56 protein-coding genes and 7 tRNA genes (2 of these 63 only partly in view) are annotated in these 55,947 nt (G+C 55.0%); 19 read left to right on the forward strand and 44 right to left on the reverse strand.

All coding sequences use genetic code 11. The features are described 5' to 3' along the window. Positions 1-94: the 3' portion of an S-methyl-5-thioribose-1-phosphate isomerase gene (mtnA, locus tag ACMGGH_RS11425; protein ID WP_060573655.1), read on the forward strand. It extends 923 nt beyond the left edge of the window; 94 of the gene's 1,017 nt are visible here — the last part of the coding sequence; the start codon falls outside the window, past its left edge; it ends in the stop codon at positions 92-94. A gap of 42 nt (positions 95-136) precedes the next feature. Next, positions 137-607, forward strand: coding sequence for an SRPBCC family protein (locus ACMGGH_RS11430; protein ID WP_232948807.1), 471 nt, complete (start codon positions 137-139; stop codon positions 605-607). A gap of 47 nt (positions 608-654) precedes the next feature. Here the strand turns inward: ACMGGH_RS11430 and ACMGGH_RS11435 are convergent, their stop codons facing one another. Genes ACMGGH_RS11435 through ACMGGH_RS11445 form a run of 3 tightly spaced genes read right to left on the reverse strand, consistent with a single transcriptional unit; the run spans position 655 to position 2,494 of the window. Then, positions 655-1,197: a 1,2-dihydroxy-3-keto-5-methylthiopentene dioxygenase gene (locus ACMGGH_RS11435; RefSeq protein ID WP_232948808.1), complete on the reverse strand. Its 543-nt coding sequence runs from the start codon at positions 1,195-1,197 to the stop codon at positions 655-657. Then, entirely contained in the window at positions 1,194-1,883 is a 690-nt protein-coding gene (mtnC, locus tag ACMGGH_RS11440) for an acireductone synthase (protein WP_232948809.1), read from the reverse strand. The genes ACMGGH_RS11435 and mtnC overlap by 4 nt, the downstream gene beginning before the upstream one ends. Then, a complete protein-coding gene (locus ACMGGH_RS11445; RefSeq protein WP_232948810.1) occupies positions 1,880-2,494 on the reverse strand; it encodes a methylthioribulose 1-phosphate dehydratase in 615 nt (204 codons plus the stop codon). Before ACMGGH_RS11445 ends, mtnC begins: the two co-directional genes overlap by 4 nt. Positions 2,495-2,616: 122 nt before the next feature. Here ACMGGH_RS11445 and ACMGGH_RS11450 point away from each other — a divergent pair, with 122 nt between their 5' ends. Beyond that, positions 2,617-3,777: a pyridoxal phosphate-dependent aminotransferase gene (locus tag ACMGGH_RS11450; protein ID WP_232948811.1), complete on the forward strand. Its 1,161-nt coding sequence runs from the start codon at positions 2,617-2,619 to the stop codon at positions 3,775-3,777. Here the strand turns inward: ACMGGH_RS11450 and ACMGGH_RS11455 are convergent, their stop codons facing one another. From ACMGGH_RS11455 to citR, 3 genes are all read right to left on the reverse strand, one after another. Next, positions 3,778-4,404, reverse strand: coding sequence for an IbrB-like domain-containing protein (locus ACMGGH_RS11455; RefSeq protein WP_028012316.1), 627 nt, complete (start codon positions 4,402-4,404; stop codon positions 3,778-3,780). After that, on the reverse strand, positions 4,389-5,612 hold the full coding sequence (locus ACMGGH_RS11460; RefSeq protein WP_047367717.1) for a phosphoadenosine phosphosulfate reductase: 1,224 nt from the start codon (positions 5,610-5,612) through the stop codon (positions 4,389-4,391). Before ACMGGH_RS11460 ends, ACMGGH_RS11455 begins: the two co-directional genes overlap by 16 nt. Positions 5,613-5,752: 140 nt before the next feature. After that, positions 5,753-6,658, reverse strand: coding sequence for a DNA-binding transcriptional repressor CitR (gene citR / locus ACMGGH_RS11465; RefSeq protein WP_126327311.1), 906 nt, complete (start codon positions 6,656-6,658; stop codon positions 5,753-5,755). A gap of 619 nt (positions 6,659-7,277) precedes the next feature. Between citR and ahpC the strand changes: the two genes are divergently transcribed. The 6 genes from ahpC to ACMGGH_RS11495 all read left to right on the forward strand — a co-directional run bounded on the left by ahpC (position 7,278) and on the right by ACMGGH_RS11495 (position 13,891). Continuing rightward, the gene (gene ahpC, locus ACMGGH_RS11470) at positions 7,278-7,841 is read left to right on the forward strand and encodes an alkyl hydroperoxide reductase subunit C (RefSeq protein WP_008501015.1); all 564 of its coding nucleotides are present in this window, start codon (positions 7,278-7,280) and stop codon (positions 7,839-7,841) included. Positions 7,842-7,967: 126 nt separating this feature from the next. Continuing rightward, positions 7,968-9,533: an alkyl hydroperoxide reductase subunit F gene (ahpF, locus tag ACMGGH_RS11475; protein ID WP_028012318.1), complete on the forward strand. Its 1,566-nt coding sequence runs from the start codon at positions 7,968-7,970 to the stop codon at positions 9,531-9,533. 257 nt (positions 9,534-9,790) lie between these two features. Further along, positions 9,791-10,297 carry a TorD/DmsD family molecular chaperone gene (locus ACMGGH_RS11480; protein WP_050590012.1) on the forward strand — a complete coding sequence of 169 codons (507 nt, stop codon included), beginning with the start codon at positions 9,791-9,793 and terminating at the stop codon, positions 10,295-10,297. After that, entirely contained in the window at positions 10,294-12,570 is a 2,277-nt protein-coding gene (locus ACMGGH_RS11485; RefSeq protein ID WP_063154718.1) for a molybdopterin-dependent oxidoreductase, read from the forward strand. Before ACMGGH_RS11480 ends, ACMGGH_RS11485 begins: the two co-directional genes overlap by 4 nt. After that, entirely contained in the window at positions 12,567-13,124 is a 558-nt protein-coding gene (locus tag ACMGGH_RS11490; protein WP_028012321.1) for a 4Fe-4S dicluster domain-containing protein, read from the forward strand. The genes ACMGGH_RS11485 and ACMGGH_RS11490 overlap by 4 nt, the downstream gene beginning before the upstream one ends. Beyond that, the gene (locus ACMGGH_RS11495; RefSeq protein ID WP_126818633.1) at positions 13,124-13,891 is read left to right on the forward strand and encodes a dimethyl sulfoxide reductase anchor subunit family protein; all 768 of its coding nucleotides are present in this window, start codon (positions 13,124-13,126) and stop codon (positions 13,889-13,891) included. The genes ACMGGH_RS11490 and ACMGGH_RS11495 overlap by 1 nt, the downstream gene beginning before the upstream one ends. Before the next feature lie 39 nt (positions 13,892-13,930). Here ACMGGH_RS11495 and uspG read toward each other — a convergent pair whose 3' ends face one another. Next, complete coding sequence (uspG, locus tag ACMGGH_RS11500; protein ID WP_028012323.1) at positions 13,931-14,359, reverse strand: universal stress protein UspG; 429 nt, start codon at positions 14,357-14,359, stop codon at positions 13,931-13,933. Positions 14,360-14,540: 181 nt separating this feature from the next. On the opposite strand from uspG, the gene ACMGGH_RS11505 reads away from it, so the two are divergent. Further along, positions 14,541-15,779 (forward strand): zinc-dependent alcohol dehydrogenase, encoded by a 1,239-nt coding sequence (locus tag ACMGGH_RS11505; RefSeq protein WP_232948812.1) that lies wholly within the window; start codon positions 14,541-14,543, stop codon positions 15,777-15,779. A 123-nt stretch (positions 15,780-15,902) separates the two neighbouring features. On the opposite strand, the gene rnk is transcribed toward ACMGGH_RS11505, so the two are convergent. Beyond that, a complete protein-coding gene (gene rnk / locus ACMGGH_RS11510; protein ID WP_028012325.1) occupies positions 15,903-16,313 on the reverse strand; it encodes a nucleoside diphosphate kinase regulator in 411 nt (136 codons plus the stop codon). Positions 16,314-16,583: 270 nt separating this feature from the next. Here rnk and ACMGGH_RS11515 point away from each other — a divergent pair, with 270 nt between their 5' ends. Then, the gene (locus tag ACMGGH_RS11515; RefSeq protein WP_028012326.1) at positions 16,584-17,204 is read left to right on the forward strand and encodes a flavin reductase family protein; all 621 of its coding nucleotides are present in this window, start codon (positions 16,584-16,586) and stop codon (positions 17,202-17,204) included. Here ACMGGH_RS11515 and rna read toward each other — a convergent pair. Beyond that, the gene (rna, locus tag ACMGGH_RS11520) at positions 17,198-18,007 is read right to left on the reverse strand and encodes a ribonuclease I (protein WP_028012327.1); all 810 of its coding nucleotides are present in this window, start codon (positions 18,005-18,007) and stop codon (positions 17,198-17,200) included. The two genes, ACMGGH_RS11515 and rna, sit on opposite strands and share 7 nt — an antisense overlap. Before the next feature lie 94 nt (positions 18,008-18,101). Beyond that, a complete protein-coding gene (gene dcuC / locus ACMGGH_RS11525; protein ID WP_028012328.1) occupies positions 18,102-19,469 on the reverse strand; it encodes an anaerobic C4-dicarboxylate transporter DcuC in 1,368 nt (455 codons plus the stop codon). A 393-nt stretch (positions 19,470-19,862) separates the two neighbouring features. On the opposite strand from dcuC, the gene pagP reads away from it, so the two are divergent. Both pagP and cspE read left to right on the forward strand, forming a co-directional pair. Beyond that, on the forward strand, positions 19,863-20,480 hold the full coding sequence (gene pagP / locus ACMGGH_RS11530) for a lipid IV(A) palmitoyltransferase PagP (protein ID WP_080339189.1): 618 nt from the start codon (positions 19,863-19,865) through the stop codon (positions 20,478-20,480). A 190-nt stretch (positions 20,481-20,670) separates the two neighbouring features. Beyond that, the gene (gene cspE / locus ACMGGH_RS11535) at positions 20,671-20,880 is read left to right on the forward strand and encodes a transcription antiterminator/RNA stability regulator CspE (protein WP_002439184.1); all 210 of its coding nucleotides are present in this window, start codon (positions 20,671-20,673) and stop codon (positions 20,878-20,880) included. 218 nt (positions 20,881-21,098) lie between these two features. Here the strand turns inward: cspE and crcB are convergent, their stop codons facing one another. Further along, a complete protein-coding gene (gene crcB, locus ACMGGH_RS11540) occupies positions 21,099-21,482 on the reverse strand; it encodes a fluoride efflux transporter CrcB (protein WP_041910922.1) in 384 nt (127 codons plus the stop codon). Between the two features lie 67 nt (positions 21,483-21,549). Here crcB and ACMGGH_RS11545 point away from each other — a divergent pair, with 67 nt between their 5' ends. Both ACMGGH_RS11545 and tatE read left to right on the forward strand, forming a co-directional pair. Continuing rightward, positions 21,550-22,338, forward strand: coding sequence for a deaminated glutathione amidase (locus ACMGGH_RS11545; RefSeq protein ID WP_232948813.1), 789 nt, complete (start codon positions 21,550-21,552; stop codon positions 22,336-22,338). 125 nt (positions 22,339-22,463) lie between these two features. After that, positions 22,464-22,664, forward strand: a complete 201-nt coding sequence (tatE, locus tag ACMGGH_RS11550; protein WP_028012332.1) for a twin-arginine translocase subunit TatE — start codon at positions 22,464-22,466, stop codon at positions 22,662-22,664. Positions 22,665-22,745: 81 nt separating this feature from the next. Here the strand turns inward: tatE and lipA are convergent, their stop codons facing one another. The 14 genes from lipA to leuS all read right to left on the reverse strand — a co-directional run bounded on the left by lipA (position 22,746) and on the right by leuS (position 37,703). Then, positions 22,746-23,711 (reverse strand): lipoyl synthase, encoded by a 966-nt coding sequence (gene lipA, locus ACMGGH_RS11555; protein WP_028012333.1) that lies wholly within the window; start codon positions 23,709-23,711, stop codon positions 22,746-22,748. 207 nt (positions 23,712-23,918) lie between these two features. Continuing rightward, positions 23,919-24,872 (reverse strand): YbeF family transcriptional regulator, encoded by a 954-nt coding sequence (locus tag ACMGGH_RS11560; RefSeq protein ID WP_041910920.1) that lies wholly within the window; start codon positions 24,870-24,872, stop codon positions 23,919-23,921. Between the two features lie 291 nt (positions 24,873-25,163). Continuing rightward, positions 25,164-25,805: a lipoyl(octanoyl) transferase LipB gene (gene lipB / locus ACMGGH_RS11565; RefSeq protein WP_028012335.1), complete on the reverse strand. Its 642-nt coding sequence runs from the start codon at positions 25,803-25,805 to the stop codon at positions 25,164-25,166. 94 nt (positions 25,806-25,899) lie between these two features. Next, positions 25,900-26,163, reverse strand: coding sequence for a DUF493 family protein YbeD (gene ybeD, locus ACMGGH_RS11570; RefSeq protein ID WP_003858718.1), 264 nt, complete (start codon positions 26,161-26,163; stop codon positions 25,900-25,902). Between the two features lie 105 nt (positions 26,164-26,268). Further along, the gene (gene dacA, locus ACMGGH_RS11575) at positions 26,269-27,480 is read right to left on the reverse strand and encodes a D-alanyl-D-alanine carboxypeptidase DacA (protein ID WP_028012336.1); all 1,212 of its coding nucleotides are present in this window, start codon (positions 27,478-27,480) and stop codon (positions 26,269-26,271) included. 139 nt (positions 27,481-27,619) lie between these two features. Next, entirely contained in the window at positions 27,620-28,729 is a 1,110-nt protein-coding gene (gene rlpA / locus ACMGGH_RS11580) for an endolytic peptidoglycan transglycosylase RlpA (RefSeq protein WP_028012337.1), read from the reverse strand. 16 nt (positions 28,730-28,745) lie between these two features. Continuing rightward, positions 28,746-29,858, reverse strand: a complete 1,113-nt coding sequence (mrdB, locus tag ACMGGH_RS11585; RefSeq protein ID WP_013097590.1) for a peptidoglycan glycosyltransferase MrdB — start codon at positions 29,856-29,858, stop codon at positions 28,746-28,748. 2 nt (positions 29,859-29,860) lie between these two features. Further along, positions 29,861-31,762 carry a peptidoglycan DD-transpeptidase MrdA gene (mrdA, locus tag ACMGGH_RS11590; protein ID WP_028012338.1) on the reverse strand — a complete coding sequence of 634 codons (1,902 nt, stop codon included), beginning with the start codon at positions 31,760-31,762 and terminating at the stop codon, positions 29,861-29,863. A gap of 28 nt (positions 31,763-31,790) precedes the next feature. Beyond that, positions 31,791-32,258, reverse strand: coding sequence for a 23S rRNA (pseudouridine(1915)-N(3))-methyltransferase RlmH (gene rlmH / locus ACMGGH_RS11595; protein ID WP_003858701.1), 468 nt, complete (start codon positions 32,256-32,258; stop codon positions 31,791-31,793). 3 nt (positions 32,259-32,261) lie between these two features. Further along, entirely contained in the window at positions 32,262-32,579 is a 318-nt protein-coding gene (gene rsfS, locus ACMGGH_RS11600; RefSeq protein ID WP_003858696.1) for a ribosome silencing factor, read from the reverse strand. A 268-nt stretch (positions 32,580-32,847) separates the two neighbouring features. Then, a complete protein-coding gene (nadD, locus tag ACMGGH_RS11605; RefSeq protein ID WP_028012339.1) occupies positions 32,848-33,513 on the reverse strand; it encodes a nicotinate-nucleotide adenylyltransferase in 666 nt (221 codons plus the stop codon). Beyond that, positions 33,506-34,537: a DNA polymerase III subunit delta gene (gene holA / locus ACMGGH_RS11610; RefSeq protein ID WP_028012340.1), complete on the reverse strand. Its 1,032-nt coding sequence runs from the start codon at positions 34,535-34,537 to the stop codon at positions 33,506-33,508. Before holA ends, nadD begins: the two co-directional genes overlap by 8 nt. Then, positions 34,537-35,106 carry an LPS assembly lipoprotein LptE gene (lptE, locus tag ACMGGH_RS11615; RefSeq protein WP_041910796.1) on the reverse strand — a complete coding sequence of 190 codons (570 nt, stop codon included), beginning with the start codon at positions 35,104-35,106 and terminating at the stop codon, positions 34,537-34,539. Before lptE ends, holA begins: the two co-directional genes overlap by 1 nt. Before the next feature lie 14 nt (positions 35,107-35,120). Continuing rightward, complete coding sequence (gene leuS, locus ACMGGH_RS11620) at positions 35,121-37,703, reverse strand: leucine--tRNA ligase (RefSeq protein ID WP_048338851.1); 2,583 nt, start codon at positions 37,701-37,703, stop codon at positions 35,121-35,123. Between the two features lie 216 nt (positions 37,704-37,919). Between leuS and ACMGGH_RS11625 the strand changes: the two genes are divergently transcribed. Together ACMGGH_RS11625 and ACMGGH_RS11630 are read left to right on the forward strand one after the other, a co-directional pair. Next, positions 37,920-38,402: a zinc ribbon-containing protein gene (locus ACMGGH_RS11625; RefSeq protein ID WP_028012343.1), complete on the forward strand. Its 483-nt coding sequence runs from the start codon at positions 37,920-37,922 to the stop codon at positions 38,400-38,402. Between the two features lie 123 nt (positions 38,403-38,525). Continuing rightward, a complete protein-coding gene (locus ACMGGH_RS11630) occupies positions 38,526-39,668 on the forward strand; it encodes an IS481 family transposase (RefSeq protein ID WP_420299056.1) in 1,143 nt (380 codons plus the stop codon). A 77-nt stretch (positions 39,669-39,745) separates the two neighbouring features. Here the strand turns inward: ACMGGH_RS11630 and rihA are convergent, their stop codons facing one another. The 10 genes from rihA to miaB all read right to left on the reverse strand — a co-directional run bounded on the left by rihA (position 39,746) and on the right by miaB (position 49,969). After that, positions 39,746-40,687, reverse strand: a complete 942-nt coding sequence (gene rihA, locus ACMGGH_RS11635) for a pyrimidine-specific ribonucleoside hydrolase RihA (protein ID WP_227442827.1) — start codon at positions 40,685-40,687, stop codon at positions 39,746-39,748. A gap of 120 nt (positions 40,688-40,807) precedes the next feature. Beyond that, entirely contained in the window at positions 40,808-41,533 is a 726-nt protein-coding gene (locus tag ACMGGH_RS11640) for an amino acid ABC transporter ATP-binding protein (RefSeq protein WP_014883001.1), read from the reverse strand. Further along, positions 41,533-42,207: a glutamate/aspartate ABC transporter permease GltK gene (gene gltK / locus ACMGGH_RS11645; protein WP_028012346.1), complete on the reverse strand. Its 675-nt coding sequence runs from the start codon at positions 42,205-42,207 to the stop codon at positions 41,533-41,535. The genes ACMGGH_RS11640 and gltK overlap by 1 nt, the downstream gene beginning before the upstream one ends. Next, positions 42,207-42,947 (reverse strand): amino acid ABC transporter permease, encoded by a 741-nt coding sequence (locus ACMGGH_RS11650; RefSeq protein WP_028012347.1) that lies wholly within the window; start codon positions 42,945-42,947, stop codon positions 42,207-42,209. The genes gltK and ACMGGH_RS11650 overlap by 1 nt, the downstream gene beginning before the upstream one ends. 155 nt (positions 42,948-43,102) lie before the next feature. Continuing rightward, positions 43,103-44,008 (reverse strand): amino acid ABC transporter substrate-binding protein, encoded by a 906-nt coding sequence (locus ACMGGH_RS11655; RefSeq protein WP_014831086.1) that lies wholly within the window; start codon positions 44,006-44,008, stop codon positions 43,103-43,105. 355 nt (positions 44,009-44,363) lie between these two features. Further along, a complete protein-coding gene (gene lnt / locus ACMGGH_RS11660) occupies positions 44,364-45,902 on the reverse strand; it encodes an apolipoprotein N-acyltransferase (protein ID WP_232947979.1) in 1,539 nt (512 codons plus the stop codon). Between the two features lie 5 nt (positions 45,903-45,907). Beyond that, the gene (gene corC, locus ACMGGH_RS11665; protein WP_021242574.1) at positions 45,908-46,786 is read right to left on the reverse strand and encodes a CNNM family magnesium/cobalt transport protein CorC; all 879 of its coding nucleotides are present in this window, start codon (positions 46,784-46,786) and stop codon (positions 45,908-45,910) included. An 84-nt stretch (positions 46,787-46,870) separates the two neighbouring features. Beyond that, on the reverse strand, positions 46,871-47,338 hold the full coding sequence (gene ybeY, locus ACMGGH_RS11670) for an rRNA maturation RNase YbeY (RefSeq protein WP_003858677.1): 468 nt from the start codon (positions 47,336-47,338) through the stop codon (positions 46,871-46,873). Beyond that, positions 47,335-48,381 (reverse strand): PhoH family protein, encoded by a 1,047-nt coding sequence (locus ACMGGH_RS11675; protein WP_028012349.1) that lies wholly within the window; start codon positions 48,379-48,381, stop codon positions 47,335-47,337. The genes ybeY and ACMGGH_RS11675 overlap by 4 nt, the downstream gene beginning before the upstream one ends. A gap of 163 nt (positions 48,382-48,544) precedes the next feature. Continuing rightward, positions 48,545-49,969, reverse strand: coding sequence for a tRNA (N6-isopentenyl adenosine(37)-C2)-methylthiotransferase MiaB (gene miaB / locus ACMGGH_RS11680; protein ID WP_028012350.1), 1,425 nt, complete (start codon positions 49,967-49,969; stop codon positions 48,545-48,547). Between the two features lie 135 nt (positions 49,970-50,104). Between miaB and ubiF the strand changes: the two genes are divergently transcribed. Then, a complete protein-coding gene (gene ubiF, locus ACMGGH_RS11685) occupies positions 50,105-51,280 on the forward strand; it encodes a 3-demethoxyubiquinol 3-hydroxylase (RefSeq protein WP_047363671.1) in 1,176 nt (391 codons plus the stop codon). A 114-nt stretch (positions 51,281-51,394) separates the two neighbouring features. Then, positions 51,395-52,537, forward strand: a complete 1,143-nt coding sequence (locus ACMGGH_RS11690; RefSeq protein ID WP_420299056.1) for an IS481 family transposase — start codon at positions 51,395-51,397, stop codon at positions 52,535-52,537. A gap of 141 nt (positions 52,538-52,678) precedes the next feature. Here the strand turns inward: ACMGGH_RS11690 and ACMGGH_RS11695 are convergent. The 9 genes from ACMGGH_RS11695 to nagD all read right to left on the reverse strand — a co-directional run. Then, a tRNA-Gln gene (locus ACMGGH_RS11695) sits at positions 52,679-52,753 on the reverse strand. A 35-nt stretch (positions 52,754-52,788) separates the two neighbouring features. Then, a tRNA-Gln gene (locus tag ACMGGH_RS11700) sits at positions 52,789-52,863 on the reverse strand. 39 nt (positions 52,864-52,902) lie between these two features. Then, positions 52,903-52,979, reverse strand: a tRNA-Met gene (locus tag ACMGGH_RS11705). Between the two features lie 17 nt (positions 52,980-52,996). Beyond that, a tRNA-Gln gene (locus ACMGGH_RS11710) sits at positions 52,997-53,071 on the reverse strand. A 32-nt stretch (positions 53,072-53,103) separates the two neighbouring features. Then, a tRNA-Gln gene (locus ACMGGH_RS11715) sits at positions 53,104-53,178 on the reverse strand. 23 nt (positions 53,179-53,201) lie between these two features. Further along, positions 53,202-53,286 (reverse strand) — tRNA-Leu (locus ACMGGH_RS11720). Between the two features lie 7 nt (positions 53,287-53,293). Then, positions 53,294-53,370, reverse strand: a tRNA-Met gene (locus ACMGGH_RS11725). A gap of 227 nt (positions 53,371-53,597) precedes the next feature. Then, complete coding sequence (gene asnB / locus ACMGGH_RS11730; protein WP_045261094.1) at positions 53,598-55,262, reverse strand: asparagine synthase B; 1,665 nt, start codon at positions 55,260-55,262, stop codon at positions 53,598-53,600. A gap of 250 nt (positions 55,263-55,512) precedes the next feature. Next, positions 55,513-55,947, reverse strand: partial view of a ribonucleotide monophosphatase NagD gene (gene nagD, locus ACMGGH_RS11735; RefSeq protein ID WP_028012353.1) — the 3' portion only. 318 nt of this gene lie beyond the right edge of the window; only the last 435 of its 753 coding nucleotides appear in the window; the start codon falls outside the window, past its right edge; the stop codon is at positions 55,513-55,515.

Consider the following 55,947-nt stretch of genomic DNA (forward strand, 5'->3'; position numbering starts at 1 on the left):
ATTCGACGTCACGCCCGCCTCGCTGATTAGCGGCTGGGTGCTGGATACGGGTGTGGTCACGCCGGATGAGGTGGCGGAAGGGAAATTTGCCTGAGTCCGGCTATCCTTTAAGGGGGTTCCCTGAGAGGACAACATTGTGACGCTCGATCCTGAAACAGACTTAAAACTGGAGCGCGTGGTGGACGCACCTCGCGACCTGCTCTGGCTCTGCTGGACCACGCCGGAGCACATCAAAAACTTCTTCATTCCTGCTCCGCACAAGGTGACCGAATGCGACCTCGACCTGCGAGTGGGCGGGCGGTTCAACACCTTGTTTGAGGTGGACGGGCAGCGGATGGATAACCGGGGTGTCTTCCTGGAAATCGACCCGGGGAAAAAACTGGTGTTTACCGACGGCTATACCGAAGGCTGGAAACCGGCCGAGAAGCCGTTTATGACGGCAATTTTGTTGCTGGAAGACGTCGGGGAGGGGAAAACCCGCTATACGGCGATTGCGCGCCATCCGACGAAGGAAATCCGCGAGCAGCATGAGCAGATGGGCTTCCACGAAGGGTGGGGGATAGTGCTGGATCAGCTGGTGGAGTATGTGAAAGGGCTTAACGCTTAGTGCGCGCTGGTGCCCCGACCCTCTCCCACGGGGAGAGGGAGAAAAGATCAGGCCAGGCGTGGATACGCATCCGCGATTGCATCGCCCGTAAACTGCGCCACCCAGCCTTCCGGATTGTCGAAAATACGAATGGCGGTAAAGTTCGGCTCTGAGCCCATATCAAACCAGTGCGGCGTGCCCGCCGGCACCGAAATCAGGTCGTTTTTCTCGCACAGTACCTGGTACACCTCATCGCCAATGTGCAGGCAGAACAGCCCGGCACCTTCCACGAAAAAGCGTACTTCGTCCTCGCCGTGGGTGTGTTCGTTGAGAAACTTCGCGCGCAGCGCCTCTTTCTGCGGGTTGTCGGCGCGCAGGCTAATCACGTCCCAGCTCTTATAGCCTTTCTCCGCCACCAGCTTGTCGATCGCATGCTGATACGCCGCGATCACGGCTTCAGGCGCAGGATCCTGCCCTAAATCACGGTCTGCCGCCCAGCGTTCAAACCGCACGCCTTTCGCGTTGAGCTGTTGGGCAATCTCGGCGGCGTCGGTGCTATGCCACTGGTGTTGACTGGCGTCTTTGTCGGAATAAATGGTCAATGCGCTCATGAAGGGATCTGCTCCGGGTTAATCTCGTCAAACTGGTGGACCTGATGGTGGTGGCTTACGCCGTCATCATCGCCGCGAATCAGCTGCAGGGTACGAAAGCCTGCCTGTTCAGCCGCGTCCAGCTCCTGATGAATATCCGAGAGGAACAGGATCTGCGACGGGGCGATGCCCGTTTGCGCCGCTATGTTCTTGTAAGACTGCACCTCGCGCTTGGCGCCGATGTGGGTATCAAAATAGCCGCTGAACAGATGAGTAATATCACCTTCGTCGCTGTAGCCAAATAACAGTTTCTGCGCAGCAACGGAGCCAGAGGAATAAACATAGAGATCAATCCCTTGCGCCTTCCATTTTTCCAGCGCGGGCAGAACGTCAGGGTAGAGATGGCCGGTAAAGTCACCGTTGATGTAGCCCTCCTGCCAGATGATGCCTTGCAGGGCTTTGAGCGCCGTCGATTTGCGGTCTTCATCCATAAAGCTAAACAGCACGTTGATGAGATCGCCGACGCCGGCATGCGGATCGCTGATTTCATCGCGCAGGTTGTCCAGAATCGATTTGACCGGCTCGGCGTACTGCTGGGCGGTCACGAAGGCCGCCAGCCGCTCACGCGCGTAGGGGAACAAAACATCATGGACAAAACGAATATCGCTGGTGGTTCCTTCAATATCCGTCACAATCGCGCGAATCATACTCTCTCCAGTTGTCGTAAACGCATTTCGCATTCAAATAAGAATTCTAAACCTTCCAGATGACGGCGGGCTTCGGCCACGTCGCGTCCCCAGCAGGTTAAGCCATGGCCGCGCAGAAGAAAACCATAATTAAGCGGACGCTCCTGGGCGTAATGGGCGATGCGCGAGGCGAGGGCGTCGATGTCCTGGTCGTTATCAAACACCGGGATGGCGACGGTATCCAGATGGGTAGTCAGCCCGGTAAGCGATTTCTGCATCTCGAAACCGCTGATATTCAGTTCGGCTTCTTTGACCAGACGCGACAGCACCGTGGCGTTAACGGTATGAACGTGCAGGACAGCGTTAGCCTCCGGGAACAGGCGATAGATAAGGGTGTGTAGCCCGGTCTCCGCCGACGGTTTTCGACCGGACGGCGCCCGGTTGGTGGCGATCTCTACCTGTAGAAAATCGTCGGTGGTCAGGCTGCCTTTGTCCTTGCCGGATTCGCTGAGCCAGCAGAGGTGCTCGTCCTGACGCACCGACATATTACCGCCGGTGGCGGGTGCCCAGCCTTTGGCGCCTATCCAGCGGCAGGCGTCGACCAGGTGTGTGAGCAGCAGGTTGTCTGTCATTTCCTTTTACCCTCTCGGCCAGGAATATTGATATGGTTTAGACGTCTAAGCGTCTTGATTGCCAAAGACTAACATCGTGTTATAGTGGCAGCAACATAAGTATTACAAGCAGGCACGACAACATGAGCAATAACGTATTGATCCCGCAGAGTAAACTTCCTAATCTCGGTACCACCATCTTTACGCAGATGAGCGCCCTGGCGCAGCAGCACAATGCCATTAACCTCTCGCAGGGGTTCCCCGATTTCGATGGTCCGAAATATTTGCAGGAACGTCTGGCGCACCACGTGGCGCAGGGTGCGAATCAGTATGCGCCGATGACCGGCGTCCAGGCGCTGCGGGAAGCCATTGCCGACAAAACGGCGGCGCTGTATGGCTATCACCCCGATGCGAACAGCGATATCACGGTGACGGCAGGGGCGACCGAAGCGCTGTATGCGGCCATCACCGCGCTGGTGCGCGCGGGGGATGAAGTCATCTGCTTTGACCCAAGCTACGACAGCTATGCGCCTGCGGTTGAACTCTCCGGTGGCGTGGTGAAGCGTGTGGCCCTCCAGCCGCCGCATTTCCGCCCGGACTGGCAGGCGTTCGCCGCGCTGCTGAGTGATAAAACGCGCCTGGTGATCCTGAACACCCCGCATAATCCGTCGGCGACGGTGTGGCAAAAGGCCGATTTTGCCGCGCTGTGGCAGGCTATCGCCGAGCGGGAAATTTACGTCCTGAGCGATGAAGTCTACGAGCACATCTGCTTTGCGGAGGAAGGGCACGCCAGCGTGCTGGCCCATCCGCAGCTTCGCGAGCGCGCGGTAGCGGTGTCGTCATTTGGCAAGACCTACCATATGACCGGCTGGAAGGTAGGGTACTGCGTGGCCCCGGCGGCCATCAGCGCGGAGCTGCGCAAGGTGCACCAGTACCTGACCTTTGCGGTCAACACGCCTGCCCAGCTGGCGCTGGCGGACATGCTGCGCAGCGAACCGCAGCACTATCGCGAGCTGCCGGTTTTTTACCGCGCGCGTCGGGATCTGTTTGTAAATGCGCTGAGCAAAAGCCGTCTGGAAATTCTGCCGTGTGAAGGGACCTACTTCCTGCTGGCGGACTACAGCGCGATTTCCGATCTGGACGACGTCAGCTTTTGCCGATGGCTGACGACGGAGGTGGGCGTGGCGTCTATTCCGCTGTCGGTGTTCTGCGCCGATCCCTTCCCGCATAAGCTGATTCGCCTGTGCTTTGCGAAGCAGGAATCGACGCTGCTGGCGGCGGCGGAGCGTCTGGCGACGCTCTGACTATTTCACCGTCCAGGCTTCGGAATAGCGACGGTCTGCAAACAGTTCCAGCAGGCCGTTGATCTGCTTCAGGCGCAGCACCTCGTCGCTGTCCATCCCCAGTTCCTTACCGATTTTCTCATCATTCCAGCCAAGCTGGGCCAACTCCCGGACGATATCGGACATGGCGTTGATCTGGTGGCGTCCCCGCGCACGGTTGTGGCGGATAGTGGCGGCCATCCGGTCAAGCTTTTGCTGGCGATCTTTGCGCAGGCAGGTGACGGGCAAATAGCCCCGAAGCTGGCGCTTCAGCGCGGCCCTGCTTTTACCGATTTCGTGACGATGGAAGCCGTCGACAATTTCGTAATGCGCCGGCTCGCTTTCCGTCACCACGATGGGCTGCGTAAACCCGTCGAGCTCGAGCGATTGACTCAGCAGACGCTTTTCCGGCGGCGCCACGTTATTCGGGTTGTAGTCGTTGGCAACGATAGCGTCCTGCTTTATCCACAGCACGCAGTCGACGGGCTGGTCGCTGAACGGGCTGAGATGATGCATGGCCTGGCGAAAAGCATTGATGGCATCTATACGTTGCTCGTCGGTGAGCGTCTGCAAATAGGTTTCCAGTTCGGTAATCAGTCGTTGCTGCATAAGATCCCCCACTCATTGCGTTTTGATTTCATCCGTTCGCTATAGCGCTGATAGTGCTTTGGTTTGTTCGGGCTAAAGGAGAGGGCCCGACACCAGTAATCGTTGTTGAGCAGAACCTTGCATATTCGCCGCCAGGACGGGATATCCTTTGAGCCGATATCACCCTCCTGCGTATCGGGAAGATCGGACATCCCGCGCTTCTGATACCAGTGCAGGTACACCGCGACTTTATTGCGATAATGTTCAGCCGTCTGTTGCGGCATGCTGTCGAGGAGCAGCATGGCGTACTCCTGCCAGCTGAGGTGGTCGGGCTTGAGGATCTTTCTGTGACCGTAGAAGTGGTTGTCGTGCCCCGCGTAAATTCCGCCGCTGCGCACGCCGCTGACGCGTGCGCACATGGCGGCCCAGCGTTCAGGTTCAACGACATGATAGAGCCATAAGCCCTGTCGCTGCTCCGGGCCAAAGGGTTCACAGATGCGCATGTAGCGCGGTGGCACGCCGGCCTGGTACATCAGATTGTAGAGGGGGTTATAGGCGCAGCCCGTTTTGGCAAACCAGGTCCAGATGTCGGCGGTTTTCCAGTCGTAGAGAGGATAGATATACCAGGCATGACCGCCGGGCGCGACGGTCGTCCAGGGTTTGTCGTCGGAAAAGCGCTGCTTGCGTGCGCAGGCGATTGCCAGGAAGCGGTTATAGGATTCGTCGGCGCGGATGCCCACCATCACTGCGGCGGGGCGCCTTCGCGCATACCATTCGGCAAAGTCCCTGACGAAGGCCTCGAAGGTCATTCCCTGCTGATAAAAATCAAAATAACACGTACTGGTGATGGCATCAGGCGGAGGCTGTCTGACCCAGCTTATGCCGGGTTCCCAGCACTGCCATTCCGGCTGGTACTGAGAGAGGGCATTTTGCGTGGTGATTGGCAGCGCCACCCACCAGAACTGATTGATGACGTCACGATATTGGGTCCTCATGTTCTCAATATGCTCAATGGTGCAGGAGAACTGTGCTTCCCAGTCCAGAAAGAGGACATCTATTTTTCTGTTCAGCTGCCGCGCCCGCTGCGCAGCAAGATGAAGCATCACCGTTGAATCTTTTCCGCCAGAAAAAGAGACGCACACGCGGGTAAAATTTTGCAGCGTCCAGTTTATGCGTTCTGAAGCAGCCTCCAGAACGTTTTCCTGAAGAGGGTATTTATAGATAGACATGATGAGTCGCATCCTGCGTATGGAATATCGTTAATGCTATTAAACTGCCATCATGTTATTATATGTTCTCATTCTCAACTAATTATTTTACGCCTTCACTTTATTCTTGCTGGGAATACCTTCGCGATGACGCGTCCATTCTATTGAGCCAGCTTATGCATTTTTTCAATAAAGCTGGCGAATACGCTGCTGTTTAACGACGCGCGGTTGTAGACCATATAGATGTCCACTTCAGGTAATTTAAAGGGAGTGTTAACGATTTTTAATTTTAAGGCCGCTTTATAGGTTTCAAAAATGGACACAGGAATATAACCAACTAAATCAGACATGGCGATCATGGAGAGAAGCGAACTGAGGGAGTCTGACCGAAACGCGATGTTTCTTTCCGGGAACGCCTCGTTGACTTCAGCCTGACGCTCCTTCACGCCACTGTTGGTGCTTTGATACATCGTGAACTTTTCCTGGTACAACTCCTCGACGGAGACTTCTGTACCTATTCTGGGATGGTCTTCGCGGCAGATCATGACTGTGGGAATTGTGGTGAAATGCGAGCAGACAACGGAGCGATTATTAACGGGCGCCACGGTAAAAATGAGATCGGCTTTACGGTAGGCCAGTAAATCCTCTGCTGACTCCGCAGAAACAAGCATATCACGTTGTTCTACTGAGCAATTTTCCTGATTCATCAACAACTGAATAGGGTTGAGAAGGTAGCCTGGCGTCACCATCTGAGAACAATAAATGACAAAGTTTTTATTGATGTCGGTGCTATGCATCAGGTTGATGGTCTGCTCAATCTGATTGAGGTTTTGCTCCAGATGCAGGTGCAGGTTAGTCCCGACGGTCGTGGGGGTGATCCCCTTGCCGGAACGGATAAACAGCGGATCGTTAAGCTGGCCACGCAGGCGTTGCAAAGACTGACTGACGGCTGAAGGGGTAATGTAAAGCGTTTCAGCGGCCTTGCTGATGCTAAGATGTTGATAGATACACTCAAAAATGACCAGTAAATTAAGGTCGAATTTTTTAAGGTCATAAAGATTTGCCATGTGTCATCCTGTTTGCCATGAGTCTGTTGTTAACATATTGATGATAACTATAGATTAAAGCTAACCATTTACAATCCTTGTGGTTAACTAACTTAAAGTGTTATTTAAGTTATCTTAATATATCACGCCATCGGATTATTGAAATAGAATTACATGTGAGATTAAGATAATTTTATCTTTGAATGGGCTGGGTTTAATTTAATAAATGTTGACATTTATATATTGCCGTAAATTGATTACGTAAAGTTAATTTACGAGCGTAATGTATTTCTTTCAGTCAAAACCTATCACAGCCATAGGCAGGAACGCGCTTTTGATGGATTGCTCTCGATGGGTGCTGGTGGTGTAATCAACCTGCTGTTACGACCTTGATACAAGGTATGTAGAGCGCAACGCAACGCCAGCCTCGGCTGGCACTGAATGTACCTGCGGGGAATTCAGGTATCAGGGCCGCCCGTTGAGGCGGCCTTTATACTTTCTGGAGTACCGCAGCAGGTTCACCTTGCTGTCTTGTTGAAGTTGTAAGGTTTGGCTGATTGATTTGATAAAGCATACGCATTAGCCCCGATGAGCAAAGTTGGTTACCTTAGCTCTCAACGAAAACACGGAGGAAGTACAGATGTCTTTGATTAACACTAAAATTAAACCTTTCAAAAACCAGGCGTTCAAAAACGGTGAGTTCATTGAAGTAACCGAGAAAGATACCGAAGGTCGCTGGAGCGTCTTCTTCTTCTATCCGGCTGACTTCACCTTCGTTTGCCCGACCGAACTGGGCGACGTGGCTGACCATTACGACGAACTGCAGAAGCTGGGCGTAGACGTTTACTCTGTCTCTACCGATACCCACTTTACCCACAAAGCGTGGCACAGCAGTTCTGAAACCATCGCGAAAATCAAATACGCGATGATCGGCGACCCGACTGGCGCCCTGACCCGTAACTTCGACAACATGCGTGAAGATGAAGGCCTGGCCGACCGTGCAACCTTCGTGGTTGACCCGCAGGGCATTATCCAGGCTATCGAAGTTACCGCTGAAGGTATCGGCCGTGATGCTTCTGACCTGCTGCGTAAAGTGAAAGCGGCTCAGTACGTGGCTTCTCACCCAGGTGAAGTATGCCCGGCTAAATGGAAAGAAGGCGAAGCGACCCTGGCTCCATCCCTGGACTTGGTCGGTAAAATCTAAGTTTTCACCATCCGGCAATCAATGGGCGCCCTCGCGCCCATTTCATTCCAGCACCATGATGCAAGTTGCATTCAGGCCGCCCGCAAAGGCAGCTTGCATGATGACGTCTTAAGAGAGGGAAGAACTATGCTCGACACCAATATGAAAACCCAGCTCAAGGCCTACCTTGAGAAACTGACTAAACCCGTTGAGCTGATTGCCACGCTGGACGACAGCGCGAAATCGGCAGAAATCAAAGAACTGCTGGCAGAGATCGCTGAACTGTCGCCGAAAGTGACCTTCAAAGAAGACAATTCGCTTGCGGTTCGTAAACCCTCTTTCCTTATTACTAACCCGGGCTCGGACAAGGGACCGCGTTTTGCTGGCTCTCCGCTTGGGCATGAATTTACCTCACTGGTGCTGGCGCTGCTGTGGACCGGCGGTCATCCGTCAAAAGAAGCGCAGGCGCTGCTGGAGCAGATCCGCGATATCGACGGTGATTTTGAGTTTGAAACCTATTATTCGCTCTCCTGCCACAACTGCCCGGACGTGGTGCAGGCGCTGAACCTGATGTCGGTTCTGAACCCGCGCATCAAGCATACGGCGATTGACGGCGGTACGTTCCAGAATGAAATCACCGATCGCAACGTGATGGGTGTTCCGGCGGTGTATCTGAATGGTCAGGAGTTCGGCCAGGGCCGCATGACGCTGACGGAAATCGTCGCGAAAGTGGATACCGGCGCGGAAAAACGCGCGGCGGAAGAGCTGAACAAACGCGATGCGTACGATGTGCTGATTGTCGGTTCCGGCCCTGCGGGCGCGGCGGCAGCGGTTTACTCTGCACGTAAAGGTATTCGTACCGGTCTTATGGGCGAACGCTTTGGCGGACAGGTGCTGGATACCGTGGATATTGAAAACTACATTTCCGTACCAAAAACCGAAGGTCAGAAGCTGGCCGGTGCGCTGAAGGCTCATGTCAGCGATTACGAGGTAGATGTGATCGACAGCCAGAGCGCCAGCAAGCTGATTCCGGCGGCGGTGGAAGGGGGCTTACACCAGATTGAAACCGCCTCTGGCGCGGTGCTGAAAGCTCGCAGCGTGATCGTTGCCACCGGGGCAAAATGGCGCAACATGAACGTGCCGGGCGAAGATCAATACCGTACCAAAGGCGTGACCTATTGCCCGCACTGTGACGGCCCGCTGTTTAAAGGCAAACGGGTGGCGGTGATCGGCGGCGGTAACTCCGGCGTGGAAGCGGCTATCGACCTGGCGGGTATTGTTGAACACGTGACGCTGCTGGAGTTCGCGCCTGAGATGAAGGCCGACCAGGTGCTGCAGGATAAAGTTCGCAGCCTGAAAAACGTCGACATCGTGCTGAACGCGCAGACCACGGAAGTGAAGGGCGACGGCAGCAAAGTGACCGGTCTGGAGTACCGTGACCGCGTAAGCGGCGACGTTCATAGCGTTCAGCTTTCGGGGATCTTCGTACAAATTGGCCTGCTGCCGAACACCACCTGGCTGGAAGGCGCGATTGAGCGCAACCGCATGGGCGAGATTATCATCGATGCGAAATGTGAAACCAGCGTGAAGGGCGTATTTGCCGCGGGTGACTGCACCACCGTGCCGTACAAGCAGATCATCATCGCGACTGGCGAAGGTGCAAAAGCGTCCCTGAGCGCGTTTGACTACCTGATCCGCACCAAAACCGCATAATAAAAGCAAGTAAGACATACCTGCAGTAGCCACCTCTTTATGAGGTGGCTTTTTTTTGGATTTTTTTACCCTCAATTATCCTCGTTATTAACCCCTTCATGCGTTAATTACCTGCTTCGATCAAAGAAAATAATAAGCCTGCTGATAATATCTTGTCGTTTTTATAGCGATAAATATTTATATTTAATATGAATGGCAAAGATACATCTACTTCTTCAATATATGAGACGTTAACCCCATTTGAAATAAAGGGATTGATGTTTCGTGATTTCTTTAACGCGGCGGACATGGCATCGCGATGCGCTTCGTTACATCCTTTATTCCCGGAAAGTGAAACCTGGCAGCAGGATGAGGCGTTAGAGGTTGAGTATGATTTCAACGCCCTGTTTGTCGGCCCTGCAACGCTATTGGCGCCGCCTTATGCCTCGGTGTATCTGGACGAAGAGCCTCTGCTGATGGGCGCTACAACGCTGAGCGTACGCGAATTCCTGCGCAGCATCGGGCTTTTTGTGACCGGGGAAAATAGCGTTCCCGACGATCACGTCAGCTATGAAATGGAGCTGGTGGTGATGCTCTCCGCGCATGCCAGACATTCGCCGCAATATCATGACGCACTCGCCCGCTTTGTGCAGGGGCATCTTGAATTATGGCTCCCCGCATTTATCGCAAAAATAAAGGATTGCGCGAAAACATCCGCAATTAAATGTCTCGCGTTGCAGATGACTAATTGGTTTGATGAATTAAAGACGAGAGTAATATTATGAGTATTGATAAAGGGCAGCTAAATCGGCGATCCTTTTTAAAAGGACTGATTGCGCTGGGTACCGTTGCCGCATTACCCGGCGGACTCTTATCATCCCGATGTGCCATGGCACAGCCCCCCATTCCGTTTAACCCAAAAACCTACAAAATTTTCCGTAACGCTTGCCCGCGTAACTGCTACGACACCTGCAGCTTAAAAACCTGGGTCAAAGATGACGTCATCACCTTCGTTGACGGGGCAAGCGAGTCCACGTTTACACACGGTGCCCCGTGTGTGAAAGGGCTGACCTACCCGCGCCGGGTCTACTCCCCGGACCGTATTAAATACCCGATGATCCAGGATGGGCGCGGCAGCGGTAAATGGCGTCGCATCTCCTGGGATGAGGCCATGCAGCGCATTGCCAGCAAGATGCTGGAGATTAAAAAGAAAGACGGGTCTATGCTCGGTCTGGCGCTGTCGAAATACTCCGGCAACCTGGGCGTGATGAGTTATGCCGTAGAGGGGATGATGTCTTCTCTCGGTTACACCACGCGGTTCGCCGGTACGCCATGCTGGCCAGCAGGGATCGATGCCCAGCACTATGACATGGGCGACATGTGGTGTAACGACCCGGAAGATCTGGTGAAAGCCAAATACATCATTATCTGGGGAGCAAACCCGGCCTGGTGCTCCATGCATACCATGAAGTACATCTATCAGGCGCGTGAGAAAGGGGCGAAAGTGGTGGTCATTGATCCGCTGTTCTCGCAAACCGCCGCGAAAGCCGATTTGTATCTGCGCGTGCGCCCGGGATCGGACGGCGCATTGGCGCTGGGAATGGCGCGGCACCTGCTGGATATTGGCCGCGTCGACCAGGAGTTTGTGAACAACTTCGCGCACGGTTTCCCGGAATTTGAACAGTATCTGCGCAGCAATATCACCGTGGAGTGGGCATCTGAAATCTGTGGCCTGTCGGCAGAGGTGATTCGCCAGCTGGCGGAAGAGTTCACCGCGGTAAAACCTGCCACCGTCTGGATCGGCTACGGGATGCAGCGCCACGTCAACGGTGGGGCGAACGTGCGCGCCATTGACGCTTTTGTTGCCATGACAGGCAACATCGGTGTGGAAGGCGGCGGTGCCCGCTACGGCCATCTGCAGACCTGGGGCTACAACTATCATGCGATGACGCAGAAGCCACCGGTCGGATCTGTTGGCATGGTGGGAGAAAGCGGCCCGGTAGGGGAGTTCGTCAGCGACAGCGGCGAAAAGAGCCACTATTCCGACCGCGCGCTGAACCTGAACCAGACCGCACAGAGCATTCTTGATGCCAACGATCCGCCCATTCGTATGCTGTGGGTGGCGTGCAAGAACCCGTTCGCGCAGGACTTTGACCGCAACAAAATGGAAAAAGCCTTCAGCAAGCTGGAGATGGTGGTCTGCGTCGATCAGTTCTTCAACGAGACGGTGCAGCATGCCGATATTGTGCTGCCGGTGACAACCACCTTTGAGCACTGGAACCTGTCGTCGTCTTACTGGCATTACTGGCTTTCGGTGAATGAACCGGCCATTAAACCGATGTACGAGTGCAAGAGCGATTTGGATATTGCCGTGCTGCTCTCGCGTACCATCAACAAAATGGAGCCGGGCTCCTGTACCTTCCCGCAGGACATTGACCAGAAAAAATGGCTCGACCTTGAGTTCAATGAGGGCATGGCGAAGCAGTTCGGCATCCGCTCCTGGGACGATCTGCTGGATGGGCCGGTGAAAGCCAAAATGGTCAGCTCGGCGGCCTGGCACGACCGCAAGTTTAAAACGCCATCGGGCAAGTATGAGTTCCTCTCCGAGCTGTGTGAAAAGAACGGCCATAAAGCGCTGCCGGAGTATCTGCCTGCCGCGGAGGGCAAGCTGCCGTTCCATCTGTTTACCCCGCATTTGCAGTACGGCCTCCACTCTCAGTTCGTCAACCTCGACTGGATGCAGGTCTTCTGGCCGGAGCCGTTTGTCTATATCCACCCAGCCGCCGCGCACAAGAAGGGGATTCGCGAGCTGGCGAAAGTCCGCGTGTTTAACGACGTGGGTGAAGTGGAGCTGCGGGCGAAGATTACCACCAACGTGCCGGAAGATTTCCTGGTGATGTACGAGTCCTGGTTTAACAAGCTTAAGTACAACGTGCAGAACGTCGTGAAAGATACGCCAGCCGATATGGGCAAGATGGCAACCGGCGCGCCTGGCGCGGCGATCCACAGCCAGTTTGTCGACATTGCCCTTATCGCGAATGAAGGAGCAGACGCATGAGACGCGCATTTTTAGTGAACAGTGATAAATGTATTGGCTGCCGCGGATGCGCCATGGCCTGCAAGAGCTTTAACCAGCTTGAGCCGGATCGCTTCTGGCGCTATGTCTATCCGCTGGATAAAGAAATTTATCCGCATGAGGAGCGTGCGTTTTTCTCGCTGGCCTGTAACCACTGTGAAAACCCGGCCTGTCTGGCGGCGTGCCCGGTGGAAGCCTACACCAAACGTGATGACGGCGTGGTGGTCCATAACCCTGAACGCTGTATCGGCTGTAAAAACTGCATCCGTAACTGCCCGTACGGCGCGCCGCGCTTCAATGAAGAGACGCAAAAGGCGGAGAAGTGCAGCATGTGCTATGAACGTCTGGATATCGGTATGGCCCCGGCCTGCGTGAACGCGTGTCCGGTCGGTGCCCTGTCGATTATCGATCTGGATGCCGATCCGCTGCCGAACAATGCCGTGCAGTATCCGCCGGGCTTTCCGAAGATGCCTCAGCTTAATCCGGGTACGCGCTTCATTCTGGCCCGTCAGCCAAAACAACCGGGGGATAAATAATGGAAAAGTACGAACTGCCGTTGGTGATTTTTACCGTGCTGAGCCAGATGTCCGTCGGGATGACGCTGCTCCTGACCTGGCGCACGCTCCGTGGTGAAGTGCATGGCACCCGCCTTCACTGGCTGATTACCGGGCTGATTCTGGGCGTTGCCTCCATTGCCGCGGTGCTGCATCTGGCGCACCCGGAACACGCATACAACGCGTTGATTAACCTGAAACATGCCTGGCTGAGCCGCGAAATTCTGGGCGCGACCCTGTACGGCGCCATGATTGGGCTGGCCTTCCTGAGTAAGGGAAACAAAGGCGCAGCGCTGCTGGCGTCCCTGTTCGGGATCCTGCTGGTGGTGGTGCAGGGAATGACCTACGCGGCACCGGCGATGCAGGCCATTGCCAACGGCATCACCATGATGCTGTTCTTTGCGACGGTCTGGGTGATGGGCTGTGCCGCAACGCCGCTGCTCGGGCTGAAAGGATCAAACGCCGCGCTGCGCCAGGGGATTATCGCCCTGATGGCGCTGCTGATTGCCGCGCCGGTGATGTGGCTCAGCGGCGGTACCATCATGAAAATGACCGCTCAGGCCTGGTTAAGCTCGCCGCTCTATCTGGGCAGCCTGCTGTGCTGCGTTGTGGGTGGCGCGTTATCGCTGAAGCGCCAGCCGATGCAGAAAGCGGTGTTTGCGCTCCTGCTGGTGGGCGTGGTGCTCAGCCGCCTGACCTTCTTCGGCGATACCGTCAGCACCATCGTCAATATTGGTCACCTGTACTGATAAACAAAACCCCGCGAAAGCGGGGTTTTTTGTTGGTATTTACCGGACCACCATCACCGGAATATGGGTGTGGCGGATCACGCTGGAGGCGTTCGACCCCAGCAGGTGAGTGGTAATGGAAGGATTACGTGAACCGATCACCACCACGTCTGCATTCAGCTCCGCGGCCAGTTCATTGACGGCATCGCGCACGCTACCGAACCGGACGTGGGTTTTGATGCGGGAAGGGTCGATGCTGAAATGCCCGACCATGGTCTGCAGCCGCGTTTCGGCTTCGTGCTGTAAGTGCTCCTCAAAGCGACGCACGTCGGCGGCAAAGCGGTGCAGGCTCAGGCTGGCAGAGCCCGGTAAGACGTGTAAAAGATGAATAATTCCGTCCTGCTGCGCGAGGAATTCCGCGTGGCGAACAGCTTTGTCGCTCAGTTCCATTTCGAAAACATCAACCGGCATAATGATTGTCTTATACATAACCGTTTCTCCTTGTTTATAAACGCTGGATACATTCAACCACAAAATATGAATGGTTTCTGTAAGCGCTTCGGCACTTTTCCTCTCTCGCCAGGATAAATCTCAAAAGGCGCGTATTTCCCGGCAGACTTTCAGGGGTAGCTACCCTTTATAAACTTACCTGAAACCTTTCGGAGGTCGCATGAAAGCACTCACGTACCACGGTCCGCACCATGTTCGCGTTGAGAATGTCCCCGATCCCATCATTGAACAGCCCGACGATATCATCCTGCGCGTCACGGCCACGGCGATTTGCGGCTCCGACCTGCATCTCTATCGTGGAAAGATCCCAAAGGTGCAGCACGGCGACATTTTTGGACATGAATTTATGGGCGAGATCGTCGAGTGCGGTCGAGAGGTGAAGGACCTGCAAAAAGGCGATCGCGTGGTGATCCCCTTTGTCATCGCCTGCGGTGACTGCTTCTTTTGCCGTCTGCAGCAGTACGCTGCCTGTGAGAAGTCCAATGCCGGGCAGGGCGCTGCGCTGAACAAAAAGCAAATTCCCGCGCCGGCAGCGCTGTTTGGCTATAGCCATCTCTACGGCGGCGTGCCGGGAGGACAGGCGGAATATGTGCGCGTGCCGAAAGGCAACGTCGGACCGTTTAAGGTGCCGCAGCTGCTCTCCGATGATAAGGCCCTGTTTCTTTCTGATATTTTACCCACCGCCTGGCAGGCGGCAAAAAATGCGCAGATTGAAAAAGGCTCCATCGTCGCCGTTTTCGGTGCCGGTCCGGTGGGGTTGTTGACGATTGCCTGCGCACGGCTGTTAGGGGCTGAGCAGATTTTTGTTATCGACCATCACCCCTATCGGCTGCGGTTTGCCGAGGCGCGCTACGGTGCTATCCCCATCAATTTTGATGATGATAACGACGCGGCGGAAAAGATAATCGAGCAAACCGCCGGGCAGCGGGGTGTCGATGCCGTCATTGATGCCGTCGGGTTCGAAGCCAAGGGCAGCACCACGGAGACGATCCTCAGCAACCTTAAAATTGAGGGCAGCAGCGGCAAAGCGCTGCGTCAGTGTATCGCTGCCGTCCGGCGCGGCGGGGTGGTCAGCGTACCCGGCGTGTATGCCGGGTTTATTCATGGCTTCCTGTTTGGGGATGCCTTCGATAAAGGGCTGACGTTTAAGATGGGCCAGACGCACGTCCACGCCTGGCTGGGCGAACTGTTGCCGCTGATCGAAAAAGGGCTGCTGACGCCGGAAGAGATTGTGACGCATTATCTCCCCCTGGCGGATGCGGAACGTGCTTATAAGATTTTCGAAAAACGGGAGGAGGAGTGCCGGAAGGTGATTCTGGTGCCCGGCGCGGAAACGCCTGAGGCCGCTGAGCAAAAAGTGAAGGGCCTGGTAAATGCGTTCCCGGGCGGCGTGGTGTGAGGTCACTCGTCGGTGGCGCTCAAGTTACTGTCCTGCGATGTAGCGCAATCGGGTGAAGATGTTCGGAAAGAGGATGCAGGCGCATCCTCTGTGCAACGCGGGTCGCGTTTGTTCAGAATGACATTAACGCAGGTAATCGCCCGCAGCTTCTGGCTGGTAGAGCAGCTCCAGCACTTCCAGATGGGTGGAGGCACCGCCCGGCAAGTCCCAGTGGATGGTATCGCCCGTGCGCAGCCCCAGCAGTGCGGCCCCCACCGGCGCAAGAACCGAAAGTTGCGCGCTGCTGTCCGTCATCTGGGCTGGGTAAACCAGCGTGCGGGTCAGCTCTTCACCGGTGGTCAGGTTGCGGAATTTCACCTGGCTGTTCATGGTGACCACGTTATGCGGCATCGTCTCAGGCGTGCACATCTGCGCCCGGTCGAGTTCCTCATTCAGGGCATCGGCCACCGGAAGTGAGGCGAATTCTGCTTTTTCCAGCAGCCTGTCGATACGTTCTGCGTCGAGCTCGTTGATGATGATTGTAGGTCTGGACATTTTTTACTCCATGTCGTTAATGCTGCGTCTAACGCAGAAACCATTCCAAAAGAAAACCCTCGCCGTCTGGCAGCGAGGGTTTAACTCTCCCGATGATACTGGCTGAACGCGCAAGTTTGAAGTGATGAAGGTCACATTCATGTGCCATATGAATTTTCACTGAAATTTATTCAGTCTTCATTCCTGGCGGATTGCGTTACGCTGTATGTTCTGAACCCGGGCGCTGCGCGAAACATCATTTGCCGCAGCCCTTACCAACGAGAGAGCGCTATGTACTTCTACCAACCGTCTCAGGGGCATGGCCTGCCGCATGACCCGCTGAACGCCATTGTCGGCCCCCGTCCGATTGGCTGGATCTCCTCTTGCGACCAGGCCGGTCAGCTCAACCTTGCGCCGTATAGCTTCTTCAACTGCTTTAACTATCGCCCGCCGATCATTGGCTTTTCCAGCAACGGCTGGAAGGACAGCGTGCGTAATATTGTTGAAACAAAGGAGTTTGTCTGGAATCTGGCAACGCGCGATCTTGCGGAAGCGATGAATCAGACCTCTGCCATGCTGCCTCACGACCAGGACGAATTTACCTTTTCCGGATTAACGCCTGCGGCAAGCAAGCTGGTGAGCGCCCCCCGCGTGGCGGAAAGCCCGGTCAACTTTGAGTGCCGCCTGTCTCAGTGCATTCAGCTTACCGGCGCCGACGGTACGCCGGTGGATACCTGGCTGGTGCTGGGAGAAGTGGTCGGGATCCATATTGCCGAAACGCTGCTGGAAGAGGGGATATACCAGACGGCGAAAGCGCAGCCCATCCTGCGTGCGGGTGGGCCGACGGCTTACTATGGCATCAGTGACGAACACCGGTTTGACATGGTGCGACCGGTGGTGGGCGATCAGTAACCGGCCTTATCAATGACAAATTGTTTTCCGCAGTTGCCTGGATGCGGCTGCGGAGCAAAGGATGTCGCAGAAAGCGGGGCGTTAATGGTGTCTGCTTTGAGTGAAATTTGCATCTCGGTCAGATATGCCGGATTACCGTTGCAGGTCAGCTTGAAGGCTTTGATATTTTCCTTGCCCCAGGTTTTGGCAACGGCGTTGTCAAAATCACTCCGGCTGACGGTTTTACCGTAATTTTCCGCAAGGAAATGACCGACGGCGCTGTTTTTCATTTCCTGATTCATTCTCACCATGGTGCCGAAATAGGCATCGGGATCAAAACCAAAGCAGACGCCATGTTTGGCATATTCGTAACGTTCCAGACAGGAGTTTCCACCCGCGCCCGGCATGACCTCGTTCAGCTTAGCCGCGCCGGAAAGCGACAGCCCGGTTTCGGCTGCTGCGCATTTGCGGCTGGCCTTCACTTCCGGCATGTTCGGGATAGGGCGCGTGGCGCAGCCAAATCGCATCCATCGACGTTCATCCACGCCGCGTGCGGCAATGGATTTCGGCAGGCCGGGCCATAGCCCGTGAACGGTCAGAAAATCGGTTTTATTGTCGCGCTCTTTTTGCAGACGACATTCATCCGGTTCATTGCGGTTACGCTCGACCATGCTTTGACAAAATCCCGTTTGCCAGGACAAAGCCAGCACATAGCGATCGAAATCGCCGTACTGCGTGGCCTTGAGGGGTTCGGCCTGTGCTGAGAAGAGACTGAGTGCAAGCGCTACTGCGCCAGACGGGATAACGATATCCTTCCTGAACATGTGATTTCCTGATTGGTTGTGCGCAATTCATTTTTGTGGGTTATTAAAGCACAAAAAGCGCCCGCAGGCGCTTTTAGGTAATCAGGAATTTCACTTAGGCGGCGCCGGGAACCAGCACTTCGGTAGCAATAATAACGATGATTAGCCCAACCAGCACCGGCACTGACGTGCGTTTCACCACTTCAAACGGCGAGATTTTGGCCATCCCGGCGACCGCCACCACCACGCCTGAGACAGGCGAGATGGTACGACCCAGGTTTGAGGCCTGGAGCATCGGAATGGAAAGATAAGCCGGGTTGATACCGGACGAGTGAGCCAGCTTAGGGATCATCTCAACGAAGGCGTAAAATGGCGCATTCCCGGAACCGGTGGTCATTGCCGCCAGCATGGTCAGTACCACCAGGACCAGCATCAGGATAATACTAGCCGAGCCAAACGAGGTGGCGATGGAGATCAGGCTCTGGATAAAGCCGATCGTGCTCAGACCCTGGGCAAAGACACCTGCTGCAACCAACAGCATCACCACGCCAGCAAACGCATCTGCCATACCGCGATACGCGACCTCAAGGCCGGAGAAGACTTTTTGGGTGTTGAAACCGCGCACGAACTCCAGCACAGCGGCTAACAGCATACAGATAACCAGGATAGTAATAATGTGCAGCTGCGGGCCCCATTTCCCGTCAAAAATGAGCACGCCGATAATTGGCGTGAACGGCAAAATGGCATAGAACGCCGGCGCGGTGGTGGTGATTTCGCTTACATCCATCATTTCATGGCTGATGTTCTCTTTCTTATCGAGATAGCGCTGCCAGAAGAAATGCGCGATACCCATTCCCACAATGGCGACAATCGAGATCGGCAGCGTGGTTTTAAAGGCGAAGTCGATAAGCGACATTTCGGCTGCTTTCGCTGCCAGCACAACGTCTCCTGACGTCGGGGAGAGAATAATGGCCGCCGGGGAGGCGCAAATTGCCGCCGCTGCCCCACGGCTGATGCCCACGTTTACCATCACCGGGAACAGCGTGGCCATTAACAGTACGCCAAGCCCGGTTGCCGATGAAACGGCCAGCGACATCAGGCAGGCGAGGAAATAGGCGGCAACCATCAACAGATACGGCGAGTTAATGTACTGCAGGGGTTTCGAGGCAAGCTTCACAACCATGTCGTTCGCGCCGATATGGGTCATATAGGCTGCAAAACCGCACAGCATCATGATCATCATACCCAGATCGCCACCGCGGCTCATGAGCAGGATTTTAATATATTCAACAATATCCGTGGCGGTGTAGCCCGTGCTGGCTGCGCTGGCAGGTAAAACCTGATGACCCATTACTGCGCTGATTATCAGCAGCGTTAAACCACCGACAAATAAAACGCCCGTGGCTGAGTATCCTTTAATGATGTAGCGAGCTACACCCACAATGACGACGACCCCAATTAGGAGTTCGATAAACGTAAGCATGATTTCCCCTGTGTCTTTCTGCCCTGAGATATAAAAAATTAATATAAAAATGAAGGATGAAAATGTGCCGAATTAATGGCCCGCCCTTGCTGATTAAAATCAATAAACAGACGACTAACGAACAGCATAACAGCGTTTTTGCCATGGCTAAGGCATTTATGTCATAAGGATCTTGACCGGCAAAGACAGCGTAACATGTCTATGTAATGATAACAAAATGTTAAACTTTTGTGTGGTCTGGCCTGTTAGTACTGGAGACGGTTAACAGACATTAGGCGTACATGATGAGGGTTTATTCGGGATAAGCAGAACGCCGCTTTAAGAATATTCCCGAAAAGCGGCCTGATATTTAAGAGTAGGGGTGATGCCGTTAAGGCTTGGTTCAATTATTCTATGTTAAACTTTGCCTCGAATATCAAGAATGGTAATTGCATTGTGATTGTACGTAATACTTTTTTCTCTATTTTATTGTTTATTATTGGCCAGTTAACGTTTTCTTCTGTTGCACAGGCAGAGAACAACGCGACGGACAAAGGTTGGTTCTCTACTTTTACGGATAATGTTTCGCAGACCTGGTCAGCGCCTGAACATTATGATCTCTATGTCCCGGCAATAACGTGGCATGCGCGCTTTGCTTACGATAAAGAGAAAACGGATAAATACAACGAGCGTCCCTGGGGAGCGGGTTTTGGTCAGTCGCGCTGGGATGATAAAGGAAACTGGCATGGCATCTATCTGATGGCCTTCAAAGACTCCTTTAACAAGTGGGAACCGATTGGCGGCTACGGCTGGGAAAAAACCTGGCGCCCGCTGGCGGATGAGAACTTCCACGTTGGTCTGGGTTATACCGCCGGGGTGACCGCGCGCGACAACTGGAAGTACATTCCGATCCCCGTATTGCTGCCTCTGGCCTCTGTTGGATACGGCCCTGCAACGTTCCAGATGACCTACATTCCGGGAACGTATAACAACGGTAATGTTTACTTCGCCTGGATGCGTTTTCAGTTTTAACTGACAAAACATTACCTGGTGGTGAAAAAACGTGCAGCCGTTGATTCGTAAGCGATAAAAATCTGTCAGTGAAAATTAACGCGACTTTAGTCACTTTTTGTCAAAGATCCGCTGGACAAAAGGTCCCACAATTGATGTACTGGTAACCGACACAGCATTTGTGTCGTTTTTTAATGTAAAGGTAATTTTGATGTCTAAGATTAAAGGTAACGTTAAGTGGTTTAATGAGTCCAAAGGATTCGGTTTCATTACTCCTGAAGATGGCAGCAAAGACGTGTTCGTACACTTCTCTGCAATCCAGTCTAATGGTTTCAAAACTCTGGCTGAAGGTCAGCGTGTAGAGTTCGAAATCACTAACGGTGCCAAAGGCCCTTCTGCTGCTAACGTAATCGCTCTGTAATTCAGACGCGTCAGCAAGAATTTCAAAACCCGCTCATTGAGCGGGTTTTTTTCGTTATGAATCAGCCAAGCAGGTAAATTTTCAGGAAGCTGGCCACGATCAGTACGCTCAACAACACCATGCCTGCGCTCATCAGACTCTGTTTCATTTGTCACCCTCGTTCAGTATTGCCTTCAGAGTGACAGAGAAAAATTAAGCCAACATTAACGCTCCGGCAGTTAATGCGTGCTTACAGAGGAAAAAAGCCAAAATGCGATCCCCGTCATCGCGAAAGATCCGATCATGTTGATCGCGATATTCACCAGCGCCCAGCCGATACGACCTTCCTGAAAGAGAAAAACCGTTTCCGCGGAAAAGGTTGAAAAGGTGGTCAAACCGCCGCAGAAGCCGGTGGTAATCAAGACTTTCCACATGGGATCGATGTGCGTCATCCGGTTAAACCAGGCCAGCCCCATACCAATAATAAAAGCACCAATCAGGTTGGCGGCCAGCGTTCCTAATGGAATCGCCTGGTGCAGGGGATTAAACCGCATACTCAGTAACCACCTCGCAACGCTCCCCGTGCCTCCACCAATAAAAACAGCTAAAAGGAGTTGTAACACGCTAAATACCTGCTATTTGATGTGTAAGAGTAGCGAGTTTAACGCTGTTTATAATGAGGGGACAAATATGTATGTTGCGGTAGGGCAGTTTGCGGTCACGCCTGACTGGCGGCTTAACGCAGTGCAGTGCGTTAACCTGATGATACAGGCCCGACAGAAAGGCGCGTCGCTGCTGGTGCTTCCTGAGGCGTTGCTGGCAAGGGATGATAACGACCCGGATTTGTCCGTGAAGTCCGCACAGGCCCTTGACGGCGAATTTTTACAACAGCTGCTCGCCCAGAGCGTAGGCAGTACGATGACCACCGTCTTAACCGTGCACGTTCCCTCAACGCCGGGTCGCGCAGTGAATACGCTGGTGGCTATCCGTGACGGTGCCATTGTTGCGCGCTACGCCAAGCTTCATCTCTATGATGCGTTCAGCATCCAGGAGTCGCGACGCGTTGATCCGGGAGATGTCGTCCCACCGCTCATTGATATCGACGGGTTTAAGGTGGGGTTGATGACCTGCTATGACCTGCGTTTCCCGGAGCTGGCGGTGCATCTGGCGCTGCAGGGGGCGGAGGTGCTGGTATTGCCCGCCGCATGGGTTAAGGGGCCGCTAAAAGAGCAACACTGGGCTACGCTGCTTGCGGCACGCGCGCTGGACACGACCTGTTATGTTGTTGCCGCCGGGGAGTGCGGCAATAAAAACATCGGGCAGAGCAGGGTGGTTGATCCCCTGGGAGTGACGATTGCCGCCGCAGCGGAAGCGCCGGTTCTGCTGATGGCGGAGATAATTTTAGAAAGAGTTGCGCTTGCGCGTCAGCAATTACCTGTTCTTCGCAACCGTCGCTTTGCGCCACCGCAATTATTGTGATGTTTTTTTCAACAATGCTTGATTCACCTTGTTACAGATTGCTATTGTGTGCACGCGCCAAATGACCGTTAATACGATCGGGTTTTGGCGCTGAATGCAGCCTGTTTTAAGTAAAGAAGGTATCTATGGGTGAGATTAGTATTACCAAACTGCTGGTGGTTGCCGCACTGGTCGTCCTGCTGTTTGGTACCAAGAAGTTACGCACGCTGGGTGGTGACCTGGGGGCTGCCATCAAAGGCTTCAAGAAAGCGATGAACGACGATGACGCAGCCGCGAAGAAAAGCGCTGACGACATCCCGGCAGAGAAGCTTTCCCACAAAGAGTAACGGCAATGCCTGAGGGCTTGCGAAAAAAAACCGGCTCATGAGGCCGGTTTTTTTGCATTACTGTAAATGAATATTACGGCGTTATTTGACTTCTTCGCCTTTCGCCTGCATATCCGCATGGTAAGAAGAACGAACAAACGGACCACAAGCCGCGTGGGTAAAGCCCATCGCCAGCGCTTCGGCTTTCATCTCGTCAAATTCATCCGGGCTCACGTAGCGCTGTACCGGCAGGTGGTGACGGCTTGGCTGCAGATACTGGCCGAGCGTCAACATGGTCACACCGTGGCGGCGCAGATCGCGCATGACGTCGATGATTTCGTCATTGGTTTCACCCAGACCAACCATCAGACCTGACTTGGTCGGGATATGCGGATGTGCTTCTTTAAAGCGCTCCAGCAGCTTCAGAGACCAGTTGTAGTCGGCTCCCGGACGCACCTGACGGTAAAGACGCGGAACGTTCTCCAGGTTGTGGTTAAACACATCTGGCGGCGTCGCGGTCAGGATATCCAGCGCGCGGTCCATACGGCCGCGGAAGTCAGGAACCAGCGTCTCGATTTTGATGTTCGGGCTTTTTTCGCGAATGGCAGTAATGCAGTCAGCGAAGTGCTGAGCACCGCCATCACGCAGATCGTCGCGGTCAACGGAGGTGATAACCACATAACGCAGCGCCATGTCGGCGATGGTTTGCGCCAGTTTTTGCGGCTCGTTGGCATCGGGGGCCACCGGGCGGCCATGCGCTACGTCGCAGAATGGGCAGCGGCGGGTACAGATGGCACCCAGAATCATAAACGTCGCGGTGCCGTGATTGAAACATTCAGCAAGGTTCGGGCAAGAGGCTTCTTCACAAACAGAGTGAAGGCCATTCTTACGCATCGCCGCTTTGATCCCCTGGATACGCGAAGAGTCTGCCGGAAGTTTGATTTTCATCCATTCCGGTTTTCTTAACAGCGCCTCGCGCTCTGTAGCCACGTTTTTAACCGGGATAAGGGCCATTTTATCGGCATCGCGGTATTTAACACCGCGTTCCATCACAATGGGTTTACTCATAGCGTGCGTGTTCCAGTTGCGAATATCGAAGGAAAGCGTTTCAATTCAAGGGAATGTTGTATTTATCAACTATTTTTGAACGAACGACAGGCAGTATATCATTTATAGGGGCGTTAAAGCAGCCTGCCAGGTCGCCAATTTGTAAAATAGTTGTTGTTTTGTGCCTTTTGCCCTGCGAGCGGCAGGGACGTGTACGGGTACGCTCTGTCAGAAGGCCTGACGGATAATGCGGATGACGTTTTCCAGTACCGGATCGCGCAAGCTGAGCTTGTTGTAATGCAGTGAAATCTCGATAGATTCTGCATTGAGCTGGCTAAGCGGAATACTCTCCAGCGGCCAGCATTTCCGCAGCAGGTTATACAGGCGTGAAGGCATGATGCACAGCATATCGCTGCTGCCAATCAGGGATGCGGTGGTGAACATATTGTAACTGCTGAAACTGATCTGACGTTCCGGGAAAATTTCGTCTATACGCTGACGCAGAGCGTGATTAGATTGCCCTTCGGTCATAAAAGACGAGTGGTCGTAGTTGCGCAGGTTTTCAATGGATAACGGCTCGCTGAGGACGGGGTGCTGCTTGCGGCAAACCAGCACCAGGTTATCCGCGTAAAGCACATTTTGCCCCAGCGCTCGGGCGCTAAAGCTGCCGCTTTCGATGACCAGGTCCGTCTGGAACTGAGCAAGCTGAACGTCAGGTTCGTTAAGAGGCACATTGCGAAGCAGAAGCTGAGGCGCATGCTCTTTCACTGCCTGGAAGATCGCGGGCATCACCAGCACGCCGACAGAAGGGGAGCAGCCGATGGTGATGGTTCTCTGTTTGTCATAGCTTCCGGTTAAATCCAGCGCACCCAGAATCGACTCCAGCCCCTGGCTGATGTATTCGTGGAGATGTGTCGCATAGGCTGTTGGCGTGACGCCCTGGCCCTTACGGATAAATAAGGGGTCGGGAAATATAGCCCGTAGCTTTTGAATTGACTGACTTATTGCCGATGGCGTGAGATTAAGAATTTTCGCAGCATTAACGATACCCTTATGGACATATACTGCCTCAAAAATAGTCAGTAAATTGAGATCAATATTACGTAAAGTCCGAAAAATTTGCGGCTTATCTTCGCCACCAGGGTCATTCAGGCGTTTGGCTGGTAAATTATTATACTCCACGCTTTCACTCCGTATACATTCACAACATGAATGATAGTTCAATTTATTTATTATGCTTGTAGAGATTCGTAAAGTGTTGCTTTTGTTCCACTTGTTTATCAAAAACAAACAGTTGTGTGATTATCACTCAAGTTACTTAGCCTGTGTATGCCGTGCTGTCCGGAGGCTAAATAATATGTAAGGGCAATATTCGGGCGCTTCGAAAATATAGAATCTGCGGATTATTGTAAAGCGTAAAAGCGGTAAATAAACAGTGGCCCGTCAAATTATCGAGCCATTCTGGATGATATATTAAGCAGGGATATATTCGTGCGGGGGATTGTTAAGTAGCGCTAACACATTCTTCAGAAGCACGGGACGTATATTTTCTGGCGTAGCGGTATCGACCCACTGGCGCATTTGCGTCATTTCCATGCCGGCGTAGCCGCAGGGGTTTATGCGCTGGAAAGGCGTAAGATCCATATTAATATTCAATGCCAGACCGTGGAAGGAACAACCTTTACGAATACGTAGCCCCAGAGAGCAGATCTTCATTTCGCCAACGTAGACGCCCGGCGCATCGGCACGCGGATGCGCGTCAATCCCATACTCCGCCAGCGTGTTGACGACGGTCTGTTCCAGTAACGTCACCAGCTCACGTACGCCAAGCTTTCTGCGCTTCAGATTAAGCAGGACGTACATGACCTGCTGACCCGGACCGTGGTAAGTCACCTGTCCGCCACGATCGCTCTGGATCACCGGGATATCGCCCGTCATTAATAAGTGTTCCGCTTTTCCCGCCTGGCCCTGCGTAAATACCGGCAGATGTTCGACCAGCCAAATCTCATCAGGGGTTGTGTCATCGCGTGAATCGGTGAACTCGTGCATAGCCTGAGAGACAGGCTCATAAGGTTGCAGCCCGAGATGACGGACCAGAATTTTATCCTGATACAAAACGCGTCTCCGAAGACGAGAAACAAAAGATGAGGGGGAGTATATCACAGCGGGGAAGAGGGGTTACCCGGTAAACCGGGTAACCGCAAAGGGACTACAGCACCATACGAACGATTTCGATATTGCCGAGCTCTTCGTACAGCGTCTCAACCTGCTCGATATGTGTGGCAGTGATGGTAATAGAAACCGAGTGGTAGTTGCCCTTGCTGCTTGGTTTTACTGACGGAGAGTAGTCACCCGGCGCATGGCGCTGTACCACTTCAACCACCTGATCAACCAGCTCAGGTTTCGCTAGACCCATTACTTTGTAGGTAAACGGGGTAGGGAATTCAAGCAGTTCGTTAAGTTTGGTTTTCATGTCAGCTCCGGCGTAACGTCAAAAAGAATAACTCCCACGTCAGGTGGGAGTTATCAGGATACTTAGTATATGGGGATCAAAATCACACTTTCAAGTGTTCGATTTTTAGCCAAACCAGTGATGGAACATCAATTTAATGTAATCAATGATTTTGCCGAAGAAATTGCCTTCAGGAATTTCTTCCAATACCACGAGTGGACGCTGGTCGATCGTTTTACCGTCCAGCTGGAAGTTGATGGTACCCACCACCTGGTTTTTATGCAGCGGGGCATGCAGTTCGGTGGTGTTGAGCACATAGCTTGCTTTCAGATCCTTCATACGACCGCGTGGAATGGTCAGGTAGAGGTCTTTATCCACGCCCAGAGAAGCACGATCGTTATCGCCGAACCAGACGGGTTCAGAAGCAAATTCTTTGCCTGCTTTCAGCGGGTTCACAGTTTCGAAGAAACGGAAGCCCCAGGTCAGCAGCTTCTTACTCTCGGTTTCGCGACCTTTAAAGGTGCGACCGCCCATCACGGCAGAGATCAGGCGCATCTGGCCTTCAGTGGCAGAGGCTACCAGGTTGTAACCGGCTTTGTCGGTGTGGCCGGTTTTGATGCCGTCAACGTTCAGGCTGTTATCCCACAGCAGGCCGTTACGGTTGGTCTGACGAATGCCGTTGAAGGTGAACTCTTTCTCTTTGTAGATAGAGTACTCGTTAGGTACGTCGCGGATCAGCGCCTGACCGATCAGCGCCATATCACGTGCGGAGCTGTACTGACCGTCTGCATCGAGACCGTGTACGGTCTGGAAATGGCTGTTCTTCAGACCCAGGGCATTTACGTAGCTGTTCATCAGGCCCACGAACGCATCCTGACTACCGGCGGCGAAATCGGCCATGGCCACGCAGGCATCGTTACCGGACTGCAGGTTAATGCCACGAATTAACTGAGAAACCGGAACCTGCATTCCCGGTTTCAGGAACATCAGCGAGGAACCTTTGAAAACCGGGTTCCCGGTAGCCCACGCATCGTTGCCGATGGTGACCAGATCCGTCTCTTTGAACTTACCGGCTTTCATTGCCTGGCCGATGACGTAGCTGGTCATCATTTTGGTCAGGCTGGCCGGGTCACGGCGGGCATCGGCATTCTGTTCTGCCAGCACTTTGCCAGAGTTGTAATCGATCAGGATGTAGGATTCCGCGTCGATTTGCGGAACGCCAGGGATCATGGTCTTGATATTCAGGTCATCAGCATGAGCTGCAGAGAGTGCAGCCGCGCAAAGGGCCGTGGTCAGCGCCATGCGCTGCACAAAACGAGCAGAAAAAGTGGTCTTCATGGTCAGAACTACGACATCCGTGATGGAATTAAAAAAAGTGCCTTACTATAGCAAATGCTATTCAGGCAGGCATCCGACTTTAAGCATGAGTTTGTGAATGTGTTTTACACAAATTGACATTTCGGATACCGCCGATTAATTACTTCGTAACAGCGATAAAGGACTGCAGCTGTGCCTCGCTCTGCAAACGCTGCTGCAGGGATGCCGCCTGCGACTTGCTGGCAAACGGCCCCATCTGAATACGCCAGACCGCGCCGTTTTGCTCAACGCGTCCTGGCACGCCAAACTGCTGGCTTAGACGCTGCTGATACTGCTGGGCACGGGCCCGATCGCTCACTGCGCCCACCTGGACGACAAAGCCGCCGCTGGCTGCTGCGGGAGCGGCAACGGCTGCGCTCTGGGTCGTGACCGGAGCCGTTACCGGGGCAGGCTGCTGCACGACGGGGGCGGCAACAGGGGCTGGCGTCGGCTCACTGCTCTCCAGCACGCCCGAGGCTAAGTTCGTTGGTGCGCCAAGGAAGCCGCTGCTTTTTACCGGTGCGCCAGTGGCATCATCGCTTTGCAGGGTGTCATTGCTGATTGGGCGTATTTCTCCCGCCGGCTGAGAAGGCTCTGCCGGCGAGGAGACGCTTCCCATGCCGCCGTCCAGATTTGGGCGGTCGGGGAGGGCATAGGTCTGTTTCGCCACCGTGGTACACGCGGTTCCCGGCCCGGAGAGCGAACCATCCTGCGCCACGATAATTGGGTCAATGCGAACTTTGGTGTTGTTCGAGGTATTCAGGCGATCGGCAGACGCGCGGGACAGGGAAATCACCCGGTCATTACCGTACGGGCCGCGGTCGTTAATACGCACGACGATCATACGGCCGTTCGCCAGGTTGGTGATACGGGCGTAGCTAGGGATAGGTAGCGTCGGGTGCGCTGCAGTCAACTGCATTGGGTCAAATGTTTCACCCGATGCCGTCAGGTTACTGCCCGGCTCAGCATCATAAATGGCGGCAAAGCCAGCCTGGCTAAAGCGGGACGGATCCTGCACAATTTTGTAGCTTTTGCCGTCGCGCTCGTAATCCTGATTCGCGCTGGCATTCAGCGGTTCATAAACGGGATCGGCACCGCTAATTTCAACGATTGGGCCATTACACACCGCAGGCTGCGGCGGCGCGACGGTTGCCTGTTGCTGACCATCATCACTTGTACAGGCCGCAAGTAAACTTGCCGCAATGCAGATACCCAGCCACTGCTTACGCATTCCGATCCCCTTATTTTTATACGCTTTTTGACAACATTTTTCTGTGGGTGTGGATCGACATCACGATACCAAACCCGGCCATCAACACGATCAGTGCCGAGCCTCCGTAACTCACCAGCGGCAGCGGTACGCCTACCACCGGCAGAATACCACTCACCATACCAATATTTACGAAGACATAAACGAATAAAATCAACATCAGTCCGCCTGCCATGACGCGGCCGAAGGTGGTCTGCGCGCGGGCCGCAATCCACAAACCTCGCATGATGAGCAGCACGTAGAGCGCCAGCAGGATCAGGATGCCAACCAGTCCCAGCTCTTCCGCCAGTACCGCAAAGATAAAGTCGGTGTGGCGCTCCGGTAAAAACTCCAGCTGCGACTGGGTACCGTGCAGCCAGCCTTTACCGCGCAGGCCGCCGGAGCCAATCGCAATCTTGGACTGAATAATATGATAGCCCGCACCGAGCGGATCGGTTTCCGGATCCAGAAGCATCATGACGCGCTGGCGCTGGTAGTCATGCATCAGGAAGAACCACAGGATAGGGATAAACGCTGCAACCAGCACCACCGCGATACCAATCAGACGCCAGCTTAAGCCCGACAGGAACAGGACAAACAGGCCGGAGAGGGCGATAAGGATCGAGGTGCCGAGGTCAGGCTGCGCCGCAACCAGCAGTGTCGGCAGGAATATCAGCACCAGGGCGATAGCGGTATTTTTCAGCGACGGCGGACAGACGTCGCGGTTGATAAAGCGCGCCACCATCAGCGGGACTGCGATTTTGGCAATCTCCGAGGGCTGGAAACGGACTACGCCCAGATCCAGCCAGCGCTGTGCCCCTTTTGAGATGGCACCGAACGCATCTACCGCCACCAGCAAAATAATACAGAAGATGTAGAGATAGGGCGCCCAGCCTTCATAGACGCGCGGCGGGATCTGCGCCATTACCACCATAATGACCAGACCCATCGCGATCTGGCCGATCTTGCGTTCCATCATGCCGATGTCCTGGCCGCTGGCGCTCCAGATAACCAGGGCGCTGTAAACCAGCAGGGCCAGCAGGATCAGCAGCATGGCTGGGTCGATGTGAATTTTATCCCACAGCGATTTTTTATTTGGATTATCCGTCATGATTATTGGTCCTCCGCCGCAGCGGCGGCCGGATTTTCAGCCGGCAGTTCGGTGTTGTTATCACCCAGCATAATGTGGTCCAGGATTTGGCGCATGATGGTCCCTACCGCCGGGCCAGCGCCGCCGTTCTCCAGAATCATTGCCACCGCCACCTGCGGGTTATCATAAGGGGCAAACGCCGTCATCAGCTTATGGTCACGCAGACGTTCGGCTATGCGGTGTGCGTTATAGGTTTCATTGGCTTTCAGGCCAAAGACCTGCGCCGTACCGGATTTCGCGGCCACTTTATATGGCGTACCGGCGAAATATTTGTGCGCGGTTCCGTTTGGACGGTTTGCCACACCGTACATACCGTCTTTCGCTATTTCCCAGAAGCCGGAATGGATGTCGCCTACCGGCGCTTCATGGGGCTGCACCCACGGCACTTTTTTGCCATCTTCAACGGTGCTTTGCAGCAGATGCGGAACTTTCACTACGCCGTCGTTAATGAGGATCATCATCGCTTTGTTCATCTGAAGCGGGGTGGCCGTCCAGTAACCCTGGCCGATACCCACCGGTATGGTATCACCCTGATACCACGGCTTCTTAAAGCGCTTCAGCTTCCACTCACGGGTTGGCATGTTGCCGGAGCGCTCTTCAGCCAGATCCACGCCGGTGTAGTGCCCGTAGCCGAATTTGCTCATCCACTCTGACAGGCGGTCAATGCCCATGTCATACGCCACCTGATAGAAGAAGGTATCCGCAGATTCTTCCAGAGATTTCGTAACGTTCAGATGGCCGTGGCCCCATTTCTTCCAGTCGCGATAGCGTTTTTCAGAGCCCGGTAGCTGCCACCAGCCCGGGTCAAACAGGCTGGTATTGCGGTTGATGACGCCCGCGCTCAGCGCCGAGACCGCCACGTACGGTTTAACCGTTGATGCCGGCGGGTAAACGCCTTGCGTGGCGCGGTTCACCAGCGGGGTGTTAGGGTCATTCAGCAGGCCGGAGTAGTCTTTGCTGGAGATGCCGTCAACAAAGAGGTTCGGGTCATAGCTTGGCATGGAAACCATGGCCAGAATGCCGCCGGTGCGCGGGTCGGTGACCACTACGGCGGCGCGGCTACCCGCCAGCAGGGTTTCAATATACTGCTGCAGTTTGAGATCGAGCGTCAGATAGACGTCGTGCCCCGCCTGAGGCGGCACTTCTTTAAGCTGGCGGATGACGCGTCCACGGTTGTTAACCTCAACTTCTTCATAGCCGGTCTGCCCGTGCAGGACATCTTCGTAGTAGCGCTCGATCCCCAGCTTGCCGATATCGTGCGTCGCGGCGTAGTTCGCCAGCTTGCCGTCTTTATCGAGGCGCTCGACGTCTTTATCGTTAATCTTGGAAACGTAGCCAATCACATGCGTCAGCGCGGATCCGTAAGGATAGTAGCGACGCTTGTAACCCTTCACTTCCACACCGGGGAAGCGGTACTGGTTCACCGCAAAACGGGCGACCTGGACTTCCGTCAGATTGGTTTTAACCGGAATGGAGGTGAAACGGTGAGAGCGGGCGCGCTCTTTTTTGAAGGCCGCGATATCATCATCGTTAAGATCGACAACGCTCCTTAGCGCTTCCAGCGTATTCTGCACGTTATCGACCTTCTCCGGCATCATCTCGACTTGATAGATGGTGCGGTTTAACGCCAGAGGGGTGCCGTTACGGTCGTAGATAATGCCGCGGCTGGGTGCGATAGGCACCAGCTTAATGCGGTTTTCGTTAGAACGCGTCTGGTAATCGGTAAAGCGGACAATTTGCAGATTATAAAGGTTGGCGATCAGCACGCCGGTAAGCAGCAAAATCCCCGTAAAGGCGACCAGCGCCCGGCGCACAAACAGCGCGGACTCAGCCGTATAGTCGCGAAAAGAATTCTGTAGTTTCATCCGCTGCTTAATCTACCCTGGTCAGTCATTACTCGCGGTGATAGGGGTGGTTGGTAGTAATGCTCCACGCGCGATACAGGCTTTCCGCCACCAGGACCCGCACGAGCGGGTGGGGCAGCGTCAGCGCAGAGAGAGACCAACTTTGTTCTGCTGCAGCTTTGCAGGCGGGGGATAACCCTTCAGGTCCGCCAATCAACAGACTGACGTCGCGGCCATCCTGCTTCCAGCGCTCCAGTTCATGCGCCAGCTGCGGCGTATCCCAGGGTTTACCTGGAATATCAAGGGTGACGATGCGGTTCTTGCCTGCGGCAGCAAGCATCAGTTCACCCTCTTTGTCGAGAATACGTTTGATATCCGCGTTCTTACCGCGCTTCCCGGCGGGGATCTCCACCAGTTCGAACGGCATATCTTTGGGAAAACGACGCAGATATTCAGTAAAACCGGTTTGTACCCAGTCCGGCATTTTGGTGCCGACGGCGACCAGCTGCAACTTCACGCATTAACCCCAGAGTTTTTCCAGCTCATACAGGCGACGGCTCTCTTCCTGCATGACGTGGACAATCACATCGCCGAGATCCACAACCACCCAGTCAGCGGTCGCTTCACCTTCAACGCCAAGCGGTAAGAGTCCTGCTGCGCGCGATTCCTGAACCACATGGTCGGCAATCGAAACAACATGACGCGTAGAGGTACCGGTGCAGATAATCATGCAGTCGGTAATACTGGATTTACCCTTAACGTCGATAGCGATGATGTCCTGACCTTTCAGGTCATCAATTTTGTCGATAACAAAATCCTGGAGTGCTTTACCCTGCAAGTTTTCCCCCTGGGTGAATGAGATTGTACAACTATGAATTCGTGGCCAGACAGTATACCTGAACTGACGCCCCTGTCGGGACAAATGTCACCGTCCGGGCTTTTGAAGGCGGGTATCATCCCACCCTCCGCCTGAGATTGCATCGCCATTTTTGTAAAACAATTTCTGTAAAGCAACGATCGGCGGGAAAGTCTGGCAGCGGAGGATAACAGTATGGCTTAACCTGTCAAGGCAGGATAATCAATATGCTGCTTTTTATGCCCTCCGGCTATTTATCTGCGGTTTTCTGATACAACCCGTGCGTATGAATATACGCCAGCACCGGGGCAGGCAGCAGATCGTCACAGGCTAAACCCTGCTGTAAACGTTCGCGAATAACGGTCGCAGAGATGTCGAACCACGGCGTCTCCGCCAGATAAATCTTCCCGGCGGGCTGGTTGTGAAGATCTTCAACGTTATCGGTGAGGTGGTCTTCAAGCCACTGCTGATATTGCGCTTCGCGCATGGTCAGCGGGTAGCCCGGACGGCGGCAAACGAGCAGGTGGCTGTTCCCCAGAATGGTTTCATACTTGTGCCACGTGGGGAAGTTGAGCAGGGAGTCCTGACCGATGATAAAGGCGAGCGGCTGGTCAGGCCCTTGCTCGGCCCGCCACTCCTGAAGCGTTTGCGACGTCCATGAGGGGGTGTCGCGACGCAATTCCCGTTCATCAAGCCTGAAGAGCGGCTTATCCGCGATAGCCAGAGCGAGCATCTCTTTGCGCTGCTCGCTGGTTGCTTCAGGCTGGGGGCGGTGCGGCGGTACATTATTGGGCATGATGGTAACGCGCTGCAGGCCGATCAGATTTGCCAGAATTTCTACCGGCTTCAGATGCCCGTAGTGTACCGGGTCAAAGGTGCCGCCATACAGGGCCTGTAAAGAGTGCATACTATCCATCAATAAATACGTCAGCCAGCGCCTTGTGGCAGAGCAGCAGGGAAAGGCTTTCCAGCTCCGCCCACACCGACTGGCCGTAATCTTGTTTTAGGGTAAGCTCGGCGCGCATCAGAAGCTGCACAGCCTGGCGCAGCTGTTCATGGCTCAGGCGGTTGATGGCCTCGGTGGTCATTGCCCGCCGGTTTTGCCACACCCGGTGTTTATCAAACAGGGAGCGTAACGGCGTATGGGCCGACTGGCGCTTGAGCGTTATCAGCAGCAACAACTCGCGCTGCAGCGTGCGCAGCAGAATGACGGGTTCACTGCCCTCCAGGCGCAGCTGCTGGAGAATATGCAGGGCGCGTTTGCTTTTCGCCGACAACAGAGCATCCACCCAGTGGAACGGCGTGAAGTGTGCGGCATCGTTAACGGCCTGCTCAACGCGCGGTAAGGTCAGCTTGCCGTCCGGCCAGAGCAGGGAGAGCCTGTCCAGCGCCTGTGCCAGGGCCAGCAGGTTGCCTTCATAGCAGTAGCAGAGCAGTTGGTTCGCCGCATCGTCCAGTTGAAGGTTGTGCTGCTTCGCTCTCGCGGCGACCCATTTAGGCAGGTGCGCCTGCTCAGGCGTCTGGCAGGTGACCAGCACCGCGTGGGTCGCGAGTTGGGTGAACCATGCCGCGTTTTCCTGCGCTTTGGTGAGCTTGCTGCCGCGCACAATTAACAGCAGATCGCTATGTAACAGGCTGACCAGCGTGGCGAGTTGCTCATTGATGGCCGCGTTAGGGCCGTTCTCCGGCAGCAGGATCTGGATTGTCTGGCGCGACGCAAAAAGGCTCATCGCCTGACAGAGTGAGAAGAGGGCGTTCCAGTCGGTGGCGTTATCCACCTGAACGGTATGGTGTTCATCAAAGCCCTGAGCCGCGGCCGCATGCCGCACGGCATCCAGGCTTTCCTGAAGTAGTAACGGGTCGTTTCCGAGCAGCAGATACGCCGCGCGCAGCCCTTCATTGAGCTGCGCGCGGAGTTGTTCAGGATACAGCCTGATCATCATTTACCCAGAGAGGTAGAAACAGGAGGCGTACTGGCATCCGGTTTTTCAATAATGTCAGAGCCTTCTCGGTTAGACGCTGCAATACCCGGCAGTTTGCGGATCAGCTGTTCCGCCGCCTTGTCGTACATTTCGTTGATGATAATCTGCTGTTCGGCATCTTTTGCCAGCGCGGTTTGCGGGTTATCAAAGAACGAACGATACACTTTTGCGCTGATCGGATAGATGTCTTTACCCGGGATCAGTACAGCCGCGTTGACCGACAGCACCATCTGATATTCAGCCGTGCGGCCGTCCTGGAAGATGGACGCCGTATCCTGGCCCAGCGTCATTCCCAGTACGCGCAGAGACGGTACATCCTGGCGCAGCGTACCTTTCTCAACAAGCTCAACGCCGTTCAGGCGCAGCTGATTACGAATGGCCCGGCTGAGCGGTCCGTTTGGATCCCCGGAATCAAAGATCATTGTTTTCATCTCAGCAGGCACCGCCGTGGTATTGCGCAGGTGCCAGCCACAGCCAGCGGTGACAAGCACCGCCAGAGATAAGAGTATTGTTGCCAGTTGTCGCACGTTTCCTCCCGCGCTTAGCCAACGACCAGATTGAGCAGTTTACCCGGTACGTAGATCGCTTTACGTAAGGTAACGCCCTCAAGATATTTCGCAACCAGAGGTTCCTGGCCCGCGCGCTCGCGAACCTGATCTTCAGTTGCATCGACCGCCACGGTAATTTTACCACGGACTTTGCCGTTGACCTGGACCACCACCAGCGTGGTGTTTTCCACCATCGCTGCTTCGTCAGCCACCGGCCACGGCGCGTTGTCGATATCGCCTTCGCCTTTCAGCTCCTGCCACAGGGTAAAGCTGACGTGTGGCGTGAACGGGTTAAGCATGCGAACCACGGCCAGCAGCGCTTCACGCATGATGGCACGATCCTGCTCGCCGTCCTGCGGGGCTTTCGCCAGCTTGTTCATCAGTTCCATAATAGCCGCAATTGCGGTATTGAAGGTCTGACGACGACCAATATCATCGGTCACTTTCGCGATCGTTTTATGAACATCACGACGCAGTGCCTGCTGATCTTCGCTCAGCGCAGCGGCGTTCAGTGCCGGAGCATCACCCTGTGCGGTATGTTCGTACACCAGCTTCCAGACGCGTTTCAGGAAGCGGTTCGCGCCTTCTACGCCGGATTCCTGCCACTCAAGGGTCATATCAGCCGGAGAAGCAAACATCATGAACAGGCGTACGGTGTCCGCGCCGTAACGCTCAACCATCACCTGCGGGTCGATACCGTTGTTTTTAGACTTGGACATCTTGCTCATGCCGGTATAAACCAGTTCATGGCCTTCAGCGTCTGTCGCCTTCACGATACGGCCTTTCTCGTCGCGCTCAACGATCGCATCAACCGGAGAAACCCAGTTACGCTCTCCGTTCGCGCCAACATAGTAGAAGGCGTCTGCCAGCACCATACCCTGGCACAGCAGCTGTTTAGCGGGCTCGTCAGAGTTCACCATGCCGGCATCGCGCATCAGCTTATGGAAAAAGCGGAAGTAGAGCAGGTGCATGATGGCGTGTTCGATACCACCAATATAGATATCTACCGGCAGCCAGTAGTTGGCGGCGTCAGAATCCAGCATGCCTTCTTTGTACTGCGGGCAGGTGTAGCGCGCGTAGTACCAGGAGGACTCCATAAAGGTATCGAAGGTGTCGGTTTCACGCAGCGCAGGCTGGCCGTTGACGGTGGTTTTGGCCCACTCAGGATCGGCTTTGATCGGGCTGGTGATGCCGTCCATGACCACGTCTTCCGGCAGGATCACGGGCAGCTGATCTTCAGGCGTTGGCATGACGGTGCCGTCTTCCAGGGTCACCATTGGAATTGGCGCACCCCAGTAACGCTGACGGGACACGCCCCAGTCGCGCAGACGGAAGTTCACTTTACGCTCGCCCACGCCCAGTGAGGCCAGCTTATCGGCGATGGCGTTGAAGCCCTCTTCGAAGCTGAGGCCGCTGAACTCACCGGAGTTAAACAGGGTGCCTTTTTCAGTCAACGCCTGCTCGGACAGGTCAGGTTCAGAACCATCGGCGGCCAGAATAACGGCTTTAATCGGCAGGTTGTATTTGGTGGCAAACTCGTAGTCGCGCTGATCGTGACCCGGAACGGCCATGACTGCACCTGTACCGTACTCCATCAGAACGAAGTTTGCTGCCCAGACCGGGATCGCTTCGCCCGTCAGCGGGTGCTTAGCATAGAAGCCCGTCGCAACGCCTTTTTTCTCCATCGTCGCCATGTCGGCTTCGGCCACTTTCGTGTTGCGGCATTCGTCGATGAAGGTCGCCAGTTCCGGGTTGTTCTCTGCCGCTTTCTGCGCCAGCGGGTGACCTGCGGCCACGGCCAGATAGGTCGCACCCATGAAGGTGTCCGGACGGGTGGTGTAGACGGTCAGGGTCTGGTCGTAGTTCTCAACGTTGAAGGTAATTTCCACGCCTTCAGAACGGCCGATCCAGTTGCGCTGCATGGTCTTAACGGTGTCAGGCCAGTGATCCAGCGTATCCAGATCGTTCAGCAGTTCGTCAGCGTAAGCGGTGATTTTGATAAACCACTGCGGGATCTCTTTACGCTCAACTTTGGTGTCGCAGCGCCAGCAGCAGCCGTCGATAACCTGCTCGTTCGCCAGAACGGTCTGGTCATTCGGGCACCAGTTAACGGCAGAGGTCTTCTTGTACACCAGGCCTTTTTTGTACAGCTCGGTGAAGAACTTCTGCTCCCAGCGGTAGTATTCCGGGGTACAGGTCGCCAGCTCGCGGCTCCAGTCATAGCCGAAGCCCAGCATTTTGAGCTGGTTTTTCATGTACGCGATGTTGTCGTACGTCCACGGTGCCGGAGCGGTATTGTTTTTTACCGCTGCGCCTTCTGCAGGCAGGCCGAACGCATCCCAGCCGATTGGCTGCAGAACGTTTTTGCCCAGCATGCGCTGGTAACGGGCGATCACATCACCGATGGTGTAGTTACGCACGTGGCCCATGTGTAGTCGACCAGAAGGATAGGGAAGCATCGACAGGCAGTAATACTTCTCTTTGCTCTCGTCTTCGGTTACTTCAAAGGTGCGCTTCTCGTCCCAGTGTTGCTGGACTTTTGATTCTATCTCTTCCGGGCGGTATTGCTCTTGCATGGCAGCCAGTGGTCCTGTGTTCAATACAGCTACAAAAATGTAGCCAATGGATGTGGTAATTCAGATCCGCATAGCATAGCCCAAACGCCCGCGTCAAAACAGCCTTTCGCGCAATTGCACTTTGCAGGAATTTACCGGGTCTGTGCTTCACCTGACAAAGCGGCGGCGAAATAAGGTCTATTATTAGAAATAGTTACTTACCCGGGAGGCAAAATGATGAACAAGGTTGCTCAATTTTACCGCGAACTGGTGGCGACACTGACGGAACGGCTGCGTAACGGCGAGCGCGATATTGACGCGCTGGTCGAACAGGCGCGTGAACGGGTGACGCAAACGGGTGAGTTAACGCGAACCGAAGTGGAAGAGGTGACGCGCGCCGTACGCCGCGATCTGGAAGAGTTCGCTCGCAGCTACGAAGAGAGCCAGGATGAGATCGCCGACAGCGTCTTTATGCGGGTGATCAAAGAGAGCCTGTGGCAGGAACTGGCGGATATTACCGATAAAACCCAGCTGGAGTGGCGCGAGGTGTTCCAGGATTTAAATCATCACGGCGTGTACCAGAGCGGTGAAGTGGTGGGGCTGGGGAATCTGGTGTGCGAGAAGTGCCATCACCATATTGCGGTATATACGCCGGATGTGTTGCCGCTGTGCCCGAAGTGCGGGCACGATCAGTTCCAGCGTCGCCCGTTTGAGCCATAAGTAAAAGCGCAGTTTAGTTCCCTCTCCCCGTGGGTGTACGGTCCGGGGACATAGTGAACACTTGTTCGGGGACATGGTAGACACTTACAACTGAGGCATAAGAACCCGTTTATGGAGTCACTTATGCCCTGGGATGCGAGAGATACCATGTCATTACGTACCGAGTTTGTACTGTTCGCCTCGCAGGACGGGGCGAACATCCGTTTCCTCTGCCGTCAGTTCGGCATTTCTCCTGCCACCGGCTACAAGTGGCTTCAGCGCTGGGCTGAGGAAGGTGCCTCCGGTCTTCAGGACCGCTCCCGCGCACCTCATCATTCCCCGAACCGCTCATCTGACGACATCACGGCCCTGCTGCGCATGGCGCATGACCGTCATCAACGCTGGGGCGCCCGCAAGATTAAGCGCTGGCTTGAAGACCAGGGGCACCGTATGCCCGCCTTCAGCACCGTCCATAATCTGATGGCCCGTCACGGTCTGCTGCCGGGCGCATCACCGGGCGTTCCGGCTACGGGACGCTTCGAACATGACGCGCCGAACCGGCTCTGGCAGATGGATTTTAAGGGCCACTTTCCCTTTGGCGGTGGCCGCTGCCATCCGCTCACCCTGCTGGACGACCACTCCCGTTTTTCCCTGTGCCTGGCGCACTGTACCGATGAACGGCGCGAGACCGTGCAGCAGCAGCTGGTCAGCGCGTTTGAACGCTACGGCCTGCCGGACAGGATGACGATGGACAACGGCTCACCGTGGGGCGACACCACCGGCACCTGGACGGCGCTGGAGCTGTGGCTGATGCGCCACGGTATCCGGGTGGGGCACTCCCGGCCTTATCATCCGCAGACGCAGGGCAAGCTGGAGCGTTTTCACCGCAGCCTGAAGGCGGAAGTGCTGCAGGGAAAATGGTTCGCGGACAGCGGAGAGCTGCAGCGCGCTTTCGATCACTGGCGCACGGTGTACAACCTTGAACGCCCGCACGAGGCGCTGGATATGGCGGTACCGGCCTCGCGTTATCAGCCGTCTGCCCGGAAGTACAGCGGCAGCGTAACGCCACCTGAATACGATGAAGGGGTGAAGGTCAGGAAAGTGGATGTCAGCGGAAAGCTGAGCATACAGGGTGTCAGTCTGAGCGCAGGCAAGGCGTTCAGGGGAGAACGGGTCGGGCTGAGGGAGACGCAGGATGACGGCTGCTATGAAGTGTGGTGGTACAGCACGAAAGTGGGGGTGATCGACCTGAAGAAAAAGTCGATCACCATGGGTAAAGGATGTTAAAAAGTGTTCACCATGTCCCCGAACACCTGTCTAACATGTCCCCGGACTGTACATGGGAGAGGGCCAGGGTGAGGGCGTCAGGCCGCACAATAGTAAGCAAGTCTTTCCGCCAGCAAATCCACAAACGCCTCCCGGTCGATATCCACCATTAGCGTCGTATTCGGTTTATTTCCCGTCAGCGAATAGTAATCCACCACCGTCATCCCCTGGGTATATTTCCCCTGCGTCTCCACGCCAACCCATCTGTCCACCGTGGTAAACATTTCAGGCTTCAGCAGCCAGGCGATGGTGCACGGGTCATGCAGCGGCGCGCCGTGAAAGCCCCATTTCTCGGCTTTGTGGTACTCCATAAAGAAGTCGAGCAGCTCGGCTACGGTTGTCGCAACCGGGTTGCCCACGGCGCGGAAGCGCTCAATATCGTCTGCCATAATCTGTGCCCGATGCGTCACGTCCAGCCCCGCCATCACAATCGGCAGGCCCGACTGGAAGACGATCTCCGCAGCCTCCGGATCAACAAAGATGTTGAATTCGGCCGCAGGCGTCCAGTTCCCTAGCCCCATAGCCCCACCCATAATCACAATACGGGCGATTTTACTGCGCAGTTCCGGATGGCTGTTCAGCAGGAGCGCAACGTTGGTCTGCGGGCCGGTAGCCACCAGCGTCACGGGCTCTGCGCTTTCACGCAGTATCTTCGCCATCAGCTCCACGGCGGTGCAGTTTTGCGGTGCAAAGCCCGGCTCCGGCAGCGCCGGGCCATCCAGCCCGCTTTCACCGTGAACGTTGTCGGCAATGATCAGCTCGCGCATCAGCGGCTTAACGGCGCCGCCTGCGACAGGAATATCGGTGCGTTTCAGCAGCGTCAGCATTCGTAAAACGTTGCGCAGGGTTTTGTCCGGCGTCTGATTTCCGGCGGACGAGGTGACCGCTTTCACGTCCAGTTCAGGGGAGGCAAGCGCGAGGACGAGCGCGATCGCGTCATCATGACCCGGATCGCAGTCGAGAATTATAGGGTGTGCCATAGCGTTCTCCATTCTTAGCATTATTTTGTGACAAGGTTAACGCTGCGATGTGACGCCGAATAGAAAAAGAGATCTAAAGCGTGAAGCAGTGCGCAATCCGCAGATTGCGCACCGAGAAGATTAGTGCAGGATTTTCGCGAGGAAATCTTTGGCGCGTTCGGATTTCGGGTTGGCGAAGAACTCTTCTTTCGGTGAGTCTTCGACAATTTTCCCTTCGTCCATGAAGATCACGCGGTTGGCCACTTTACGGGCGAAGCCCATTTCGTGCGTCACCACCATCATGGTCATCCCTTCGTGCGCCAGCTCGACCATCACGTCCAGCACTTCGTTGATCATTTCAGGATCGAGCGCTGACGTGGGCTCATCGAACAGCATCGCCACCGGATCCATGCACAGCGCGCGCGCAATCGCCACACGCTGCTGCTGGCCGCCGGAAAGCTGTGCCGGGAACTTATCGGCATGTGCAGAAAGCCCCACGCGCTCCAGAAGCTTGAGCCCCTTTTCGCGCGACGCTTTTTTATCACGCTTGAGCACTTTGACCTGAGCCAGCGTCAGGTTCTCAATAATGGACAGATGAGGGAATAGCTCAAAATGCTGGAACACCATGCCGACGTGAGAGCGAAGCTGGGCCAGGTTGGTTTTCTTGTCGTTCACTTTCGTGCCGTTAACAACAATTTCGCCCTGCTGCACAGGCTCCAGACCATTAACCGTTTTGATCAGCGTAGACTTACCGGAACCGGACGGCCCGCACACCACCACCACATCGCCTTTTTTGACTTCGGTGGAGCAGTCGGTCAGCACCTGAAAGTGCCCATACCATTTAGAAACATTTTTCAGGGAAATCATTATACCGTCCTTTTCTTCAGCCAGCTGACCAACAGCGACGCGCTTAAACTAATCACAAAATAGACCGCACCCGCGAAGAGCACCATCTCGACCTGCGTACCATCACGTTCACCTATGGTCGACGCGGTACGGAAGAAGTCCGCCAGACTCAGAACGTAAACCAGAGAGGTATCCTGGAACAGCACGATACCCTGGGTCAGCAGGAGCGGAACCATGGCGCGAAACGCCTGAGGCAGAATGATGAGCTGCATGGACTGCCAGTGCGTCATTCCCAGCGCCAGCGCGGCGCTGGACTGCCCACGGGAGATACTCTGGATACCCGCACGGATAATCTCTGAATAGTAAGCGGCCTCAAACATCGAGAACGCCACCATCGCAGAGATCAGGCGGATGTCGGTTTTCGGCGACAGTCCCAGCACGTTCTGTAAGAAGCCTGGAACAATCAGGTAAAACCACAGCAGCACCATCACCAGCGGGATGGAGCGGAAGACGTTAACGTAGGCAGTCGCAAACCAGGCGAGCGGCTTAAAGCTCGACAGGCGCATGACGGCCAGTAGGGTACCCCAGACGATACCCACAACGATAGCGATCGCGGTGATCTTGAGGGTAATCACCAGGCCATCGAGCAGGTAAGGCATGGATGGAACAATAGAACTCCAGTCAAATTCGTACATTATTTGCCTCCCAGATTGCCCGGCAGGCGTACTTTGCGTTCAACCAGGTTCATCACCAGCATGATGAAAGCGTTAATCAGAACATACGCGAGCGTGATCGCGGTGAAGGATTCCCACGCGTGAGCGGAGTAATCCAGCAGCTTGCCCGCCTGTGCAGCCATATCCACCAGGCCGATGGTTGAGGCGATGGCCGAGTTTTTCACCAGGTTCATCATCTCTGAGGTCATCGGTGGAACGATAACGCGGTAGGCGTTAGGCAGCAGCACGTAGCGGTAGGTTTGTGGCAGGGTCAGGCCCATCGCCAGGCCCGCATTTTTTTGTCCGCGTGGCAATGACTGAATGGCGGCACGCACCTGCTCGCAAACGCGCGCAGCGGTAAACAGCCCCAGACACATCATGGAGGAGACAAAGAACTGCACGTTCGGATCCAGCTCCGACTTGAACCACATGCCAATATTTTCCGGCAGCAGTTCCGGGATGACCAGATACCAGGTAAAGAACTGCACGATGAGCGGAACGTTACGGAACAGTTCCACATACAGTGTGCCAATTGTTGAAAGAAAACGGTTAGGGACGGTGCGCAGAATACCGAACAGCGAACCGACAAGAAACGCGATGATCCACGCCGTTATCGATAATGCCACGGTAACCTGAAAGCCGCTCCACAGCCAGCCAAGATAGGTGGTGTTGCCGAACGGGGCTTGTTGCAGGAAGATGCCCCAGTTCCAGTCTATTGACATAATAAACTCCAGAAAAAAGAGGGTAGCAGCGCTACCCTCGAAGATTGGTGAGAAGCTCTTTTTCGCGCTGAGTGGGGAACGACCACTCAGCGTATATGTCTGTCCATGCTTCCCGACAATCGAGAGGGCAGGAGATCCCGCCCCTGTTGTTCTAATTAGTTAAGAGCCTTGTCATTTGGAGATTTGAACAGCGCTTTCATGTCGTCAGACAGTTCAAAGTTCATATTGAGATTTTTTGGTGGAATCGGGTTCTTAAACCACTTGTCGAACCATTTTTCCGCTTCGCCGGAGGTCTGCACCTGGGCGATAGTGTCATCGATCAGCTTTTTGAACTGCGGATCGTCTTTACGCAGCATACAGCCGTAGGCTTCTTTGGACTGCGCGGTACCGACGATATCCCAGTTGTCTGGTTTCTTCGCCTTCGCACGTTCGCCCGCCAGCAGGGCGTCATCCATCATAAACGCGACGGCACGACCGCTTTCCAGCGTACGGAAGGAGTCGCCATGGTCTTTCGCGCTGATGATGCGCATATCCATTTTCTTCTCGTCGTTCAGCTTGTGCAGCAGGACTTCAGAAGTGGTACCGGAGGTCACAACGACCGCCTTGCCTTTCAGGTCCGCAAAATCTTTGATTGCGCCGCCCTTCTTGGTCAGCAGACGGGTGCCCACGACAAAGATGGTGTCAGAGAAGGCCGCCTGTTTTTGACGCTCGAGGTTGTTGGTGGTGGAACCACACTCGAAGTCAAAGGTGCCGTTTTGCAGCAGTGGAATACGGTTCTGTGAAGTGATTGGGATCAGCTTCACCTGCAGGTCAGGTTTGTTCAGCTTTTTCTTCACAGCTTCAACGATAGCGTTGGAGTAATCCTGTGAATAGCCCACGACTTTTTGCGTGTTGTCGTAGTAAGAGAACGGGACGGAAGATTCACGGTGGCCGACCACGATGACGCCGTTTTTGGCAATCTTGTCGAGAGTGCTGCCTGCTGCCGGAGCGTCTTCAGCGTGAACCACGCCTGCGGACATTCCCATAACCAGCATTGCTGTGGCCAGTTTACGTAATTGCATACCCAACTCCTTTCTTATCAGCGCCAGTGACGCATAGATACCCATTGTGATGTTGTTATATCTCGCGCAATGCGAGTGCAGTGTTATGCAAGCTTGTTAACATTTAGTCTGGCTTAATGTAAAGATTTTGCTGCGTTATTGTTTATTTTTGCGAAGCGCGCCGCACCATTCAGAGGCAATAATCTCCCGTTGCACCGTTTCGGTGCTAGCGACGATCTACACTGGTGCGACAAGGTTGCACGTTAAGCCAGACAGCGTTTACGTGAATAAATAAAGCAACAGGCGTGCCAGAATTGAAGATTGGGAGGAAATTGCCGGGTAAGGCGCAGCCGCCACCCGGCATCAGAAGGCAAGATTATTTATGACGCTGACGCAGGCTCATCAGCACGGCGCCAAAGCCGAACAGCGCGGTCAGGATCCACAGCGGCCAGTTGCCGGTGCGGGCGTACGGCGTCAGGCCCGTGGTTGGCGTGACTTTGGTTGTCAGCACTTCACGGGTGAACTGCGGGATCATGGCCTGGATTTCGCCCTGCGGGCCAATCACGGCGGTGATGCCGTTATTGGTGCTACGCAGCAGCGGACGCGCCAGCTCCAGAGAACGCATGCGCGCCATCTGGAAGTGCTGCCACGGGCCGATTGATTTACCGAACCACGCATCGTTGGAGATGGTCAGCAGATAGTCGGTGTCCGGGCGGAAGTTATCGCGCACCTGCTCGCCGAGGATGATTTCGTAGCAGATGGCGGCCGTCAGGGCCAGACCGTGCGCGTGAAGCTGGGGCTGAACGTACGGACCGCGGCTGAAGGAGGACATCGGCAGGTCAAAGAACGGTGCCAGCGGACGCAAAATAGACTCCAGCGGCACAAATTCACCGAACGGCACGAGGTGGTTCTTGTTGTACCGGTCGGTGGAGTGGTAGCTGTATTCGCTGTCTTTGCCGAGCGTAATAATGGTGTTGTAGGTGTCGTAGCGGTTCTGCTGATTCAGGCGCGCATCAACAATGCCGGTAATCAGGGTGCTGCCGCGCGCCACCAGCAGATCGTTCATCATGTTGAGGAACGGCTGCTGGTTAATTTCCAGATCGGGAATAGCGGATTCTGGCCAGATAATCAGCTGTGATTTGCCCATCACCTCTTCGGTGGCGTTGGCGTAGATCTTCAGCGTGTTCAGCAGCTCCTTTTCGTCCCACTTCATGGACTGCGGGATATTCCCCTGCACCATGGAAACCTGCATGGCGCGCTCGGGCTCGGGCGTGAACCACTGGATATAGCGCAGCGGGAAGGGCAGGGCGAACAGCACCAGCGCCACAGCCAGCGGCTTCCAGCCGCGCGTGACCAGCGCCAGTACCAGCAGGCCGCTTACCACCATCAGCAGGAAGTTAATGGCTTCAACGCCCATTACCGGTGCCAGACCTTTCAGCGGGCCGTCAATCTGGCTGTAGCCGAACTGCAGCCACGGGAAGCCGGTCAGCACCCAGCCGCGGAGGAACTCGGTAATCTGCCAGACCACCGGCGCGGCAATGGCGACACGCAGCCAGGTGGTTTTAGGCCACAGGCGAGAGAGAATTCCGGCGAACAGACCGGTATAGAGCGAGAGATAGGTGGCGAGCAGGACGACCAGGGAGACGTTAACCGGCCCCGGCATCCCGCCAAACTGTGCGATGCTGACGTAGACCCAGTTAATGCCGGAGCCAAATAGCCCCAGCCCCCAGAAGTAGCCGATCGCAGCGGCCTGTACCGGACGACGATTCAGGGTTAACCCCTGAAGCCCCATCAGGGAGAGAATGGCCGCGGGCCAGATATCGTAAGGAGAAAAAGCCAGCGTACCGCTGGCTCCGAGTAACAGCGCCAGCAGCAAACGGACGCGCTGGCGTTCAAGCAATGGGGCAAATGCCATTTACATTAATCTTCCAGTTTTGGCACCGGTGAATCGTCCGGCGTTCTGACGTGAACCTGTATAATACGTCGGCTGTCGGCCATTGCCACTTTGAACTGGTAACCGTCGATGTCAACGGTCTCACCGCGCGCCGGAAGATGGCCAAAGGCCTGCATCACCAGCCCGCCAATGGTATCGACCTCTTCATCGCTGAAGTGGGTACCGAAGGCGTCGTTGAAATCTTCAATCGAGGCCAGCGCGCGCACGGTCCAGGTGTGGCGGCTAAGCTGACGGAAGTCGATATCTTCTTCTTCGTCGTACTCGTCTTCGATTTCGCCCACGATCAGCTCAAGAATATCTTCGATCGTGACAAGACCTGAGACACCGCCGAATTCATCAATAACAATCGCCATGTGGTAACGCTGAGAGCGAAACTCTTTCAGCATCCGATCCACACGTTTACTTTCCGGCACGACCACGGCCTGGCGTAACACTTTTTCCATGCTGAAGGCTTCGGCATCGCTGCGCATAAACGGCAGCAGATCTTTGGCCATCAAAATCCCTTCGATGTGATCTTTATCTTCGCTGATGACCGGGAAACGCGAGTGGGCGGATTCGATGATCACATCGAGGCACTCGTCCAGCGTCTGGTTACGTTTCAGGGTGATCATCTGCGAGCGGGGGATCATGATGTCGCGGACGCGCTGGTCGGCAATGTCCATGACCCCTTCGAGCATTTCGCGCGTATCTTCGTCGATAAGGTCGTTCTGCCCGGAATCACGAATCAGCTCCAGCAGTTCATCACGGTTTTTCGGCTCGCCGTGAAAAAGCTGGTTCAGAATGAGGGAGAAAAATCCCTTTTTACTGGTTGTCGTGTCGCTACTGTGTGAATTGTCGTCGCTCATGGCGTTTGTTAAGGGTTCTCTTGTTAGTTCAATGTTAACCGCCGCGCTATGTCCCTGCGCGGCGGCATGGTAGTCAGTAACTGACTATTCTTTCTCGGCAATGTACGGATCCTCATAGCCCAGAGCAAGCATTATCTCTGTCTCAAGGGACTCCATCTCTTCCGCTTCGTCATCTTCAATGTGGTCGTAGCCCAGCAGGTGCAGGCTGCCGTGTACCACCATATGCGCCCAGTGGGCTTCCAGCGGTTTCTGCTGCTCTTTGGCTTCCTGCTCAACCACCTGACGGCAGATGATCAGATCGCCCAGCAGCGGCATCTCAATACCCGGCGGCGCTTCGAACGGGAAAGAGAGCACGTTGGTTGGCTTATCTTTCCCGCGGTAGGTCAGGTTAAGCTCATGGCTTTCCGCTTCATCCACCAGGCGAATCGTGACTTCTGATTCTTCCTGAAACTGGGGGATTACCGCATCCAGCCATTTCTGAAACTGTGCCTCTTCTGGCATGCCGGAATTGTCTTCACATGCCAGCTGTAAATCGAGGATCACCTGACTCATTTCTGTTCTTGCTCCTGCGCTTCGCGCTTACGTTCCGCGGCCTGTTCGGCCCTGCGTTTTTGATCCGCCTCTTCCCAGGCTTCATAGGCGTTAACGATGCGCGCGACCACCGGGTGGCGAACGACGTCTTCACTGTGGAAGAAGTTAAAGCTAATTTCGTCTACCTCTGACAGCACCTCAATGGCGTGGCGCAGGCCTGATTTAGTGCTGCGCGGCAGGTCGATCTGGGTGACGTCACCGGTGATCACCGCTTTCGAGTTGAAGCCGATACGCGTCAGGAACATTTTCATCTGTTCGATGGTGGTGTTCTGGCTTTCATCGAGAATGATGAACGCGTCGTTGAGCGTGCGGCCGCGCATGTAGGCGAGCGGGGCCACTTCGATCACGTTACGTTCGATCAGCTTCTCCACTTTCTCGAAGCCGAGCATTTCAAACAGCGCGTCGTACAGCGGGCGCAAATAGGGGTCCACTTTCTGACTCAAATCGCCCGGCAGGAAGCCGAGTTTTTCACCCGCTTCAACGGCAGGACGGGTCAGCAGGATACGACGGATCTCCTGACGCTCCAGCGCATCCACCGCAGCGGCAACCGCCAGATAGGTTTTACCTGTACCCGCGGGACCCACGCCGAAGGTGATGTCATGGTCAAGAATGTTGGCGATGTACTGCGCCTGGTTCGGCGTACGCGGCTTGATGACGCCACGCTTGGTCTTGATATTGATCGCCTTGCCGTAGTCCGGCACGCTTTCCGCGCTCTGCTCAAGCACGCGCGCCTCTTTAATGGCGAGGTGGATCTGTTCCGGCTCGATATCCTGAATTTCGCCGCGCATCGGTGCGGTATCGACATACAGGCTGCGCAGAATATCTGCTGCCGCATTGACGCAGATAGGGCGTCCGGTGAGTTTGAAATGGTTATCGCGACGATTGATTTCGATACCCAGACGTCGCTCCAGTTGTTTGATGTTGTCATCAAACGGCCCGCACAGGCTCAGCAGGCGAGCGTTGTCTGCGGGCTCAAGGCTAATTTCACGCGTATCTATGTTCAAACTGTTCCTCTTTAATTGGTTAACTGACCCGCTGCCACACGGCGCAATAGAACGGTCATTACCGAAATTATTCACGCCACAGAATAAAGGCGCAAGCGTTGCGGTAGATATTGGGGGTGATGAGAGGAAATACAAGGCCTGCCGAAGAGGCAGGCCTGAAGGATCAAGGCTGGTAAATCCCAACGCCAGAATCGTTTTCTTTGCGGGTACGAGAAATAACGGATTCCGGTGACTCGGCAATACGCAGGCCCATTTCGTCCTCGGTGCGTACCACCTTCGCGCGCAGCGAGTTGGTCAGCACTTCGACAATTTCGACGTCCACAAACTTACCGATCATGTCCGGGGTGCCTTCGAAGTTCACCACGCGGTTGTTCTCGGTACGACCGGACAGCTCCATGATGCTCTTGCGGGAAGTACCTTCCACCAGAATGCGCTGGACGGTGCCGAGCATACGGCGGCTCCAGGCGTTGGCCTGCTGGTTGATGCGTTCCTGAAGAATATACAGACGCTGCTTTTTCTCTTCTTCCGGCACGTCATCAACCATGTCGGCCGCAGGCGTGCCAGGACGCGCTGAGAAGATGAAGCTGTAGCTGACGTCGAAATTCACTTCACCGATGAGTTTCATGGTGCGCTCGAAGTCATCAGCGGTTTCGCCTGGGAAGCCGACGATAAAGTCAGAGCTAATCTGGATATCCGGGCGCGCTTCGCGCAGCTTGCGGATGGTGGATTTGTACTCCAGCACCGTATGCGGACGGCCCATCAGGTTCAGCACGCGGTCAGAGCCGCACTGAATCGGCAGGTGCAGGAAGCTCACCAGCTCTGGCGTATCGCGATAGACGTCAATGATGTCGTCGGTAAACTCCATCGGATGGCTGGTGGTAAAGCGAATACGGTCGATGCCGTCAATCGCGGCCACCAGGCGCAGCAGTTCGGCAAAGCTGCCAGTGGTGCCGTCGTAGTTCTCGCCGCGCCAGGCGTTAACGTTCTGGCCCAGCAGGTTCACTTCGCGAACGCCCTGCGCGGCAAGCTGGGCAATTTCAAACAGAATGTCGTCCGCGGGGCGGCTGACCTCTTCACCGCGGGTGTAAGGCACCACGCAGTAGGTACAGTATTTGTTGCAGCCTTCCATGATCGAGACGAAGGCGGTCGGGCCATCGGCGCGCGGCTCTGGCAGACGGTCAAATTTCTCGATTTCCGGGAAGCTGACGTCAACGACCGGGCTACGGTTACCGCGAACCTGATTGATCATCTCCGGCAGGCGGTGCAGGGTCTGAGGACCAAAGACGATATCCACATACGGGGCTCTCTGACGGATCAGCTTACCTTCCTGCGACGCGACGCAGCCACCGACGCCAATGATCAGGTCCGGATTTTTCCGTTTGAGAAGCTTCCAGCGGCCTAACACATGAAAGACTTTTTCCTGTGCTTTTTCACGAATTGAACAGGTGTTCAGCAGCAGCACATCGGCTTCTTTCGCATTTTCAGTCAGCTGGTATCCGTGGGTGGTATCCAGCAGATCGGCCATCTTGGATGAATCGTATTCGTTCATCTGACAGCCCCAGGTTTTTATATGGAGTTTTTTAGTCATCGACTTGCTCAGCTCAGGATTGCAAGCCGCGTATTGTAATGCTTTGGTGGGGTTGTGACCAGTATGAAGGTTGTGTGTCTCAGGACCGCAAAAATCCGGTAAACTCAAGGGATTCTCCAATAAGGAAAATTGACCATGACACTCCAACACACCGAAGTTGCCGTTGTCGGCGGCGGTATGGTCGGCGGCGCGCTGGCGCTGGGGCTGGCGCAGCAGGGATTTGATGTAACCGTTATTGAACAGGCGGCTCCCCCGGCATTCGATCCCGCCAGCAAACCGGACGTGCGCATTTCCGCCATCAGCGCAGCGTCCGTCGATCTGCTGCGCGGCCTGGGCGTCTGGGAGGCGGTGCAGGCGATGCGCGCACACCCTTACAGCCGCCTTGAAACCTGGGAGTGGGAAAATGCCCACGTGTCGTTTGACGCCGCCGAGCTGAAGCTGCCGCGCCTGGGCTATATGGTGGAAAACAACGTGCTCCAGCTGGCGCTCTGGCAGGCGCTGGAGGCACATCCGAAGGTGACGCTGCGTATGCCTGCGTCACTTAAGGCACTGCATCCTCATGAAAGCGGCTATTTGCTGACGCTCGACAGCGGCGATGAACTGGCCGTGAAGCTGGTCGTCGGGGCCGATGGCGCTAACTCGCAGGTCAGGGAGATGGCGGGTATTGGGGTTCATGCCTGGCAATATCAGCAATCCTGCATGTTAATCACCGTTCAGTGTGAGAATGCGCCGGGCGAAAGCACCTGGCAGCACTTTACGCCGAACGGCCCGCATGCATTCTTGCCGCTGTTTGATAACTGGGCTTCGCTGGTGTGGTACGACAAACCGGCGCGCATTCGCCAGCTGCAGGGGCTGTCGATGGAGCAGTTGCAGCGCGAGATCCTGCTTCACTTCCCGAGCCGCCTTGGCAACGTGACGCCAGTCACCGCAGGTGCATTCCCGCTCACGCGCCGTCATGCTTTACAGTATGCCCGAGAAGGGCTGGCGCTGGTGGGCGATGCGGCACACACTATCCACCCGCTGGCGGGGCAGGGAGTTAATCTTGGATACCGTGACGTCGATGCGTTACTGGACGTGCTGGGCAACGCACGCGCTCACGCGGAAGCCTGGGCCAGCCATCAGGTACTGAAGCGCTACCAGACGCGCCGTATGGCGGATAACTTCATCATGCAGTCAGGGATGGATCTGTTCTATGCCGGTTTCAGCAATGACCTGGCCCCGGTGCGCATTCTGCGTAATATTGGCTTAATGGCGGCAGAGCGTGCCGGTGGGCTGAAGCGTCAGGCCTTGAAATACGCCCTCGGACTCTAATCTTAATTCCCTCTCCCCGTGGGAGTGTACGGTCCGGGGACATAGTGAACACTTGTTCGGGGACATGGTAGACACTTACAACTGAGGCATAAGAACCCGTTTATGGAGTCACTTATGCCCTGGGATGCGAGAGATACCATGTCATTACGTACCGAGTTTGTACTGTTCGCCTCGCAGGACGGGGCGAACATCCGTTTCCTCTGCCGTCAGTTCGGCATTTCTCCTGCCACCGGCTACAAGTGGCTTCAGCGCTGGGCTGAGGAAGGTGCCTCCGGTCTTCAGGACCGCTCCCGCGCACCTCATCATTCCCCGAACCGCTCATCTGACGACATCACGGCCCTGCTGCGCATGGCGCATGACCGTCATCAACGCTGGGGCGCCCGCAAGATTAAGCGCTGGCTTGAAGACCAGGGGCACCGTATGCCCGCCTTCAGCACCGTCCATAATCTGATGGCCCGTCACGGTCTGCTGCCGGGCGCATCACCGGGCGTTCCGGCTACGGGACGCTTCGAACATGACGCGCCGAACCGGCTCTGGCAGATGGATTTTAAGGGCCACTTTCCCTTTGGCGGTGGCCGCTGCCATCCGCTCACCCTGCTGGACGACCACTCCCGTTTTTCCCTGTGCCTGGCGCACTGTACCGATGAACGGCGCGAGACCGTGCAGCAGCAGCTGGTCAGCGCGTTTGAACGCTACGGCCTGCCGGACAGGATGACGATGGACAACGGCTCACCGTGGGGCGACACCACCGGCACCTGGACGGCGCTGGAGCTGTGGCTGATGCGCCACGGTATCCGGGTGGGGCACTCCCGGCCTTATCATCCGCAGACGCAGGGCAAGCTGGAGCGTTTTCACCGCAGCCTGAAGGCGGAAGTGCTGCAGGGAAAATGGTTCGCGGACAGCGGAGAGCTGCAGCGCGCTTTCGATCACTGGCGCACGGTGTACAACCTTGAACGCCCGCACGAGGCGCTGGATATGGCGGTACCGGCCTCGCGTTATCAGCCGTCTGCCCGGAAGTACAGCGGCAGCGTAACGCCACCTGAATACGATGAAGGGGTGAAGGTCAGGAAAGTGGATGTCAGCGGAAAGCTGAGCATACAGGGTGTCAGTCTGAGCGCAGGCAAGGCGTTCAGGGGAGAACGGGTCGGGCTGAGGGAGACGCAGGATGACGGCTGCTATGAAGTGTGGTGGTACAGCACGAAAGTGGGGGTGATCGACCTGAAGAAAAAGTCGATCACCATGGGTAAAGGATGTTAAAAAGTGTTCACCATGTCCCCGAACACCTGTCTACCATGTCCCCGGACTGTACAGGGAGAGGGGTAGGGTGAGGGCATCAGGCCGCACTATTCTGAGCAACAAAAACAAAAAAGCCCGCAGAGCGGGCTTGTTTGTTTTAAGTGGCTGGGGTGCAGGGATTCGAACCCCGGAATGCTGGTATCAGAAACCAGAGCCTTACCGCTTGGCGACACCCCAATTGCGTTAAACAGACTGCTTAACGACTTTTAAATTGGCTGGGGTACGAGGATTCGAACCTCGGAATGCCGGAATCAGAATCCGGTGCCTTACCGCTTGGCGATACCCCAACAATTTTTTATTACCGAAACAAATCGATAATCTTAATTTGGTGGCTACGACGGGATTCGAACCTGTGACCCCATCATTATGAGTGATGTGCTCTAACCAACTGAGCTACGTAGCCAGTACTGCAGTCTTCGATGGCTGGGGTACCTGGATTCGAACCAGGGAATGCCGGTATCAAAAACCGGTGCCTTACCGCTTGGCGATACCCCAATACCGCGGAGAACCGCAAAATCGAAGAAATATGGCTGGGGTACCTGGATTCGAACCAGGGAATGCCGGTATCAAAAACCGGTGCCTTACCGCTTGGCGATACCCCATCCGTGCAACGCTTACCCGGGAATGGTGCGGGAGGCGAGACTTGAACTCGCACACCTTGCGGCGCCAGAACCTAAATCTGGTGCGTCTACCAATTTCGCCACTCCCGCAAAAAGATGGTGGCTACGACGGGATTCGAACCTGTGACCCCATCATTATGAGTGATGTGCTCTAACCAACTGAGCTACGTAGCCATCTTTTTTTCGCGTTACCTTATCGGCGTTGCGGGGCGCATTATGCGTATAGACCCTTGCAGCGTCAACACCTTTTTCAACGAAAATAGCCGGAATGTGACTGTTTGGTTAGGTTGCGAACAGCGTGACCGAATATTCGGCAATTATTGGTTATTAATCGGTTTTTGGTGGTGAAATGTGAGGCAAAAAAAACAGGCCCCTGAGGGGCCTGTTTGAAATCGTTGTGATTATTTGTAGGCGGACTGGTGAACGCCTACCGCACGCCCCGATGGATCGTTCATCGCCTTGAAAGATTCATCCCATTCAATGGCTTTTGCGGATGAACAGGCTACTGACGGACCGCCAGGAACACACTCGGCAGCGCTTGGCACCGGGAACAGCTCTTCAAAGATCTCACGGTAGAGGTACGCTTCTTTCGAGCCCGGCGTGTTGTACGGGAAGCGGAAGCTTGCGGTTTCCAGCTGTTGGTCAGAAATCTGCTTCGCCGCCACCTCTTTCAGGGTGTCGATCCAGCTGTAGCCAACGCCATCAGAGAACTGCTCTTTCTGACGCCATGCCACGCTCGCCGGCAGGTAAGATTCAAAACATTCACGCAGGATATGTTTTTCCATTTTGCCGTTGCCGCACATTTTATCCTGCGGGTTGATGCGCATCGCCACGTCGAGGAATTTCTTATCCAGGAACGGCACGCGCGCTTCCACGCCCCAGGCTGACATCGCTTTGTTGGCACGCGCACAGTCGAACATATGCAGCGCCTGCAGCTTACGCACGGTCTCTTCATGCAGCTCTTTGGCGTTTGGCGCTTTATGGAAGTACAGGTAGCCGCCAAACACTTCGTCAGAACCTTCACCGGAGAGCACCATCTTGATGCCCATCGCCTTGATCTTACGCGACATCAGGTACATCGGCGTGGAGGCGCGAATGGTGGTCACGTCATAGGTTTCAATGTGATAGATCACATCGCGGATCGCATCCAGACCTTCCTGCACGGTGAAGTGAATTTCATGGTGCACGGTGCCGAGGTGGTTTGCCACTTCCTGCGCGGCTTTCAGATCCGGTGCCCCTTCCAGGCCCACGGCAAAGGAGTGCAGCTGCGGCCACCAGGCCTCGGAGCGCTCCTGATCTTCCACGCGACGAGCCGCGAATTTCTTGGTGATCGCGGAGATCACGGAGGAGTCCAGACCGCCGGAGAGCAGTACGCCGTAAGGCACGTCTGACATCAGGTGGCTTTTCACGGAATCTTCCAGCGCCTGACGCAGCTCGGCTTTATCCGTCACGTTGTCTTTCACCGCGTCATAGTCAAACCAGTCGCGCTGGTAGTACGAACGGATTTCACCGTCTTTACTCCACAGATAGCTGCCCGCCGGGAACTCTTTGATGGTGCGGCAGACCGGCACCAGGGCTTTCATTTCGGACGCGACATAGAAGTTGCCGTGTTCATCGTGCCCCATGTACAGCGGGATAATACCAATATGGTCACGGCCAATCAGGTAAGCGTCTTTTTCGCTGTCGTACAGCGCGAAGGCAAACATGCCTTGCAGCTCGTCGAGGAACTCCGGGCCTTTCTCCTGATACAGCGCCAGGATCACTTCACAGTCAGAGCCGGTCTGGAAGGCGTAGCGGTCGCCGTACTCGGCGCGCAGCGCCTGATGGTTATAAATTTCACCGTTGACAGCCAGCGCGTGCGTTTTTTTCTCGTTATACAGCGGCTGTGCACCGGCGTTGACGTCAACAATCGACAGGCGTTCGTGAGCCAGAATCGCTTTGTCGCTGGCGTAAACGCCTGACCAGTCCGGGCCGCGATGGCGCATCAGGCGGGACAATTCGAGTGCTTTTTTACGCAGTTCGCCCGCGTCAGTTTTAATATCCAGTACGCCAAAAATTGAACACATAACCTTCTCCGTTAACCCTGTTGCATTGTGATGTTGCTTGCTTATGAAAATGCCGCAAAAGGGGGGAGGGGCGCAAGGGTTTTACGGGCCAAAACGGAAATAGTGCAATAGTGATTGCGGAATAGTGAAAAAAGAGTACGTCACGCATCCTTTTATTGATGATTATGCAATGAAAATGGTTTTTTGTTAGATGGTGTTTTGTTTATATAAGCTGAAAATGAAAAACCACGCCCTGGGACGTGGTTCAGAATCAAATAACGTCGATTTCGTCGACAGAGGGGTAAATCCAGCTTGGTCGGAAGGGCATCGTATCGATGTCATCAAGCTGCGAGACGCCAGAAAGTACCAGGATGGTTTCAAGCCCTGCCTGGAAGCCAGCCAGAATATCGGTGCGCAGGTTGTCGCCAACAATGACGGTTTCTTCTGAGTGTGCCTGCATCGTATTCAGCGCGGCGCGGATGATCCACGGGCTCGGTTTGCCGACAACAAAAGGCTTACGGCCCGAGATTTTTTCAATACCGGCGCACAACGCGCCGCAGGCCGGATAGAAACCACGGCCGTGCGTATCCGGGTTGGTGGCGATAAAGCGTGCACCGTTGGCGACAAAGTAGGCTGCTTTATGCATCATCTCCCAGTTAAAGGAGCGCGTTTCACCCACGATCACAAAGTCCGGGTTCACATCGGT

Source organism: Enterobacter sp. BNK-16 (assembly GCF_048684955.1).
Lineage (GTDB): Bacteria > Pseudomonadota > Gammaproteobacteria > Enterobacterales > Enterobacteriaceae > Enterobacter > Enterobacter bugandensis.

Excerpts from the sequence above, each read along its gene's own strand:
- mrdB (WP_013097590.1), bottom strand. The coding sequence starts at position 29,858 with ATGACGGATAATCCAAATAAAAAATCGCTGTGGGATAAAATTCACATC.
- ACMGGH_RS11460 (WP_047367717.1), bottom strand. The coding sequence starts at position 5,612 with ATGTCTATCTATAAATACCCTCTTCAGGAAAACGTTCTGGAGGCTGCT.
- mtnC (WP_232948809.1), bottom strand. The coding sequence starts at position 1,883 with ATGATTCGCGCGATTGTGACGGATATTGAAGGAACCACCAGCGATATT.
- ACMGGH_RS11450 (WP_232948811.1), top strand. The coding sequence starts at position 2,617 with ATGAGCAATAACGTATTGATCCCGCAGAGTAAACTTCCTAATCTCGGT.
- citR (WP_126327311.1), bottom strand. The coding sequence starts at position 6,658 with ATGGCAAATCTTTATGACCTTAAAAAATTCGACCTTAATTTACTGGTC.
- rihA (WP_227442827.1), bottom strand. The coding sequence starts at position 40,687 with ATGGCACACCCTATAATTCTCGACTGCGATCCGGGTCATGATGACGCG.
- rnk (WP_028012325.1), bottom strand. The coding sequence starts at position 16,313 with ATGTCCAGACCTACAATCATCATCAACGAGCTCGACGCAGAACGTATC.
- ACMGGH_RS11495 (WP_126818633.1), top strand. The coding sequence starts at position 13,124 with ATGGAAAAGTACGAACTGCCGTTGGTGATTTTTACCGTGCTGAGCCAG.
- ybeD (WP_003858718.1), bottom strand. The coding sequence starts at position 26,163 with ATGAAAACCAAACTTAACGAACTGCTTGAATTCCCTACCCCGTTTACC.
- mrdA (WP_028012338.1), bottom strand. The coding sequence starts at position 31,762 with ATGAAACTACAGAATTCTTTTCGCGACTATACGGCTGAGTCCGCGCTG.
- ACMGGH_RS11435 (WP_232948808.1), bottom strand. The coding sequence starts at position 1,197 with ATGAGCGCATTGACCATTTATTCCGACAAAGACGCCAGTCAACACCAG.
- lnt (WP_232947979.1), bottom strand. The coding sequence starts at position 45,902 with ATGGCATTTGCCCCATTGCTTGAACGCCAGCGCGTCCGTTTGCTGCTG.
- leuS (WP_048338851.1), bottom strand. The coding sequence starts at position 37,703 with ATGCAAGAGCAATACCGCCCGGAAGAGATAGAATCAAAAGTCCAGCAA.
- rna (WP_028012327.1), bottom strand. The coding sequence starts at position 18,007 with ATGTTCAGGAAGGATATCGTTATCCCGTCTGGCGCAGTAGCGCTTGCA.
- ACMGGH_RS11485 (WP_063154718.1), top strand. The coding sequence starts at position 10,294 with ATGAGTATTGATAAAGGGCAGCTAAATCGGCGATCCTTTTTAAAAGGA.
- nadD (WP_028012339.1), bottom strand. The coding sequence starts at position 33,513 with ATGGATAGTATGCACTCTTTACAGGCCCTGTATGGCGGCACCTTTGAC.
- gltK (WP_028012346.1), bottom strand. The coding sequence starts at position 42,207 with ATGTACGAATTTGACTGGAGTTCTATTGTTCCATCCATGCCTTACCTG.
- ACMGGH_RS11625 (WP_028012343.1), top strand. The coding sequence starts at position 37,920 with ATGAACAAGGTTGCTCAATTTTACCGCGAACTGGTGGCGACACTGACG.
- ACMGGH_RS11490 (WP_028012321.1), top strand. The coding sequence starts at position 12,567 with ATGAGACGCGCATTTTTAGTGAACAGTGATAAATGTATTGGCTGCCGC.
- cspE (WP_002439184.1), top strand. The coding sequence starts at position 20,671 with ATGTCTAAGATTAAAGGTAACGTTAAGTGGTTTAATGAGTCCAAAGGA.
- ACMGGH_RS11640 (WP_014883001.1), bottom strand. The coding sequence starts at position 41,533 with ATGATTTCCCTGAAAAATGTTTCTAAATGGTATGGGCACTTTCAGGTG.
- ahpF (WP_028012318.1), top strand. The coding sequence starts at position 7,968 with ATGCTCGACACCAATATGAAAACCCAGCTCAAGGCCTACCTTGAGAAA.
- holA (WP_028012340.1), bottom strand. The coding sequence starts at position 34,537 with ATGATCAGGCTGTATCCTGAACAACTCCGCGCGCAGCTCAATGAAGGG.
- ACMGGH_RS11515 (WP_028012326.1), top strand. The coding sequence starts at position 16,584 with ATGTACTTCTACCAACCGTCTCAGGGGCATGGCCTGCCGCATGACCCG.
- ACMGGH_RS11480 (WP_050590012.1), top strand. The coding sequence starts at position 9,791 with ATGTTTCGTGATTTCTTTAACGCGGCGGACATGGCATCGCGATGCGCT.
- ACMGGH_RS11505 (WP_232948812.1), top strand. The coding sequence starts at position 14,541 with ATGAAAGCACTCACGTACCACGGTCCGCACCATGTTCGCGTTGAGAAT.
- ACMGGH_RS11655 (WP_014831086.1), bottom strand. The coding sequence starts at position 44,008 with ATGCAATTACGTAAACTGGCCACAGCAATGCTGGTTATGGGAATGTCC.
- tatE (WP_028012332.1), top strand. The coding sequence starts at position 22,464 with ATGGGTGAGATTAGTATTACCAAACTGCTGGTGGTTGCCGCACTGGTC.
- ahpC (WP_008501015.1), top strand. The coding sequence starts at position 7,278 with ATGTCTTTGATTAACACTAAAATTAAACCTTTCAAAAACCAGGCGTTC.
- pagP (WP_080339189.1), top strand. The coding sequence starts at position 19,863 with ATGTTAAACTTTGCCTCGAATATCAAGAATGGTAATTGCATTGTGATT.
- uspG (WP_028012323.1), bottom strand. The coding sequence starts at position 14,359 with ATGTATAAGACAATCATTATGCCGGTTGATGTTTTCGAAATGGAACTG.
- ACMGGH_RS11545 (WP_232948813.1), top strand. The coding sequence starts at position 21,550 with ATGTATGTTGCGGTAGGGCAGTTTGCGGTCACGCCTGACTGGCGGCTT.
- dacA (WP_028012336.1), bottom strand. The coding sequence starts at position 27,480 with ATGAAGACCACTTTTTCTGCTCGTTTTGTGCAGCGCATGGCGCTGACC.
- corC (WP_021242574.1), bottom strand. The coding sequence starts at position 46,786 with ATGAGCGACGACAATTCACACAGTAGCGACACGACAACCAGTAAAAAG.
- ACMGGH_RS11690 (WP_420299056.1), top strand. The coding sequence starts at position 51,395 with ATGCCCTGGGATGCGAGAGATACCATGTCATTACGTACCGAGTTTGTA.
- ACMGGH_RS11630 (WP_420299056.1), top strand. The coding sequence starts at position 38,526 with ATGCCCTGGGATGCGAGAGATACCATGTCATTACGTACCGAGTTTGTA.
- asnB (WP_045261094.1), bottom strand. The coding sequence starts at position 55,262 with ATGTGTTCAATTTTTGGCGTACTGGATATTAAAACTGACGCGGGCGAA.
- ACMGGH_RS11650 (WP_028012347.1), bottom strand. The coding sequence starts at position 42,947 with ATGTCAATAGACTGGAACTGGGGCATCTTCCTGCAACAAGCCCCGTTC.
- ybeY (WP_003858677.1), bottom strand. The coding sequence starts at position 47,338 with ATGAGTCAGGTGATCCTCGATTTACAGCTGGCATGTGAAGACAATTCC.
- lipA (WP_028012333.1), bottom strand. The coding sequence starts at position 23,711 with ATGAGTAAACCCATTGTGATGGAACGCGGTGTTAAATACCGCGATGCC.
- miaB (WP_028012350.1), bottom strand. The coding sequence starts at position 49,969 with ATGACTAAAAAACTCCATATAAAAACCTGGGGCTGTCAGATGAACGAA.
- rlpA (WP_028012337.1), bottom strand. The coding sequence starts at position 28,729 with ATGCGTAAGCAGTGGCTGGGTATCTGCATTGCGGCAAGTTTACTTGCG.
- ubiF (WP_047363671.1), top strand. The coding sequence starts at position 50,105 with ATGACACTCCAACACACCGAAGTTGCCGTTGTCGGCGGCGGTATGGTC.
- dcuC (WP_028012328.1), bottom strand. The coding sequence starts at position 19,469 with ATGCTTACGTTTATCGAACTCCTAATTGGGGTCGTCGTCATTGTGGGT.
- ACMGGH_RS11455 (WP_028012316.1), bottom strand. The coding sequence starts at position 4,404 with ATGCAGCAACGACTGATTACCGAACTGGAAACCTATTTGCAGACGCTC.
- ACMGGH_RS11445 (WP_232948810.1), bottom strand. The coding sequence starts at position 2,494 with ATGACAGACAACCTGCTGCTCACACACCTGGTCGACGCCTGCCGCTGG.